Origin of the sequence: Microbacterium sp. NPDC089190, assembly GCF_040701795.1 — a bacterium.
Lineage (GTDB): Bacteria > Actinomycetota > Actinomycetes > Actinomycetales > Microbacteriaceae > Microbacterium > Microbacterium galbum.
The window spans coordinates 1-57,149 of the sequence record NZ_JBFBHF010000002.1; the positions used below are offsets into that span (position 1 = coordinate 1).

The 57,149-nt window shown below is 70.9% G+C and carries 50 protein-coding genes and 1 tRNA gene (1 of these 51 running past the window's edge); 21 read left to right on the forward strand and 30 right to left on the reverse strand.

Translation table 11 applies throughout. The features are described from left to right. Positions 1–288 precede the first annotated feature (288 nt). A complete protein-coding gene (gene mfd, locus AB0230_RS05850; protein ID WP_366374542.1) occupies positions 289–3,876 on the reverse strand; it encodes a transcription-repair coupling factor in 3,588 nt (1,195 codons plus the stop codon). Between the two features lie 185 nt (positions 3,877–4,061). Between mfd and AB0230_RS05855 the strand changes: the two genes are divergently transcribed. After that, positions 4,062–4,550, forward strand: a complete 489-nt coding sequence (locus AB0230_RS05855; protein WP_315994611.1) for a hypothetical protein — start codon at positions 4,062–4,064, stop codon at positions 4,548–4,550. Between the two features lie 107 nt (positions 4,551–4,657). Further along, complete coding sequence (locus tag AB0230_RS05860; protein WP_315994612.1) at positions 4,658–5,128, forward strand: hypothetical protein; 471 nt, start codon at positions 4,658–4,660, stop codon at positions 5,126–5,128. Positions 5,129–5,204: 76 nt separating this feature from the next. Here AB0230_RS05860 and pth read toward each other — a convergent pair whose 3' ends face one another. Further along, positions 5,205–5,789, reverse strand: a complete 585-nt coding sequence (gene pth / locus AB0230_RS05865; protein WP_315994613.1) for an aminoacyl-tRNA hydrolase — start codon at positions 5,787–5,789, stop codon at positions 5,205–5,207. A 105-nt stretch (positions 5,790–5,894) separates the two neighbouring features. Beyond that, positions 5,895–6,536, reverse strand: coding sequence for a 50S ribosomal protein L25/general stress protein Ctc (locus AB0230_RS05870; RefSeq protein WP_315994614.1), 642 nt, complete (start codon positions 6,534–6,536; stop codon positions 5,895–5,897). A 296-nt stretch (positions 6,537–6,832) separates the two neighbouring features. Between AB0230_RS05870 and AB0230_RS05875 the strand changes: the two genes are divergently transcribed. Further along, positions 6,833–6,958: a hypothetical protein gene (locus AB0230_RS05875; protein ID WP_315994615.1), complete on the forward strand. Its 126-nt coding sequence runs from the start codon at positions 6,833–6,835 to the stop codon at positions 6,956–6,958. Between the two features lie 244 nt (positions 6,959–7,202). Here AB0230_RS05875 and AB0230_RS05880 read toward each other — a convergent pair whose 3' ends face one another. From AB0230_RS05880 to AB0230_RS05890, 3 genes are read right to left on the reverse strand one after another with little or no spacing between them, the layout of a single operon-like run. After that, entirely contained in the window at positions 7,203–8,204 is a 1,002-nt protein-coding gene (locus AB0230_RS05880; RefSeq protein WP_366374547.1) for a zinc-binding dehydrogenase, read from the reverse strand. Positions 8,205–8,222: 18 nt separating this feature from the next. Next, positions 8,223–9,002, reverse strand: a complete 780-nt coding sequence (locus AB0230_RS05885) for an SDR family oxidoreductase (protein WP_366374549.1) — start codon at positions 9,000–9,002, stop codon at positions 8,223–8,225. Beyond that, on the reverse strand, positions 8,999–10,387 hold the full coding sequence (locus AB0230_RS05890) for a GntP family permease (RefSeq protein ID WP_315994618.1): 1,389 nt from the start codon (positions 10,385–10,387) through the stop codon (positions 8,999–9,001). The genes AB0230_RS05885 and AB0230_RS05890 overlap by 4 nt, the downstream gene beginning before the upstream one ends. Before the next feature lie 139 nt (positions 10,388–10,526). Here AB0230_RS05890 and AB0230_RS05895 point away from each other — a divergent pair, with 139 nt between their 5' ends. From AB0230_RS05895 to AB0230_RS05920, 6 genes are all read left to right on the forward strand, one after another. Continuing rightward, positions 10,527–11,222, forward strand: a complete 696-nt coding sequence (locus tag AB0230_RS05895; RefSeq protein WP_315994619.1) for an FCD domain-containing protein — start codon at positions 10,527–10,529, stop codon at positions 11,220–11,222. Between the two features lie 27 nt (positions 11,223–11,249). After that, the gene (locus AB0230_RS05900; protein ID WP_363578630.1) at positions 11,250–11,756 is read left to right on the forward strand and encodes a gluconokinase; all 507 of its coding nucleotides are present in this window, start codon (positions 11,250–11,252) and stop codon (positions 11,754–11,756) included. 88 nt (positions 11,757–11,844) lie between these two features. Continuing rightward, positions 11,845–13,440, forward strand: a complete 1,596-nt coding sequence (gene gndA / locus AB0230_RS05905; protein ID WP_363578629.1) for an NADP-dependent phosphogluconate dehydrogenase — start codon at positions 11,845–11,847, stop codon at positions 13,438–13,440. A 29-nt stretch (positions 13,441–13,469) separates the two neighbouring features. Continuing rightward, complete coding sequence (locus AB0230_RS05910; RefSeq protein ID WP_315995256.1) at positions 13,470–13,916, forward strand: VanZ family protein; 447 nt, start codon at positions 13,470–13,472, stop codon at positions 13,914–13,916. 5 nt (positions 13,917–13,921) lie between these two features. Continuing rightward, positions 13,922–14,656, forward strand: a complete 735-nt coding sequence (locus AB0230_RS05915) for a response regulator transcription factor (RefSeq protein ID WP_264631701.1) — start codon at positions 13,922–13,924, stop codon at positions 14,654–14,656. Positions 14,657–14,760: 104 nt separating this feature from the next. After that, complete coding sequence (locus tag AB0230_RS05920; RefSeq protein WP_366374551.1) at positions 14,761–16,206, forward strand: ATP-binding protein; 1,446 nt, start codon at positions 14,761–14,763, stop codon at positions 16,204–16,206. A 108-nt stretch (positions 16,207–16,314) separates the two neighbouring features. Here the strand turns inward: AB0230_RS05920 and AB0230_RS05925 are convergent, their stop codons facing one another. The 8 genes from AB0230_RS05925 to AB0230_RS05960 all read right to left on the reverse strand — a co-directional run bounded on the left by AB0230_RS05925 (position 16,315) and on the right by AB0230_RS05960 (position 23,664). Next, positions 16,315–17,283, reverse strand: a complete 969-nt coding sequence (locus AB0230_RS05925; RefSeq protein WP_363578627.1) for a S41 family peptidase — start codon at positions 17,281–17,283, stop codon at positions 16,315–16,317. Next, positions 17,280–17,756: an NUDIX domain-containing protein gene (locus tag AB0230_RS05930; RefSeq protein ID WP_315994624.1), complete on the reverse strand. Its 477-nt coding sequence runs from the start codon at positions 17,754–17,756 to the stop codon at positions 17,280–17,282. Before AB0230_RS05930 ends, AB0230_RS05925 begins: the two co-directional genes overlap by 4 nt. Before the next feature lie 20 nt (positions 17,757–17,776). Then, positions 17,777–19,330, reverse strand: coding sequence for a flavodoxin reductase (locus AB0230_RS05935; RefSeq protein WP_366374552.1), 1,554 nt, complete (start codon positions 19,328–19,330; stop codon positions 17,777–17,779). Between the two features lie 31 nt (positions 19,331–19,361). Further along, positions 19,362–20,240 carry an FAD:protein FMN transferase gene (locus AB0230_RS05940; protein WP_366374553.1) on the reverse strand — a complete coding sequence of 293 codons (879 nt, stop codon included), beginning with the start codon at positions 20,238–20,240 and terminating at the stop codon, positions 19,362–19,364. Between the two features lie 5 nt (positions 20,241–20,245). Then, positions 20,246–20,740, reverse strand: a complete 495-nt coding sequence (locus AB0230_RS05945; RefSeq protein WP_366374554.1) for a hypothetical protein — start codon at positions 20,738–20,740, stop codon at positions 20,246–20,248. A gap of 378 nt (positions 20,741–21,118) precedes the next feature. Further along, on the reverse strand, positions 21,119–22,153 hold the full coding sequence (locus AB0230_RS05950) for a ribose-phosphate diphosphokinase (RefSeq protein WP_315994628.1): 1,035 nt from the start codon (positions 22,151–22,153) through the stop codon (positions 21,119–21,121). Next, complete coding sequence (gene glmU / locus AB0230_RS05955) at positions 22,143–23,591, reverse strand: bifunctional UDP-N-acetylglucosamine diphosphorylase/glucosamine-1-phosphate N-acetyltransferase GlmU (protein ID WP_366374556.1); 1,449 nt, start codon at positions 23,589–23,591, stop codon at positions 22,143–22,145. Before glmU ends, AB0230_RS05950 begins: the two co-directional genes overlap by 11 nt. Before the next feature lies 1 nt (position 23,592). Continuing rightward, positions 23,593–23,664 (reverse strand) — tRNA-Gln (locus AB0230_RS05960). A gap of 94 nt (positions 23,665–23,758) precedes the next feature. Here AB0230_RS05960 and AB0230_RS05965 point away from each other — a divergent pair. After that, positions 23,759–24,256, forward strand: coding sequence for a MarR family transcriptional regulator (locus tag AB0230_RS05965; RefSeq protein ID WP_076676560.1), 498 nt, complete (start codon positions 23,759–23,761; stop codon positions 24,254–24,256). Beyond that, on the forward strand, positions 24,253–24,765 hold the full coding sequence (locus tag AB0230_RS05970; protein WP_366374559.1) for a hypothetical protein: 513 nt from the start codon (positions 24,253–24,255) through the stop codon (positions 24,763–24,765). The genes AB0230_RS05965 and AB0230_RS05970 overlap by 4 nt, the downstream gene beginning before the upstream one ends. A 90-nt stretch (positions 24,766–24,855) precedes the next feature. Here AB0230_RS05970 and AB0230_RS05975 read toward each other — a convergent pair whose 3' ends face one another. The 7 genes from AB0230_RS05975 to AB0230_RS06005 form a co-directional block, all read right to left on the reverse strand. Then, entirely contained in the window at positions 24,856–26,649 is a 1,794-nt protein-coding gene (locus AB0230_RS05975; protein ID WP_366374561.1) for an ABC-F family ATP-binding cassette domain-containing protein, read from the reverse strand. 239 nt (positions 26,650–26,888) lie between these two features. Beyond that, positions 26,889–27,806 (reverse strand): ABC transporter substrate-binding protein, encoded by a 918-nt coding sequence (locus tag AB0230_RS05980; protein ID WP_363389505.1) that lies wholly within the window; start codon positions 27,804–27,806, stop codon positions 26,889–26,891. A 38-nt stretch (positions 27,807–27,844) separates the two neighbouring features. Continuing rightward, positions 27,845–28,606, reverse strand: a complete 762-nt coding sequence (locus tag AB0230_RS05985) for an ABC transporter permease (protein ID WP_363389508.1) — start codon at positions 28,604–28,606, stop codon at positions 27,845–27,847. Then, positions 28,603–29,283: an ABC transporter permease subunit gene (locus tag AB0230_RS05990; protein WP_315994634.1), complete on the reverse strand. Its 681-nt coding sequence runs from the start codon at positions 29,281–29,283 to the stop codon at positions 28,603–28,605. The genes AB0230_RS05985 and AB0230_RS05990 overlap by 4 nt, the downstream gene beginning before the upstream one ends. Next, positions 29,280–30,104: an ATP-binding cassette domain-containing protein gene (locus AB0230_RS05995; RefSeq protein WP_315994635.1), complete on the reverse strand. Its 825-nt coding sequence runs from the start codon at positions 30,102–30,104 to the stop codon at positions 29,280–29,282. Before AB0230_RS05995 ends, AB0230_RS05990 begins: the two co-directional genes overlap by 4 nt. 13 nt (positions 30,105–30,117) lie before the next feature. Further along, positions 30,118–30,420, reverse strand: coding sequence for a DUF427 domain-containing protein (locus AB0230_RS06000; protein WP_366374564.1), 303 nt, complete (start codon positions 30,418–30,420; stop codon positions 30,118–30,120). 260 nt (positions 30,421–30,680) lie between these two features. Then, positions 30,681–31,613, reverse strand: coding sequence for a 4-(cytidine 5'-diphospho)-2-C-methyl-D-erythritol kinase (locus AB0230_RS06005; protein WP_363389513.1), 933 nt, complete (start codon positions 31,611–31,613; stop codon positions 30,681–30,683). Between the two features lie 240 nt (positions 31,614–31,853). Between AB0230_RS06005 and AB0230_RS06010 the strand changes: the two genes are divergently transcribed. Next, positions 31,854–33,434 (forward strand): stealth conserved region 3 domain-containing protein, encoded by a 1,581-nt coding sequence (locus tag AB0230_RS06010; RefSeq protein ID WP_315994638.1) that lies wholly within the window; start codon positions 31,854–31,856, stop codon positions 33,432–33,434. On the opposite strand, the gene AB0230_RS06015 is transcribed toward AB0230_RS06010, so the two are convergent. Then, positions 33,385–34,320 carry a phosphodiesterase gene (locus AB0230_RS06015; RefSeq protein WP_366374567.1) on the reverse strand — a complete coding sequence of 312 codons (936 nt, stop codon included), beginning with the start codon at positions 34,318–34,320 and terminating at the stop codon, positions 33,385–33,387. The genes AB0230_RS06010 and AB0230_RS06015 overlap by 50 nt on opposite strands. Before the next feature lie 229 nt (positions 34,321–34,549). Then, positions 34,550–35,392, reverse strand: a complete 843-nt coding sequence (gene rsmA, locus AB0230_RS06020) for a 16S rRNA (adenine(1518)-N(6)/adenine(1519)-N(6))-dimethyltransferase RsmA (protein WP_366374569.1) — start codon at positions 35,390–35,392, stop codon at positions 34,550–34,552. A 66-nt stretch (positions 35,393–35,458) separates the two neighbouring features. Between rsmA and AB0230_RS06025 the strand changes: the two genes are divergently transcribed. Further along, the gene (locus tag AB0230_RS06025) at positions 35,459–36,919 is read left to right on the forward strand and encodes a sugar porter family MFS transporter (protein WP_315994641.1); all 1,461 of its coding nucleotides are present in this window, start codon (positions 35,459–35,461) and stop codon (positions 36,917–36,919) included. Positions 36,920–37,073: 154 nt separating this feature from the next. Here AB0230_RS06025 and AB0230_RS06030 read toward each other — a convergent pair whose 3' ends face one another. The 3 genes from AB0230_RS06030 to AB0230_RS06040 are packed head-to-tail and all read right to left on the reverse strand — an operon-like array spanning position 37,074 to position 40,758. Continuing rightward, positions 37,074–38,111, reverse strand: coding sequence for a TatD family hydrolase (locus AB0230_RS06030; protein WP_366374571.1), 1,038 nt, complete (start codon positions 38,109–38,111; stop codon positions 37,074–37,076). A 5-nt stretch (positions 38,112–38,116) separates the two neighbouring features. Beyond that, positions 38,117–39,691 carry a methionine--tRNA ligase gene (gene metG / locus AB0230_RS06035; protein ID WP_366374573.1) on the reverse strand — a complete coding sequence of 525 codons (1,575 nt, stop codon included), beginning with the start codon at positions 39,689–39,691 and terminating at the stop codon, positions 38,117–38,119. A gap of 50 nt (positions 39,692–39,741) precedes the next feature. Beyond that, entirely contained in the window at positions 39,742–40,758 is a 1,017-nt protein-coding gene (locus AB0230_RS06040; RefSeq protein ID WP_315994644.1) for a LacI family DNA-binding transcriptional regulator, read from the reverse strand. A 169-nt stretch (positions 40,759–40,927) separates the two neighbouring features. Here AB0230_RS06040 and AB0230_RS06045 point away from each other — a divergent pair, with 169 nt between their 5' ends. The 5 genes from AB0230_RS06045 to AB0230_RS06065 all read left to right on the forward strand — a co-directional run bounded on the left by AB0230_RS06045 (position 40,928) and on the right by AB0230_RS06065 (position 49,205). Next, positions 40,928–42,952 carry a beta-galactosidase gene (locus AB0230_RS06045; protein WP_366374576.1) on the forward strand — a complete coding sequence of 675 codons (2,025 nt, stop codon included), beginning with the start codon at positions 40,928–40,930 and terminating at the stop codon, positions 42,950–42,952. A gap of 153 nt (positions 42,953–43,105) precedes the next feature. Next, positions 43,106–44,341 (forward strand): maltose ABC transporter substrate-binding protein, encoded by a 1,236-nt coding sequence (locus AB0230_RS06050; protein WP_315994646.1) that lies wholly within the window; start codon positions 43,106–43,108, stop codon positions 44,339–44,341. Positions 44,342–44,414: 73 nt separating this feature from the next. Next, a complete protein-coding gene (locus AB0230_RS06055) occupies positions 44,415–46,043 on the forward strand; it encodes an ABC transporter permease subunit (RefSeq protein ID WP_366374578.1) in 1,629 nt (542 codons plus the stop codon). Further along, positions 46,040–46,939: a sugar ABC transporter permease gene (locus AB0230_RS06060; protein ID WP_366374580.1), complete on the forward strand. Its 900-nt coding sequence runs from the start codon at positions 46,040–46,042 to the stop codon at positions 46,937–46,939. The genes AB0230_RS06055 and AB0230_RS06060 overlap by 4 nt, the downstream gene beginning before the upstream one ends. A gap of 37 nt (positions 46,940–46,976) precedes the next feature. Beyond that, entirely contained in the window at positions 46,977–49,205 is a 2,229-nt protein-coding gene (locus AB0230_RS06065) for a glycosyl hydrolase 53 family protein (RefSeq protein WP_366374582.1), read from the forward strand. Between the two features lie 70 nt (positions 49,206–49,275). Here AB0230_RS06065 and rsmI read toward each other — a convergent pair whose 3' ends face one another. Then, entirely contained in the window at positions 49,276–50,091 is an 816-nt protein-coding gene (gene rsmI / locus AB0230_RS06070) for a 16S rRNA (cytidine(1402)-2'-O)-methyltransferase (RefSeq protein WP_366374584.1), read from the reverse strand. A gap of 23 nt (positions 50,092–50,114) precedes the next feature. Here rsmI and AB0230_RS06075 point away from each other — a divergent pair, with 23 nt between their 5' ends. Together AB0230_RS06075 and AB0230_RS06080 are read left to right on the forward strand one after the other, a co-directional pair. Then, positions 50,115–51,683 carry a phospholipid carrier-dependent glycosyltransferase gene (locus AB0230_RS06075; protein ID WP_366374586.1) on the forward strand — a complete coding sequence of 523 codons (1,569 nt, stop codon included), beginning with the start codon at positions 50,115–50,117 and terminating at the stop codon, positions 51,681–51,683. Positions 51,684–51,713: 30 nt separating this feature from the next. After that, entirely contained in the window at positions 51,714–52,475 is a 762-nt protein-coding gene (locus tag AB0230_RS06080; protein ID WP_315994652.1) for an AAA family ATPase, read from the forward strand. A 36-nt stretch (positions 52,476–52,511) separates the two neighbouring features. Here AB0230_RS06080 and AB0230_RS06085 read toward each other — a convergent pair whose 3' ends face one another. Genes AB0230_RS06085 through AB0230_RS06095 form a run of 3 tightly spaced genes read right to left on the reverse strand, consistent with a single transcriptional unit; the run spans position 52,512 to position 56,690 of the window. After that, positions 52,512–54,329, reverse strand: a complete 1,818-nt coding sequence (locus tag AB0230_RS06085) for a DUF255 domain-containing protein (RefSeq protein WP_366374589.1) — start codon at positions 54,327–54,329, stop codon at positions 52,512–52,514. Positions 54,330–54,342: 13 nt separating this feature from the next. Then, positions 54,343–55,179 (reverse strand): aldo/keto reductase, encoded by an 837-nt coding sequence (locus AB0230_RS06090; RefSeq protein WP_315994654.1) that lies wholly within the window; start codon positions 55,177–55,179, stop codon positions 54,343–54,345. 59 nt (positions 55,180–55,238) lie between these two features. Then, the gene (locus AB0230_RS06095) at positions 55,239–56,690 is read right to left on the reverse strand and encodes an aminotransferase class I/II-fold pyridoxal phosphate-dependent enzyme (protein WP_366374591.1); all 1,452 of its coding nucleotides are present in this window, start codon (positions 56,688–56,690) and stop codon (positions 55,239–55,241) included. Positions 56,691–56,808: 118 nt separating this feature from the next. Here AB0230_RS06095 and AB0230_RS06100 point away from each other — a divergent pair, with 118 nt between their 5' ends. Next, positions 56,809–57,149, forward strand: partial view of a nitrilase-related carbon-nitrogen hydrolase gene (locus AB0230_RS06100; protein ID WP_315994656.1) — the beginning only. Its footprint extends 508 nt past the window's final position; 341 of the gene's 849 nt are visible here — the first part of the coding sequence; it begins with the start codon at positions 56,809–56,811; the stop codon falls past the right edge of the window.

A 57,149-nucleotide genomic window follows, 5' to 3' on the forward strand; every position in this document is an offset into this window, starting at 1 on the left:
GCCGAACGGCAGAACCCCAACTGTAAACCAGAGAACCGAAACTCTCAAGAACAGATGTTGGGGGTGGTTCGCTACTTGAGGGGCTGCGGGGCCTTCCGGCCGCTCCGCTCTCCCCTGTGGGGCGAACAAGTAATAAGTTACGCCCGAACGACCACCCCGTCGAATCGAGCACACACCCCGGGCGTGTCGCGATCGTGATGCCGCGGAAACAGGCCCGAAACGCGGGATGGCCCGGCCGACGCGTCGTCGACCGGGCCATCCGGGAATCCCTCGGCGGACCGTGACCGTTCAGGCGTTCGCGGCCTCGGCGCTCTTCTGCGCCGGAGCGGGCCGGAGCGCATCGAGCAGCTGCCGCACCCAGGCGATGAGGTTCGCGTCGTCGGCATCCTGAGGAAGGGGGACGACCATGGCATCCCCTCCCGCCACCAGCTTCGCCTTCGGGTAGAGGCGCTGGAGACGCACGCGCATGGAGTCGGGGAGGTCGGCGGGGGCGATACGCAGGTTGGACCCCATCGCCACGACGTCGGCGAGTCCGGCCTGGGCGGCACGGCGACGAAGACGCGCCACGGCGACGAGACCCTCGACCTCCGCCGGGGGCTCACCGTAGCGGTCGCGGAGCTCTTCGACGACGAGGTCGATGGCATCGTCCTTCGCCGTGGCGGATGCCGCGGCCGACAGCTTCTGGTAAGCCTCGAGGCGCAGCCGCTCGCTGTCGATGTAGAACTCGGGCAGACGCGCATCGACCGGCAGCTCGAGGCGCAGCTCGGTCGGGCCGTCGACGTCTTCACCGCGGAATGTCGACACCGCCTCGCCGATCATGCGCAGGTACAGGTCGAACCCGACGCCGGCGATGTGGCCCGCCTGCTCCGCTCCCAGCAGGTTGCCGGCTCCGCGCAGCTCGAGGTCTTTCAACGCCACCTGCATTCCGGAACCGAGGTCGTTGTTGACCGCGATGGTCTCGAGGCGGTCGGCCGCGGTCTCGGACAGTGGCTTCATGTCGTCGTAGAGGAAGTACGCGTAGGCCCGGTCGCGGCCGCGCCCCACACGCCCGCGCAGCTGGTGCAGCTGCGACAGGCCGTACTTGTCGGCACGGTCGATGATGATCGTGTTCGCGTTCGAGATGTCGAGACCGGTCTCGATGATCGTGGTCGACACGAGCACGTCGGCCCGGCGCTCCCAGAAGTCGTCGACGACCTGCTCGAGGGCGTGCTCACCCATCTGCCCGTGGGCGACGACGATGCGCGCCTCGGGTACGAGCTCGGCGAGGTGCGCGGCGACCCGCTGGATCGACGACACGCGGTTGTGCACGTAGAACACCTGGCCTTCGCGCAGCAGTTCACGGCGGATGGCCGCGGCGATCTGCTTGTCGTTGCGCGGGCCTACATACGACAGGATCGGATGCCGGTCCTCCGGCGGGGTGGCCAGGGTCGACATCTCGCGAATCCCGGTGACCGCCATCTCGAGCGTGCGCGGAATGGGTGTCGCGCTCATCGCCAGGATGTCGACGTTGGTCTTCAGCTTCTTCAGTTGGTCCTTGTGCTCGACGCCGAAGCGCTGCTCCTCATCGATGATCATGAGCCCGAGGTCCTTGAAGACGACCTTCTCGGTGAGGATGCGGTGCGTTCCGATGACCATGTCGACCGTGCCGTCGGTGAGGCCCGCGAGCGTCGCTTTCGCCTCTTTGTCGGTCTGGAAACGAGAGAGCGGGCGAACGGTGACGGGGAACCCGGCGAAGCGCTCGGCGAACGTCTCGAGGTGCTGCTTGACGAGCAGGGTCGTCGGCACGAGCATCGCGACCTGTTTGCCGTCCTGGATGGCCTTGAACGCGGCGCGCACCGCGACCTCGGTCTTGCCGAAGCCCACGTCGCCGGAGAGCAGGCGATCCATCGGGATCGGCTTCTCCATGTCGGCCTTGATCTCGTCGATCGTCTGCAGCTGATCCTGCGTCTCGGCGAAGGGGAACGCCTCCTCCAGCTCGCGCTGCCACGGCGTGTCGGGCCCGAAGGCGTAGCCCTTGGACGCCATACGCGCCGAGTACAGCTTCACCAGCTCGACCGCGATGTCGCGCACGGCCTTGCGGGCACGGCCCTTGGCGGCCGCCCAGTCGCTGCCGCCCATCTTCGACAGCGTCGGCGCCTCGCCGCCGACGTACTTCGACAGCAGGTCGAGCTGGTCGGTGGGGACGAACAGCTTGTCGCCGGGATAGCCGCGCTTGGCCGGCGCATACTCCAGGACGAGGTACTCCTTCGTCGTCTTCACCGCGTTGCGGCCTCCGCTGGAGACCTCGCGCTGCGTCAGCTCGAGGAACTTGCCGATGCCGTGCGTGGCGTGCACGACGACGTCGCCGGGCTTGAGCTGCAGAGGATCGACGACGTTGCGCCGACGGGATGCGAGCTTCTTCGCGCCGCGGTTGTCGGAACCCACCGACCGGCCGTAGAACTCGGTCTCGGTGATCACGGCGAACCGCGCCTCGACGAGCTGGAAGCCCCGTTCCATCGGCGCGCACACGACGTGGGCCACCCCGGGCTCGGGCGGGAGGCGCAGATCGTCGACCCGTCGGGCCGCGATGCCGCGCTCCGCGAGGACGTCTCGGGCGCGATCCACCATCCCCGGTCCGGATGCCGTGACCACGACGGACCAGCCGTCGGCGAGCAGCTGACCGACGTGCGCGGTGGCGCCCTCGACGTTGCCCTGGAACGACGGCACCGCGTCGGCCTTGACGCGCTGAGCGGAGTCGTCGCCGATCACGAGGCCCTCGTCCTCGGCATCCGCCGCTCCGGAATCGAAAGCGCTGAGCTGCCACCACACGCCTCCGCGGCCGCTCGCGCGCTCGTGCAGGTCGTCGAGCGTCACGAAGTCGCCGGAGTCGAGATCGACGGGGGTGTCGGCCCCCGCGGTCGCCGCCGACCAGGCGGCCTCGAGGAACTCGCGGTTGGTGTCGCCGAGGGTCGTCGCGCGGGCGAGAGAACGCTCGGGATCGACGAGGGCGACGGCGCTGCCGCCCGGCAGGTAGTCGACGAGGGTGACGAGATCGTCGACGAGCACGGGGATGAGGGACTCCATGCCCTCGGCGGGAATTCCCTCGGCCATCTTCTCCAGGAGCTGACGCAGGCCCGGGTACCCGTCGCGCAGCGCGGCCGCTCGGGCGCGCACCTCCGAGGTGAGGAGGAGTTCGCGGCTGGGGACGAGCGTGACCTCGGTGACCTCGCCGGGCAGCGATCGCTGGTCGGCGACCGAGAAGGCGCGGATCTGATCGACCTCATCGCCGAAGAACTCCACGCGATAGGGGTGGTCGGCCACCGGAGGGAAGACGTCGAGGATGCCGCCGCGCACGGCGAACTCGCCGCGCCGGGACACCATGTCGACCCGGTGGTACGCCAATTCGACGAGGCGGGTGGTCACGCTCTCGAGCTCGTGCCCGCGTCCGCCGACCACGAGTTCGACGGGCTCGACGTCGCCGAGCCCGGGCGCGAGGGGCTGGAGGGCGCTGCGGACGGACGCGGTGACGACCAAGGGCGACTCGCCGTTCCACGCGGCGATGCGCCGGAGGACGTCGAGGCGGCGCCCGACCGTCTCGGGGCTGGGGCTCAACCGCTCGTGCGGAAGCGTCTCCCAGGCGGGGAAGTGCAGCACCTGGGCGCCGGGGAGCACGGCATCCAGTGCCGGACCGAGCGACTCGGCCCGACGACCCGTCGGCGCGATCACCAGAACGGCGCCCGGGTCGCCTGAGGCGCGACGACGCTCGATCAGGCCCGCGATGACGGGCGCGTCGAGGCCGTCGACGAGGGAGAGAGACAGGTCGGCGGAGGCCGCGGACGCGGCCTCGCGGTACGACTCAGCCTGCTCGAGGGCGCGGACGATCCCGGGAACTGTCACTCGGGAAAGTCTACGCGGGGCCACCGACACCGGGCGGGGCTGGACGAACACGGGCACGGTCATTCGTGCGATGTCGACCGGTGATGTCGACGGGTGCAGCCACCTCCGGGTGAAGCGAAGCCACCCGGGACGGGGCTCGACGGGCTGAGCCACCCCGGAGGGAGGGTCCTGCGTAGAGTGGCGGCATGTCCTCCCCCAGCGCTCCGGACGGACCGGTCTTCACAGCGCCCCACGTCGCGCCGCCGGTCGGGACCCTGCTCGCTCCCGTGCCGACGAAGCGCCGCGGGCGGCCGCTGGGAACGTGGGCTCTGCTGCTGGCGCTGATCGCGGGGGTGCTGGCATCCGCCGTCGCCGGATTCGTCGCGTTCCGCATCGCGCGGGGTGCCGGGCCCGGTCTCCTCGCCGCCGGCCCCTCGACCATCGATCTCCGGGTGCTCTCACCCGTCCGCGATCTGGTGCTGGTCGGCGAGATCACCTTCTGGACGGCGACGGTCATCGGCGTCGCCGCGGTCGCGATGGGCATCGTGGCGACGGTGCGCGGCTCCGCACGCGGGGCGGGCATTGCGGCGATCGTGATCGGCGTGCTCGGACCTGTGCTCTTCGGGATCTTCGTCGCCCTCGCGCTCGTCGGCGGGATCGCGACCTTGCCGGGTGGAACCGGCGTCGCGGTCTGACCCCGCTACCGGTCGGCGCGCCCGCCGTCCACCCGGTGAGCGGCGACGGCGGATTTCCTAGGCTGGGGTCCGGGCAACGGCCCGTCGACCCATCCGAGGAGGATCCCGTGAGCAGCACCACTCCCCCGCCCTACGATCGCGCGAACGCCTACCCCGACGCCGGCCGGGCGCCCTCGGCACCGGTGTACGACGGCGGTCGGCGATCGACGACCCTCGGGCTGATCGCGTTCCTCGCCGCGGCCGCGGGCGTCGTCGTGGGCATCATCCTCGCCGTCATCGCCGGCGTGCAGGCCGGCGGGTTGCAGCAGTACGCCGGGCTGGACGGTCAGAACGACCCGACGACCTTCCCGCCGGACGCCTCGCAGAAGGCCATCGCCGCCAGTGTGCTCGGCATCGCCGCGTTCGCCGTCTACGGGATCTTCGCGCTCTGGGGATTCATCCAGGGCATCGTCGCCGCGGTCAAGAACCGCGGGCGCGGATGGGGCTTCGCCGCCGTCGCCATCTCGGTCCTCGGCGGCATCGCCGTCATCGTCGCGTTCGTGAGCGGCATCGGGATCGGCGTCGGCTCCGGCATGTGACCCCCTCACCGCCACGACGGCCCCGGTCCTCACGGACCGGGGCCGTCGTGCGTACGGGGCGTCGGCTCAGCGCCGCTCAGGCGCGCGGGGCGTGGAATCGCTGCTGCGCGGCGACGAGTCCCTCCTCGACCAGGAGCTCCACGGCATCCGCGGCATCCGAGACGAGGATCGGCAGCGTCGTGCGCTCGGTGGCGCCGAAGGGGTCGAGCACCCAGTCGGCAGGATCCTGGCGACCCGCCGGTCGGCCGATGCCCACCCGCACACGCGGGAAGTCCGCCGTGCCGAGCGCCTTCGCGACGTCGCGGACGCCGTTGTGCCCGCCGTGACCGCCGCCGGTCTTGAGCTTGAGCGTGTCGAAGGGGATGTCGAGCTCATCGTGGACGACGACGACGCGATCGGGGTCGATGCCGTAGAAACGCGCGAGACCCGCCGCGGGGCCGCCCGAGACGTTCATGAAGCTGTTCGGCTTGGCGAGGATGAGCTTCGCCGCGCCCGGGCGCACCCAGGTCTCGGCCACGCGCGCGTTCGCCTTGTGCGCACGGAACGCCTCACGCCGGCGGGCGGCGAGCTCGTCGACGACCATCTGGCCGATGTTGTGGCGCGTGGCCTCGTATCGCGGTCCGGGGTTGCCGAGACCGATGATGAGCCAGGTGTCAGCCATGGCATCCATCCTTCCGGATCCGCGCGCGGACCCCGTGGAAACGACCGAGGGGACGCGAATCCGCGTCCCCTCGTCGTGTGCGGGTCTCGGAGGACCCGCGCAGGATCAGTTCTCGTCGCCCTCTTCGGCGGCCGTCTCGGCCTCCTCCGACTGCTCCTCGGCGACCTCGGCGTCGGCCTCGGCGATCTCCTCGTCGGCGGCGATGGTGTCGAGCGGAACCGAGACGCCCACGACGAGGGTCTCGGGCTCGGTGACCAGCGAGGCGCCGGCGGGGAGCGTCAGGTCGGCGGCGGTGATCTGGGTGCCGTCCTCGGCGCCCTCGACGTCGACCTCGATGTTCTGCGGGATGTGGGTGGCCTCGACCTCGAGCGACACCGAGGTGGCGTCGAGCATCGCGATGGTGCCGGGGAAGGGCTCACCGGTGACGACGACGGGCACGTCGACCTGGACCTTCTCGCCCTTCTTCACGACGATGAGGTCGATGTGCTCGATGATCTGACGCACGGGGTCCTTCTGCACATCCTTCACCAGGACGAGCTGGCTCTTGCCCGCGATGTCGAGGTCGAGCAGCGCGTTGGCGCGACGGATGAGCAGCGCGGTCTGGTGACCGGGCAGCGCGACGTGCTGGGGCTCGGTGCCGTGACCGTAGATGACGGCCGGGATCTTGCCCGCGGCGCGGAGGCGACGGGCGAAGCCCTTGCCGAAGTTCTCGCGGAGCTCCGCGACGACCTTGTTGTCTTCCGACATGTTGTTCTCCTCGCGGGCTCATGTCCCGCAGCTTGTGAGCGGACGGTGTCCGCACCTGTGTGGTCTGGATTCGACTCGAACGCGAGCGCGTGAGGAAAGCCGGGAGCCTGCATCACCGCGTCGATCACGGATGCCGGGTGCTCCCTGCGGGCGCACAGCGATGGCATCCCTCGCCGAAGTACCCCGGAAGTCTACCAGCGACGGCCCGCGCTCTCGACCCCCGCGATGCGGGGGCGGACAGGAGCACGCGACGGCGACGGTAGGATCGAGGGGCCACACCGACCCGGAGGATCATCATGGACAGCGGCTTCTTCTCTCACGTCGTGATCTGGGTCGTCGGCGGCCTGGCCGCGATCGGCGGCGTCGCCGCGATCGGCGCGCTCTTCTCGCTCGGCCGCAACGCCTCGTACAAGAAGCACTGACGCCCACACGGGCTGCTCCTCGAGCCCCGGTCTCGCGTCGAGGTGTCCGCGCGGGGGTCGTCCCCGGCGCGCGCCCCGGCTTCTTCCGACGGATTCGACGCGCCGAGCCCGTAGACCATCGTCGCCGCGACCTGACGGCGTCCGCGCGCGCATTCACGACGCATCCCGGCCGGCCCGGGCCCATCGGACGCTCGAACGCCCCGGTCACCGTCCTCTCGGGCGGCGACCGGGGCGTTCTCGTCGGTCAGAGCGCGAAGACGACCTTGCCCGAGCGCTGCGAGTCGCGCGCCGTGGCGAAGGCCTCCTCGGCATCCGTCACCGCGAACTCGTGCGTGAGCGCGCTCTCGATACCGGGGGTGGACGCGAGCAGCTGCACCGCGCGGTCGATCTCGTCGAGGAATCGGAACGCGCCGAGGTAGCGGACCTCCTTCGAGATGAAGGGGGCGAGGTTCACCGGGCGCGGGTCATCCGGCAGCATGCCGACCTGCACGACGGTGCCTCCGGGGCGTACGGCCTTCAGCGCCGTCGAGATGGAGACGGGCACGCCCGAGCATTCGAGCACCACGGCGTACGCGTTCGGCTCGACCTGCTCGCTCGACACGTCGATGGTCGCCGCAGCGCCCAGGTCCGCGGCGCGCTCGAGGGGCCCGGTCAACACGTCCGTCGCCGTGACGCGCGCCCCGGCGGCCGCCGCGGCGGCCACGGCCATCAGGCCGATGGGTCCCGAGCCGGTGACGAGGACCTCGAGTCCCGCGACGTCTCCCGCCTTGCCGAGCGCGTGCAGCGCCACGGCCAGAGGCTCGGCCAGCACCGCCCGGCGCACCGGCAGCTCCTCCGGCAGCACGCGCACCATGTCGGCCTCGACGATCAGGTACTCGGATGCCGCGCCCTGGGTGTGCGGCCATGCCGAGGCGCTGCCCAGGTACGACCCGCCCGGCCACAGGTGCGGGGCGTTCTCGATGCCCTCTCGCGGCGTGCCGAAGCGGGCGGGGTGCACGGTGACCGGCGTCCCCTCCGCCAGAACACCGGAGGGATCGAGGTCGACCCGCCCGGAGAGCTCGTGCCCCGGAACCAACGGCTCGCGCACGACGAAGGCGCCGTTGGCCCCCTCGTAGTAGTAGTGCAGGTCGGATCCGCAGATGCCGACGTATTCCACGCGAAGGCGCACCTGCCCCTCCCCGGGCTCGGGAACGGCGACGTCCTGCACCTGCGCGGTGAGCGCCTTCTCGATCAGCAGCGACTTCATCGGTCTCCCTCTCCGCGGTCAGACGACCGCCGTCATCCCGCCGTCGACGAAGATGTTCTGCCCCGAGACGAAGCTCGACGCGTCGGACGCGAGGAACAGCAGAGCCCCGCGAAGCTCGTCGAAGTCGCCCCATCGGGCGGCGGGCGTGCGCTGGGTCAACCAGCGCGTGAACTCGGGATCGTCGACCAGGGCGCGGTTCATCTCCGTCGCGAAGTACCCCGGACTCAGGGCGTTCACCTGGATGCCGAACCGCGCGAGGTCGGCGGCCATGCCGGCCGTGAGCTGCGCGACGCCGCCCTTCGTGGCCGAGTACGGCGCGATCGTCTGCCGCGCCAGGCGCGATTGCACCGACGCGACGTTGACGACCTTGCCCGATCCGCGCGCGACCATCGCGGGGGTGACGAACCGCGAGACGTAGAAGACGCCCGAGAGGTTCGCCGCGACGATGTCGTCCCAGTCGGCGACCGCGAACTCGTGGATCGGCGCCCGGCGCTGCACGCCGGCGTTGTTGACGAGGATGTCGGGAACCCCGACCTCCTCGAGCAGGCCGGTCACGCCCGTCTCGACCGCGGTGGCATCGGTGACGTCGAACACCACCGCGTGGGCGGGGCGCCCCGACAGCTCCTCGGCCTCGGCGCGGGTCCGCTCCACGGCATCCTCGTCACGACCGTGCACGATGACGCGGGCGCCGCCGCGGGCGAGGGTGAGGGCCAGCGCGCGGCCGAGGCCCCGCGATGAGCCGGTGACGAGCGCGAGTCGGTCGGAGACGTCGAACAGGTCGGCGTTCGAGCCGGTCACAGCAGCGCGCCGATGCCGAAGACGAGGAGCGCCGCGAGGAAGCCGAGCACCGACTCGATGGCCTGCTGCACCGTCCACGTCTTCAGGGTGGTCTTGACGTCCATACCCATCAGGCGTCCGACCAGCCAGAAGCCGGAGTCGTTGACGTGACCGGCGAACACGGAGCCGGCGGCCGTGGCGAGGGTGATGGCGACCACCTGCAGCGGCGAGAAGTCGCCCGCCATGACGGCCGGGGCCGCCAGGCCCGCGGCGGTGACGAGGGCGACGGTCGCCGAGCCCTGCGCGAGACGGAGGATGACGGCGATGACGTAAGCGGCGACGATGACCGGCAGACCGAGGTCGCCCAGGCTGTCGGCCAGCGCGTCGCCGATGCCCGAGGCGCGCAGGACGGCACCGAACATGCCACCGGCGCCGGTGATGAGGATGACCGAGCACACCGGTCCGAGCGCCGAGTCGACGACCTTCTCGAGGGCGGTGCCGTTCTCGCCGCGGCGGAAGCCGAAGACGACGGTCGCGACGAGCACGGTGATGAGCAGCGCGACGGGCGAGTTGCCGAGCAGGATGAGCACCTGGACGACCGTGTTGTCCGTCGGCACGACACCGGCGGCGCCCAGGGTGGTCAGACCCGTGTTGAGGAAGATGAGCAGCATCGGCAGCAACAGGACGGCGATGACCGTGAGCGGCTTGGGCGGGTTGGCCGGCTGATCGGCGTCGACGTCGCCGAAGAGGGCGGGCACGGGCAGCACGATGCGGCGCGCGATGAACTTGCCCCACAGGTAGCCCGAGAGGTACCAGATCGGGAACGCGATGATCAGGCCGACGATGAGCACGAGGCCGAGGTTCGCGCCGTAGAGGCCGCTCGCCGTGACCGGGCCCGGGTGCGGCGGCAGGAAGACGTGCATGACCGAGAAGGCGGCGGCCGCCGGCAGGCCGAACAGCAGCACGTTGTTGCCCGAGACGCGACGCGCGATGGCGAAGATGATGGGCAGCATCATGACGAGCCCGGCGTCGAAGAACATCGGGAAGCCGAGGATGAGCGAGACGATGCCGAGGGCGAAGGGCGCCCGCTTCTCGCCGAAGATGCGCACGAAGGTCTCGGCGAGCGACTGGGCGCCGCCGGAGTGCTCGATGAGCCTGCCGAGCATCGCGCCGAGGGCGACCAGGAGCGCGACCGTTCCGAGCGTTCCTCCGAACCCTCCGGTCAAGGTGGTCACGATGGTCGACACCGGGATGCCGGCGACGAACGCCGTCACCAGCGACACGATGATGAGCGCGAGGAACGCGTGCACCTTCAGCCAGATGATGAGCACCAGGATGAGCGCGATCGCGCCCGCGGCGATGGCGAGCAAGGGCGCCGTGCCGAGTGTTTGGGTCCAGTCGTCCACGAGATCTCCGTTGATTCAGGGGGGCGCGGCATCGGGCAAGCTGTGTGTGACCCGCACCCACGGGTGAGTGAAGGCATTTTCACATAAAGATCGTATCTTTGACAAGATAAGGTCGTATCAAACGACCTGAGGAGGGGTCATGGCCCGCGCATCGCACGGATCGTTGCTGGACGCCTTCGGCATGCGCATCGTCGACGGGGACCTGCCCACGGGCCACGTTCTGACCCTTGCCGCGCTCGAGGCCGAGTACGGCGTCTCGCGCACCGTCGTGCGCGAAGCCGTCCGCGTGCTCGAGGCCATGGGCATGCTCGCTCAGCGTCGTCGCGTCGGCATCACCGTGCGGCCCGCCTCCGACTGGAGCGCTCTGGACACCCGGCTCATCGGCTGGCAGCTCGCCGGCAAGCGCCGCGACCAGCTCATCGCGAACACCACGGAGCTGCGCGCCGCGGTCGAACCCGTCGCCGCGCGACTGAGCGCGCGTCGGGCGACCGACCTGCAACGCGGGGAGATCCTGCGCCTGGCCGAGGAGCTCGAGCGCCTCGGCGCCGCCGGTCTCGGCAACTCGCCCGAGTACCTCGCAGCCGACATCGCCTTCCACGACCTGATCCTCGTCTCCAGCGGCAACCTCATGCTCGCCGCCGCGCGCGCCCCCATCGCCGCCGCGATCGAGGGACGCTCGATGCACGGCCTGACCCCCGGCATCCCGAACCCCGACGCGCTGGACAATCACGTCGCCACCGCCGCCGCCATCGCCCGGGCCGACGCCGACGCGGCGGAGGAGCACACGCGGCTGTACGTCGCCGCCGTGCTCACCGAAGTGCGCCGCTCCATCTGACCCCTTCCCCCGACGAAGAGAGAAGCCATGACCGTCCCCGTCCTCGTATTCATGGGCCCCGCCGGCACCGGCAAGTCCACCGTCGCCGGCATGCTCGCCGGCCGGCTGGGGTGGGACTTCCAGGAGGGCGACGACCTGCACCCCGCGGAGAACGTCTCGAAGATGGCATCCGGTCACGCCCTCACCGACGACGACCGCTGGCCGTGGCTCGACCGGGTCGCCGGATGGATCGACGGTCAGATCTCCGCCGGACGGCCCGGCGTCATCACGTGCTCGGCACTCAAGCGCAGCTACCGCGACGTGCTGCGCCGCGACGACGTGACCTTCGTGCTGCTGATGGGCGACCCGAAGCTCGTGCTCGATCGTCTGCTGCGCCGCCAGGGGCATTACATGCCGCCGTCGCTGTTGACCTCGCAGTTCGAGACGTTGGAGATGCCGGATGCCGACGAGCGGGCGATCCGCGTCGACCTCGACCTGACCCCCGGCGAACAGGTGCAGGAGGTCGTCGACCGCCTCAGCCTCTCCCCCGCCTGAAACACGCGGGAGTCGAGCCGATAAAGTGGCATCGGCAACCCCATGTGCGCCCGAAACCCCTTCTCGCAGCCGATTTACGGAGCAACGAATGACGTCGACCCCCTCCCCGACCGGACCCTCGACCGACCAGGATCAGGCCCCTCACGAGGCCGCACAGGTGCACGAGGGTGCGCCCGGTATCGAAGAGGTGGACCGCCCCACCGCCGAGGCCGACTCGCGCCCCGAGGGCGACGGCGACGGCCGCGCCAACATCGGCGTCGTGGGTCTGGCCGTGATGGGCTCGAACCTCGCCCGCAACCTCGCCAGCCGCGAGGGCAACACGGTCGCGATCTTCAACCGGAGCAAGGACAAGACCGAGCACGTTCTCGAGCAGCACCCCGAGGCGAATTTCGTCGCCTCGTTCTCGTACGAGGACTTCGCCGCGTCGCTGTCGAAGCCCCGCACCGCGATCATCATGGTCAAGGCCGGCCGCCCCACCGACTTCGTCATCGACGAGCTGGTGAAGGTGTTCGAGCCCGGCGACATCATCGTCGACGGCGGCAATGCCCTGTTCACCGACACCATCCGCCGCGAGAAGGCCGTGCGCGAGACCGGCATCAACTTCGTCGGCATGGGCGTCTCGGGCGGCGAAGAGGGCGCGCTGCGCGGCCCCTCGATCATGCCGGGGGGCTCCGACGAGGCCTGGGCCACGCTCGGCCCCATCCTGAAGTCCATCGCCGCGGTCGCCGAGGGCGAGCCGTGCGTCACGCACGTCGGCCACGACGGCGCGGGCCACTTCGTCAAGATGGTGCACAACGGCATCGAGTACGCCGACATGCAGCTCATCGCCGAGGCCTACGACCTCATCCGCCGCGCCACGGGCAAGTCGCCGGCCGAGATCGCCGACGTCTTCGCCGAGTGGAACCGCGGCGAGCTGGAGTCCTACCTCATCGAGATCACCGCCGAGGTGCTGCGCCAGACCGACGCCGACACCGGCAAGCCGCTCGTCGACGTCATCCTCGACCAGGCCGGGGCCAAGGGCACCGGCGCGTGGACCGTTCAGACGGCTCTCGACCTGGGCGTGCCGGTCTCGGGCATCGCCGAGGCGACCTTCGCCCGCTCGCTGTCGAGCCACCCCGAGCAGCGCGAGGTCTCGCGCGAGCTCCCCGGCCCCTCGGGCACCGACGTGCTGTCGGGCGAGGATGCCGACGCGTTCATCGAGCAGGTTCGCCTCGCGTTGTACGCCTCGAAGATCGTGGCCTACTCGCAGGGCTTCGACGAGATCCGCGCCGGCGCCGCGCAGTACGACTGGAACATCGACCTGGGCGCGGTGTCGAAGATCTGGCGCGGCGGCTGCATCATCCGCGCGCAGTTCCTCAACCGCATCGCCGAGGCGTACGACGCCGAGGCCACCCTCCCCGTACTGCTGACCGCCCCGTACTTCGTCGAGGCGCTCGGTCGCGCCCAGGACGCCTGGCGCCACATCGTCTCGCTGTCGGCGGCGAGCGGCATCCCGGCCCCCGCCTTCAGCTCGTCGCTGGCGTACTACGACGGCCTGCGCGCCGAGCGTCTGCCCGCAGCGCTCATCCAGGGTCAGCGCGACTTCTTCGGGGCGCACACCTACCGCCGCATCGACAAGGAGGGCACCTTCCACACCCTCTGGTCGGGCGACCGCACCGAGATCGAGGCGGAAGACACCCACTGACCATCGGTCGGGCGAGGCGGCGACGGGCACTGCTCGTCGCCGCCTCGTGCGTCTACGCCGCAGCGGTGTGGTGGATGACGCTGCGCCCCTCGATCTACGACGACCGGGTGGGCGGCATCCTGCACCGGGTGTTCCGCGCGCTGGCGTCGTGGCCCGGCACGGCGTGGATCACCTTCGACCTGGTGGAGTTCAGCGCGAACGTGCTGCTGTTCGTCCCCCTGGGCGTGCTCGTCGTCGCGTGGCGTCGACGGTGGTGGCAGGGGATCCTCCTCGGCCTGGTGCTGAGCGCCGCGATCGAGATCACTCAGCTGGCGTTCCTGCCGACCCGGGTCGCCGACCCGCGAGACGTCATCGCGAACACGCTCGGGGCGGCCGTCGGCGTGGGGGTCGCGATCGTCCTCAGCCGCCGGATCGTTCGCTCTCAGGAATCCCATAAGCCGCGCCATAGAAAGCTCATAGATAGGGGCGCACAATGAGTTCCATGACCGCGACCGCCGCCGCCCCCGCCTTCACCCGCCCCGACGGGAGCGCGCTGCGCGTGCTCGTCGTCGACGATGAGCAGATGCTCACCGACCTCCTCTCGATGGCTCTGCGCATGGAGGGCTGGGAGGTCAAGACCGCCGGCTCCGGATTCGATGCGCTGTCCGCCGCCCGCGACTTCGAACCGGATGCCATGGTGCTCGACATCATGATGCCCGACCTCGACGGCATGGCCGTGCTGCAGCGCCTGCGCCACTCGGGCAACGACGTGCCCGTGCTGTTCCTCACCGCAAAGGACGCCGTCGCCGACCGCGTCGCCGGTCTCACCGCCGGCGGAGACGACTACGTCACCAAGCCCTTCAGCCTCGAGGAGGTGGTGGCGCGCCTGCGCGGCCTGATGCGGCGGGCCGGGACCGCGCTGACGCGCGACTCCGAGCCCATCCTGCGGGTCGGCGACCTGTCGCTCAACGAGGACAGCCACGAGGTCGTGCGCGGCGACAAGGAGATCGAGCTCACCGCCACCGAGTTCGAGCTGCTGCGCTTCCTGATGCGCAACCAGCGCCGCGTGGTCTCGAAGGCGCAGATCCTCGACCGCGTCTGGAACTACGACTTCGGTGGTCGCTCGAGCGTCGTCGAGCTGTACATCTCGTACCTGCGCAAGAAGATCGACGCCGGCAACGAGCCGCTCATCCACACCGTCCGCGGCGTCGGCTACATGATCAAAGCCCCCCAGTGACCCCGCCTCCGCGGCCGGCTCCCCCGGTCCCCCCACGCGCATCCGCGACCGAGACCCGGTTCCAGCGGCTGCGGCGGCGACCCTGGACGCTTCAGGCGCGCCTCATGACGGCGGTCATCGGCATGGTCGCTTTCATCCTCGTGATGATCGGCATCTCCACCAGCGCGATCCTCAGCGGCGTTCTCTACGTCAACCTGGGGGCGCAGGTCGACGAGGCCGCGGCCTCGATCCAGCCGCGCGCGGCGTTCCAGAGCTCGGCGGAGGAAGTGCTGGCATCCGGGTTCTTCGATCCGGGCACGCTGCTCGTCATGAACTCCCGCGGTACGGGCATCACCGGCGCCGTGGTGGGCGACGAGGGCGCCCGCGCCCTGTCGACGGACGACCTCAGTCGCATCGCCGACAGCCTGCAAGCGGCGGCGGACTCGAACGCTCAGACCGTCGAACTCCCCAATCTCGGCGAGTATCTGGTCCGCACGTTCCAGTCCCCGGGCAGCGACAGCCTCTTCCTCGTCGGTCTGCCCCTCTCGAGCGTCACGAGCACGATCGGAGCGATCCTCACCACCGTCGCCCTCGTCACCACCGGCGGTCTGCTGCTGCTGGGCGCGATCATCGCGATCGTGATCCGCCTCGGTCTGCGTCCGCTCCGTTCGGTCGCCGAGACCGCCACCCGGGTGGCCTCGCTGCGCATGGACCAGGGCGATGTGTCGATCACCGAGCGCGTCCCCGCCGACCAGGTCGACGACCATACCGAGATCGGACAGGTCGGCCTGGCGTTGAACACCCTGCTCGACCGCGTCGACGCCTCGCTGTCGGCCCGCCAGCGCAACGAGGAACTCATGCGCCGGTTCGTCGCCGACGCCAGTCACGAGTTGCGCACCCCCTTGGCATCCATCCGAGGATTCTCGGAACTGTCGCTGCGCGCCATGCGGCAGGCCCAGGATGACGAGAGCCGCCAGCGCACCGCTCTCGCGGTCGAGACCACCGAACAGTCGCTCGAGCGCATCCAGGCGCAGTCGCTGCGCATGACCACCCTCGTCGAGGATCTGCTGCTGCTCGCGCGGCTCGACGAGGGGCAGGAGCTCGTCTACGGATCGGTCGATCTCACGCAGCTCGCGGTCGAGGCGGTCGGAGACGCCCGCCCGGCCGGCCCCGACCACTCGTGGAGCATCGAGGTCCCCGACGAGCCGGTCGAGCTGGCCGGCGACGCGTCACGGCTGCACCAGGTGATCGCGAATCTCCTCGCCAACGCGCGCACCCATACGCCCGCCGGCAGCACCGTGACCGTGTCGGTCGCGCACGAGGGCACCGAGGCCGTGCTGCGCGTCCACGACGACGGCCCCGGCATCGACCCCTCCGTCGCCTCGCAACTGTTCGAGCGCTTCGCCCGCGCCGATCGCTCGCGCGACCGCAAGACCGGCGGCACGGGACTCGGCCTCTCGATCGCGCGCGCGATCGTGGACGCCCACAACGGCACCATCACCGTGCGCAGCGCTCCCGGCGACACGACATTCGAGGTGCGTCTGCCCGCGAAACCGGCCGACCCGGCGTGAGCCGGACGGTCTGAGCCCACCCGGTGCGAGCCGGACGGTCTGGGCGACCGGGTGGGAGCGTTCGGCGCGGGTCGACACGGTCCGCGCTGCGTCGGCCGGCCCGGGCCGTCAGGTGCAGCGGGCGCGCAGCTCGGCGCGGGCCCGTTCGATGTCGCTCGGGACGCTGCCGGGCGGCGCGACGACATCGGGCTCGAGGGGGCCGTCGTAGACGGTGCCCGTGCGGTCGACGTCGTACGAGGTGGTCAACACCAGCCTTGCGCCGTCGCTGAGCTCGCGCACCTCGTTGCCGGTGGTCAACCCCGCCGTGCGCGCGCCGACGCGCACGGTGTCGGCCTGACCCGCGAAGGCGATCGCCACGATCTCGGCGGCGCTTGCGGTGGTCGTCGACGTTAGCAGAGCGACGGGGGCGTCGATCGTGAAGCCGCCCGGCGTCTCGGTGCCGGCGTCTCCGGGGGTCGACACGACGCCGCCGCCCTCGACGCGCGCCCACGCCAGCTCGCCCTCCCGCGAGCGCAGACCCACGACGTCGCCGTCGTCGAGCAGCGGGGCTGCCACGGCGAGCATCGGCCACGCGTTGCCGCCGCCGTTCGTGCGCAGGTCCACGATCCACCCGCACGTGGTGGCGTCCGCCGCCCGCTTCATCGCCGTGAGCCCGGCGGATCGGTACCGCTCCTCGGCCTCCGCGGACTGCCCGTTGAACGACGGCAGCGACACGGTCGAGATTCCCTCGAACGTCGACACCGACGGCACCGGGAACGTCGCGCCCGGCTGATCCACCGACCGCGCTGCAATAGCCTCCGCGGGGGTGAGGAAGAACGAATGGATGCCGCCCGCCGCCACCACCAGTTCGCCGAGACCGGCGTGCGCGTCGCTGATCGTCTCCCGCGCTTTCAGCTCGCCCTCCGCCGCGGTCACGGCATCCTGGAACTCGGCGGTGTCGGCATGGATGCCGTCGCGCATCTCGGCGACGGCGCGGTCGACGTAGGCGGCCACGTCGTCGTCGGCCGCCGTGCACCCCGGCAGGGACAGCGCGCCCAGGAGCGCGACGCCGATGACGACGCGGAGGCGGGACGTCACCGCCCGCCGCCCTCGAACCGCGTCGCACCCGGCGTGAGAGCAGCGCGCACCCGCGCCGCCATCTCGGCGTCGAGCACCTCGTCGACGCGCGAGACGTCGTACCACCCGAGGTCGGTCATCTCGCCGTCGACCGGCGTCGGCTCCCCCGACAGCCACCGGCACGCGAAGACCAGATCGAGGTAGTCGGCACGATCGCCGTTGGCGTAGGTCACGCGCGGGATCTGATGCACCCAGGCGAGGCGGTCGACGCCGATTCCGACACCCGCCTCTTCCAGCGCCTCGCGCGCCGCGGCGTCGGCGGGCTCCTCCCCCGGGTCGACGATGCCCGTGAGGGGAGTCAGCCGGCCGTTGTCGCTGCGGCGCCCCAGCAACACCTCGTCGCCGCGGCGGATGACGGCGGTCACCCCCACGAGGGGGAGCGGAACCGTACCGACGTGTCGACGCAGCTCGAGAACGAAGTCCGGTGTGGGCACCGGCTCACTGTAACCGGTGCTCAGTACCCCGCGAAGGCGTCGGTCGTGAGCGACTTCGCCTTCGCGAGCGCCGGCGCGAGGGCCGCGATCAGCCGCGGCGGACCGGAGACGTACGCCGCGCGCTGCGCGATGTCGGGCACCGCGCGCAGCAGCGCACCGGCATCCACGCGATCCGGCCCCGCCCACGTCCAGCCCGCCGGAAGGTCGCCCGGTTCGTCGCGCGAGAACACCACGACGGGGATGCCGCTGGCCGCGATGTCGTCACGGAAGGCCAGCTCCGCCGCCTCCGACACCACGTACACCAGCACCGCGTCGCGCTCCTGGCCGGTGGCGACGAGGTGGCGCAGCTGCGCGACGAAGGGGGTGACCCCGATGCCGGCCGCGACCATGAGCACCGGGGCGGTCGGACGCGCGGGAAGGACGAAATCGCCCCACACGCCCGTGACCGCGAGAGTGGAGCCGTGCGCGACGGCGGCGAGGGCGCGCTTGTACGACGACTGCGACCCGTCCTTGAAAGCGATGCGCACCTCGGGCAGGTCTTCGGGTGCCGAAGCGATCGAGAACTCACGGCGCGTACCGCGGCGGTCGGGCCGACGGTGCGGCACGTCGAGTTCCAGGTACTGGCCCGGGGCGAACGAGAAGGGACGCGCCGCGCGGAAGGTGAGCTCGCGCACGGTGGGGGTCAGATCGCGCCGCTCCTCGACGCGCAACCGCACGGCCGCACGCAGGCAGAACAGGAACGCCACGAGGTTGCCCACGAGCAGCGCCCGCTCCTGGCCGAGGGTGATCCCCCCGACCGCGAGCGGCCACCCGGCCAGCACGCCCACGACGATGGCGACGAGGAGCTGCTGAGCGCGGCGCGGCGGCAGCGTGAGCGGCTCCGAGAGCATGAACGCCCCGAGGAAGAGGAACGGCGACGAGAAGGCCACCTGCACCAGCACGCTCGGCACGTCGACCGGGAACCCCGCGGAGGTGAACTGAACGGTCGTGCGGACGAACGCGACCGTCATGGCCACGACCCAGAACGTCGCGACGACGGGCAGCTTGTCGGTGCGCAGCAGCAAAAGCACTCCCAGCACCAGAACCGGCGCCGCGAGCCACGGCGAACCCACCCACCACGCCGACGACCCCAGATCGGGCGCCCAGATGCTCACGATCGTCAGAACCGTCGCACCGGCCGCCGCGGGGTTGAAGATGTGGCGCCCCCGCCACGCCAGCACGTACTTCGACGCGGATGCCACGACCCCGGCCAGTACGAGACCCGCGATGCCCAGCGGTTCGACGCTCGGGCGCAGCACGAACAGCAGGATCGCGGCAGTGATGAGCGAGGACTCCAGGCGGCGCGGCATCCGGAGCACGCTCTGCGCGACGAGATCGGTCACCGCGCACGCCGCGACCAGGACGACGGCGCTGACGACGAGCTCGAGCGGCTCCGGCACGACCAGACCGGCGAACGACAGCACGAGCGAGAAGATCGCGAGCAGTCCGAGCGACGACAGGACCAGGCGGTACATCGAGACACGGCCGATGAGACCGCGCACGCGAGTGGAGCCGGCGGTGAGTGTGGTGCTCATGACAGGGGTCCCTTCCGAGGGGTGAAGAGGGTCAGGCAAAGATCTCACCGGAGAAACCGGGCGACCACTCGACCCGGCCGTCGGTGCGCATGCGCACCCACTGCGCATCCCAGGATGCCGCGAGCTCGGGCCCGCCGTCGAAGAACAGCGCCGTCGCCAGGGCGTCGGCGCGCATCGCGGTGTCGGCGAGCGCCCACGTCGCCGCATACGCGCGGACGGGAGCGCCGGTGCGCGCGTCGAGAACGTGATGGAGGCCGTCGCCCCACGCGCGGCGATTGATGGCCGAGGCGCAGAGGGCGGCATCCTCCACCGTGACGACGCCGATCACCCGCGTGGGGTCGTAGGGGTGCTCGAGGCCGACGCGCACGGGGTCCCCGCGAGCGGCGAGGTCTCCGGAGGCGTCGACGATCAGGTCGCCGTCGACGTGCGGGGAGAGGGCCTCGACGACGAGGTCGACGAGACGCCCCTTCCCGAGCGCCCCCACGTCGATCGTGGCGGGACGCGCGAGCCGCAGCCTCCCGTCGGACCACGACAGGTCCCGGCGCCAGTCGGGTGCCGCGACAGGCGCGCCCTGCGGCGCGAGGGAGAGGCGCGCGTCGTAGCCGAGCCGGGCGAGGGCGTCGCCGATCAACGGATTGACGGCACCCCCGGTCGCCCGATCGAGTTCGTCGTAGAGCGAGAGCATGGCATCCGCGTCACCGGGAAGGTCGACGGATGCCGCACGCCCGTCCGCGAGGGCCGACACCACCGAGTCGTCGCGGAAGCGCGACCACTCGCGGTCGAACCGCTCGACGACGGCGGTCACTGCATCGCGGGCGACCGGCGGCACGGTTGCGGCCGAGTCGATCGCCCACGACGTGCCGATCGCGTCGAAGGCCCACGTCGAGCCCGTCGCGGTCGGAGTGCTCATCTCGGTCAGGCCTTCGCCTCGGTCTTGATGGTCTCGACGGCCGTGTTGAAGCCGCCGCTGGTGAGGGAGGATCCGGCGACCTTGCTCACCGAGATCTCGTCGAGCTTCTTGCCGACGACCTCGTCCTGGATGCCGCCGATGAACTCGCTCTGGTACCGCTTGGACTCCGCGGCCTGCGGGTCGCCGGTCACCTCCACGGCCGTGACGGTGTCGCCCGCGATCGTGAGGGTGACGTCGATCGTCTCGACGCTCTCGGGGGTCGCGTACTGCCCCGTGGCCTCGTAGGCGCCGTCGGCGTAGGTGCCCGAGGTCGCGGAGCCGGTGGCGGAGCTCGCGCTCGCGCTGGGGGCGGACGAGGCGGCGGGGGCCGCGGTCGTCTCGGCGGGAGCGGCGGCGTCGGTCGTGCCGCCCGCGCACCCGGCCAGGGTGACGATGCCGGCGACGCCCAGGAGGGCGGTCCCGACGCGGACGGGACGGGGTACGGCTGTGGTGCGGATCATGGAGGGTCCTCCTTCGGTCGTGCCTCGCGGCGCGTGCATGCTCACGGTAGGGACACGACCTTCACGGCTCCCCGGTTCATACCTTTGTGCCGGCTATGAGCGGAGGCGACGCGGGAGGTCTCCGCGCCTGTCGAAGGGACCGGCGCCCAGCAGCGCCTCCTCGAGCCGACAACAGACGGAGGCCCCTGAGCCTGTCGAAGGGATCGGTGGCTTCGACAGGCTCAGCCACCTGACGAGCGTCGGGAAAACGGACGCAGCCACCTCACCCAGCGAGGACCGGTGGCTTCGACAGGCCCAGCCACCTGGCGACCGTGGGAAAACGGGCGCAGCCGCCTCCCGGCGGGGAGGCGGCTGCGTCGCGACAGGCGGGGAGGGCGCTTACGCGTCGCCGCCGAACATGCTCGTGACCGAGCCGTCTTCGAACACCTCGTGGATGGCGCGGGCCAGCAGCGGTGCGATCGGCAGCACCGTCAGGCGATCGAAACGGCGCTCGGCGGACAGCGGAACGGTGTCGGTGACGACGACCTCGTCGATCGCGGCATCCTGAAGCCGTTCCGTGGCGGGATCGCTGAAGATCGCGTGGGTCGCGGCGACGATGACCTTGCGGGCTCCGGACGCCTTGAGCGCCTGCGCGGCCTTCTGGATCGTGCCGCCGGTGTCGATCATGTCGTCGACGAGCAGGCAGGTGCGGCCCTTCACGTCACCGACGATCTCGTGCACCGAGACCTGGTTGGCGACCTTCGGGTCGCGACGCTTGTGGATGATCGCGAGCGGAGCGCCGAGGCTGTCGGACCACGTGTCGGCCACGCGTACACGGCCCATGTCGGGAGAGACGACGGTGAGGGTCTCGCGGTCCTCCCCCGTGAGCCCCTGCTCGAAGTGCTCGAGCAGCACGGGCTTGGCGAAGAGGTGATCGACGGGGCCGTCGAAGAAGCCCTGGATCTGCGCGGCGTGCAGGTCCACGCTCATGATCCGGTCGGCGCCCGCGGTCTTCAGCAGGTCGGCGACGAGACGAGCGCTGATCGGCTCGCGTCCCCGGCCCTTCTTGTCTTGCCGCGAGTACGGGAAGTACGGCGCGACGACGGTGATGCGCTTGGCGGAGGCGCGCTTGAGGGCGTCGAGCATGATGAGCAGCTCCATGAGCCATTCGTTGACCGGCGGTCCGAACGACTGCACGACGAAAACGTCGCATCCTCGGATCGACACCTCGAAGCGGGTGTAGATCTCACCCGAGGCGAAGGTGCGGTGCTCGGTGGGGGCCAGCTCGGTGCCGAGGTGCTCGGCGACCTGCTTCGCCAGTTCGGGATGCGACCGGCCGGAGGCGACGACGAGCCGCTTCTTGGTCTTGGCGACGAGCCCGGGGGCGATGCCGTTGTCGCGGTCGAGGTCTACACGATTCTTCTTACGAGCCATCGGCCGCTTCCTGTTCAGCCCGAGCCCGCGCAGCCACGTCGGCCGCCGCGGTGCCCGGTCGGTTCTTCTCGACCCACCCCTCGATGTTGCGCTGGGGGGACACGCTGAGCGCCAGAGCACCGGCCGGAACGTCCTTGCGGATCACCGCCCCGGCACCCGTCTTGGCACCGGCTCCAATCGTAACCGGCGCCACGAAGACGTTGTGCGATCCGCTGTGCACATCGTCGCCGATGACGGTGCGGTGCTTGGCGATGTCGTCGTAGTTGGCGGTGATCGCGCCGGCGCCGAGGTTGACCCCGCGGCCGATCTCGGTGTCGCCGATGTACGACAGGTGCGGGACCTTGCTGCCCTCTCCGATCGAGGAGTTCTTCACCTCGACGAAGGTGCCGACCTTGCCGTTGACGCCGACGCGGGCGTTCGCGCGGAGATAGGCGAAGGGACCGACGGTTGCGCCCGCCTCGACGACCGCGAGAGTCCCGTCGGTGCGCGTGACCGTGGCACCCTCACCGATCTCGCAGTCCACGAGGCTGGTGTCGGGGCCGATCGTGGCGCCCGAGGCGATGACGGTCGCTCCGCGCACGTGCGTGTTGGGCAGGATCGTCACGTCGGGAGCCAGCGTCGCCGTCACGTCGATCCACGTCGTCGCCGGGTCGACCACCGTGACGCCCTCGAGCTGCCATCTGCGTACCGTCCGGGCGTTGAGGGTGCGTCCGGCTTCCGACAGCTGCACGCGGTCGTTCACGCCGAGGGCGGCCGCCGCATCGGAGGTGACGGATGCCGCGACGCCCAGCTGCGCGTCGCGGAGCAGTCCGATCACGTCGGTGAGGTACTTCTCGCCCTGCGCGTTGGCGGTGCCCACGAGCGCCAGCTGGGCGCGCAGCGGTGCCGCCTGGAAGACGTAGACCCCCACGTTGATCTCGGTGACCGCGGCCTCGTCGGTCGTGGCATCCTTCTGCTCGACGATGCGGCGCACACCGTCGGTCTCGTCGCGCAGGATGCGGCCGTAGCCGAAGGGCTCGTCGACGCGCGCGCTCAGGAGCGTCACGGCCGTTCCGCCGGTGCGGTGGGTCGCGAGCAGCTCGGTGAGGGTGCCGGTCTCGAGCAGCGGCACGTCGGCGCTGAGCACGAGCACGTCGCCCTCGAACCCGTCGAGCGCGTCGAGTGCGGCCTCGACGGCGCGCCCGGTGCCCGGGACCTCGTCCTGATCGACCACGACGACGCCGGGGGCGAGCTCCGACACCGCCTCGGCGACGAGCTCGCGCTCGTGCCGCACGACGACGACGATGCGGGCCGGGTCGAGGGATGCCGCGGTGTCGAGCACGTGTCCGACGAGCGGACGACCGCCCACCGGATGCAGCACCTTGGGAAGACGCGACCGCATGCGGGTGCCCTGACCCGCAGCGAGGACGACGACGGCCAACTCGGTCGGTGATGTCATGCTCCGCCGCCAGGATTCGAACCTGGACCTAACAGCTCCAAAGGCTGTCGTGCTGCCGTTACACCACGGCGGACCGTGCCCGCGGGCACCGGTCAAGTCTGCCAGACGTCGGCCCTCCGCACCCTCCCGACGCCACGACCACGGCGTCCTCTCGCCATAATGAGGGAGTGAGCCGGGACAGCGACGAAGTCGACCGCATCGTCGATGCGTGGATGCGGCAGCGCCCCGATCTCGACTTCTCCCCCCTCGAGGTGCTCTCGCGCGTGGCGCGGCTCTCGCGCCACCTCGACATCGCGCGCAAGGAGGCGTTCCGCCGCAGCGACATCGAGTCGTGGGAGTGGGACGTGCTCTCGGCCCTGCGGCGTGCGGGAGAGCCGTACCAGCTGAGCCCGAAGCAGCTGCTGCAGCAGACGCTGGTGTCGAGCGGCACGATGACCAACCGCATCGACCGCCTCGTTGCCCGCCGTTTCGTGCGGCGCGAGGCCGACCCCGGCGACGGTCGCAGCATCCTGGTGACCCTCACCGATGACGGACGCGTGCGAGTGGACGCCGCGATCACGCGCCTCGTCGACGCCGAGGCTCTGCTGCTGGAGGGTCTGGCGAAGAACGACCGCGAGCGCCTCGCGACACTGCTGCGCAAGCTGAGCCTGGGATTCGACGCATGAGCACCCCCGTCTCCTCCCCCTCTCGATGGGCGCGCGTGCGCGCGTGGTTCGACGTGCGCTTCCGCTCCCCCGCGGCCATCTACGGCCTGATCGTCTTCGCGGCCTTCGTCACGATCGCCGACGACCACGCCGAAACGGTGTGGGAGGTGCTGCTGAGCGCGTCGACCTCGCTCGTGGTCTTCTTCATCGCCCACGTCTTCGCCCACACGCTCACCGAGCACGCCGACCACGGCCTACGCCACGCCACGCGCGAGGGGATGCGCCACGGCGCCGGCATGCTGTACGCCTCTGCGCCCTCGGTGCTGGTGCTGGTGTACGCCGGTCTCACCGGGATGCCGATCGACGACGCGGCCGACCTTTCTATGTGGTCGACGTTCGTCGTGCTCTTCCTGCTCGGCTACAGCGCCTACCGTCGTCGCGGCGCCCGCCTCTTCGGGCGGCTCGTCGGCGGGTTCGCGACCGCGTGTCTCGGGGTCTTCATCGCGATCCTCGAGTACGCGATCCACTGAGGCCCGCGGGTCGCATCCGATCGCCGGGGCGACGACCCGGATGCCGCAGCAGCTCGCGATCCGAAACGGGGCGCGTCGCGGCGCTCGGGCTCAGCCGATCGCCTCGGTGAGCTCGAACCAGCGTCCCTCGAGCTCGTCGCGCTCATCCTCCAAGGCGCTGATGCGCTCCATCTCCTTGCCCAGACCGACGTAGTCCGACTGATCGTGGTCGGCCAGGGCGGCTTTCGCCCTGTCGATCTGCTGCTGCAGCTTCTCGATCTTGCGCTCGGCGGCCGAGGCCTCTTTCTGCGCGGCGCGCAGGTCGGCGCCCTGCAGCCCCGCCGGAGCCACTGACCCACCGGATGCCGCGGGGCGGGAGGGCTCGGCATCCTGGAGCGCCCGCAGGCGCAGGTATTCGTCCACTCCCCCGGGGAGGTGGCGGAGCTTGGCATCCAGGATCGCGTACTGCTGGTCGGTGACGCGCTCGAGGAAGTACCGGTCGTGGGAGACGACGATGAGGGTGCCCGACCACGAGTCGAGCAGGTCCTCCATGGCCGCGAGCATGTCGGTGTCGAGGTCGTTGGTGGGCTCGTCGAGGATCAGCACGTTGGGCTGGTCGAGGATGACCAGCAGCAGCTGCAGGCGCCGCTTCTGCCCACCCGAGAGGTCTTTCACCGGGGTGGACAGCTGGGCGCTCGAGAACCCGAGGCGCTCCAGCAGCTGCCCGGGGGTCAGCTCCTGCGCCTTCGACCCGGTGCCGAAGGCGTAGGTGGTGCGGAGGTTCGAGATGACCACGCGCACCGGGTCGTCCAGGTGCTGGTCGAGTTCGTCCAGGCGCTGGGTCAACGTGGCGACTTTGACGGTCTTCCCGCGCTTCACGCGTCCGCTGGTGGGGTCGAGGGATCCGGTCACCAGGTTCAGCAGCGTCGACTTGCCCGCGCCGTTGACGCCCAGAATGCCGGTGCGCTCCCCCGGCGCGATCCGCCACTCGACGTCCTTCAGCACCGTCTTGTCGCCGAACGCGACGCCCGCGTCGAGCAGGTCGACGACGTCCTTGCCGAGCCGCGCGACCGCGAGCGACTGGAGCGCCACCTTGTCGCGGATCTCGGGGACGTCGGCGATGAGCTCGTTCGCGGTGTCGATGCGGAACTTCGGCTTCGACGTGCGCGCCGGCGCCCCGCGGCGCAGCCACGCGAGCTCCTTGCGCGCGAGGTTCTGACGGCGCTGCTCGATGGATGCCGCCTGGCGGTCGCGCTCGACGCGCTGCAGGATGTACGCCGCGTACCCGCCCTCGAAGGGCTCGACGAGGCGGTCGTGCACCTCCCACGTGGTGTTGCAGATCTCATCGAGGAACCACCGGTCGTGCGTGACGACGAGCAGGCCGCCGGCGCTCGGCGCCCAGCGCTTCTTGAGGTGTCCGGCGAGCCAGGTGATGGCCTCGACGTCGAGGTGGTTGGTGGGCTCGTCGAGGAACAGCACGTCCCAGTCGCCCGAGAGCAGCTTCGCCAGAGCGACGCGACGCCGCTGACCACCGGAGAGCTCGCCGAGTCTGGCATCCCAGGGAAGGTCTCCGAGCAGCCCGGCGATGACGTCTCGCGTGCGGGCGTCGCCGGCCCACTCGTGCTCGGGGCGGTCGCCGACCACCGCGTGGCCGATCGTGTCGTCGTCGTCGAGGGTGTCCTGCTGGTCCAGCACCCCGACCGTCACTCCCCCGCGCACCGTCACGCGCCCGCCGTCGGGTTCGCGGATGCCGGCGAGCATGCCCAGCAGGCTGGACTTGCCGTCGCCGTTGCGGCCGACGATGCCGATGCGGTCGCCCTCGTTCACTCCCAGCGAGACGGAGTCGAACACGACCTTGGTCGGGTATTCCAGGTGCAGGGCTTCGCCCCCGAGCAGATGTGCCATATCCGTCCCAGGCTACGCGGTGCGGTGACCCGCCCGAGCGCCGCGGTCGCGGCATCCTCCCTCCCGCTCACGCGGCAGCGCCGACGCAAGGGCGATTTCGACGCCGTGAGACGGCGACTCGGGCGCAGGATGGCGCCGAGTCGTCAGCGGACTGCTGTCTTGCGGATGCCGCCGACCCGGCCGCGGAAACACGGCGGGGCCGCCCGGCGAACCGGACGGCCCCGCACTGCGGAACGGGCTCAGAAGCCGTTGGCGGCGAGCCACTCCTTGGCGATGTCGGGCGTCGACTCCTGGTCGACGGTCGACTTCACGTTGAGCTCGACGAGGCCCTCGGGGGTGAGCGCCGCGCTGACCTTGTTCAGCACGTCGGACACCTCGGAGGCGACGTTCGAGTTGACGACCGGCACGACGTTCGACGCGAGGAACAGGCCCTTCGGGTCGGTCAGCGTGACGAGGTCGTCGGTCTGGATGCGGGGGTCGGCCGTGTAGACGTTCGCGACCTGGATGGTGCCGGCGACGAGGTCGTCGACCGTGGTCTCACCGGTCGGCGAGAACTGCACGTTCACGCCGTAGGTCGACTGCAGGCCGGTCGGGCCGTAGGGACGCTCGGCGAGCTCGGCGTTTCCACCGAGCGTGACGCCCGAGGTGACCTTGGCCAGATCGGCGATGCTCGTGAGGCCGTTCGCCTGCGCGAAGGCCGCGGTCACGGTGTACGAGTCCTGGTCGGTCGCGTCGGACTGGTCGAGCACCTCGAGGCCCTCGGGAAGCGCCGCCGGCAGCGCCGCGTACACGTCGTCCGCGGTGCGGGCCGTGGTCTCGGCGTCGAAGAACTGCAGGAGGTTGCCGGTGTACTCGGGGAACACCGAGACGGTGCCGTCCTCGAGCAGCGGGATGTATGCGTCGCGCTGGCCGATCTGGAACTGGCGCGTGACCGTCTTGCCGGCGCCCTCGAGGGCCTGGGCGTAGATCTCGGCGATGATCTCGTTCGAGTAGTAGGCCTGCGAGCCGACGACGATGGTGTCGGACGACGCCGACGCGTCGCCGCCGCCGTTGCTCAGCGGGTCGCTCGAGCCGCCACTGCAGCCGGCGAGGGCGATCGAGGCGACAGCGAGGCCGGCGAAGACGCCGAGGCCCTTCCGGGTTCGTGCTGTGAACATGGGTGCTCTCTTTTCTGGTGATGCGGGATTCGGGTGGGTCAGGGGGTCGCGGGCGGCGCGGCGGGGGCGCCGACGGCGATGGCCTCGGCACGGCGCTGACGCGCGGAGCGTCGCTGCGGTTGCGCGGAGCCGGCGGCGCGGATGCCGCGCGGCACGACGAGATGCTGGAGCAGGGCGAACAGGCCGTCGATGACGAGGGCGAGAACGGCCACGAGGATCGCGCCGCCGATGAGGATGTCGAAGCGACGCAGCGGGATGGCGGCGATGATGTACTGCCCGAGACCGCCGAGACCGATGTAGGCGGCGATCGTCACGGTCGCGAGCACCTGCAGTGTCGCGGCGCGGATGCCGCCGACCAGCAGCGGGAGTCCGAGCGGCACCTCGATGCGCCAGAGGATCTGCGATTCGGTCATGCCCATCGATCGGCCGGCGTCGATGACGCGCCGGTCGATCGCCTCGAAGCCGGTGTACGCCCCGGCCAGGAGGGAGGGGATCGCGAGGACGACGAACGAGATGACCGCCGCCTCGGGCTTGTGCAGCACGCCGAGCAGGAGGGTCAGGAGGATGAGCAGTCCGAACGACGGGATCGCACGCGCGGCCCCGGAGATCGCAACGGCGATCTCTCGTCCCTTACCCGTGTGGCCGATGTACCACCCGAGCGGGATCGCGATGACGCCCGCGATGACCACCGCGATGAGGGTGTAGAGCAGCTGTACGCCGATCGCGAGCGGGATGGCATCGAACCCGCGGCCGGGATCGCCGGAGAAGATCCACCCGATGGCATCTCCGAGAAGGTTCACGCGGCCACCGCCGTCCGTGCGCGTCGCGCCGAGGGCACCGCGGCACGACGGGTCCAGGGCATCAGCAGGCGCCCCGCGATCACCAGCACGAGGTCGATGACCAGCGCGAGCACGACGACGGCGACGACCCCGGCGAAGACCTCCGGGATGATCCGGCGCTGCAGTCCGTTGGTGAAGAGGTAGCCGATGTTCTGGATGCCGACCAGGATGCCGACCGTGGCCAGCGCGATCGTGCTCGCCGAGGCGACGCGAAGACCCGCCAGCACCACGGGCCCGGCGAGGGGGAACTCCACCGCGATGAAGCGGCGGAACGAGCCGTAGCCGATGGCTGTGGACGCCTGGCGGACGCCCGCATCCACCGAATCGAGACCGTCGGCGACGGCGCGGACGAGGATGGCGACGGCGTAGATCGCGAGCGCGACGATGAGGTTGGTCTCACTGACGATGCTGTACCAGCCGGTGACCACGGGCACGAGGATGAGCAGCGCGAGCGAGGGGATCGTGTACAGCAGCCCCGTGATCGTGATGACGCCGCTGCGCACCAGACGGTACCGCCAGGCGACCCAGCCGAGGGGGACGCTGATGACGAAGCCGACGACCAGGGCGATCAGACTCTGACGCAGGTGCACCAGCGTCAGCTGCCCGATGAGGTCGAGGTTGTTGCCGACCCAGTTCACGGGCGCGCATCCTCCACGAGGGCGCCCTGCGTGCGGCCCTCGGCATCCACCACGACCGTGCCGGTCGGCGTCTGCTTGAGGTGGAGTGCGCGCTTGCCCTTGACGGCGCCGATGAAGCTCGCCACGAAGTCGCTCGCGGGGTTCTCCACGATCTCGCTCGGCGTGCCGACCTGGGCGATCTTGGCGCCCTTCTCGAGGATGACGACCTGGTCGCCGAGGAGGAAGGCCTCGTCGATGTCGTGAGTGACGAAGACGATCGTCTTGCCGATCTCGCTCTGCAGCCGCAGGAGCTCCTGCTGCAGCTCGTCGCGCACGATCGGGTCGACGGCGCCGAACGGCTCGTCCATCAGCAGGATGTTGGGGTCGGCGGCGAGGCCCCGGGCGACGCCCACGCGCTGCTGCTGGCCGCCCGAGAGCTGGCTCGGGTAACGGTCGGCCATCGCCGTGTCGAGGCCGACGGTCTTCATCAGCTCGAGCGCGCGCGTGCGTGCGGTCTTGCGGTTCTGGCCCTGCAGCACGGGAACCGTGGCGATGTTGTCGGCGACGGTGAAGTGCGGAAGCAGACCGGAGTTCTGCATCACGTAGCCGATGCTGCGTCGCAGCTGCACGGCGGCCTTTCCGCCGATGTCGTCGCCGTCGATGGAGATCGTGCCCGACGAGGGCTCGACCATGCGGTTGATCATGCGCAGGAGGGTGGTCTTCCCGCAGCCCGAGGAGCCGACGAAGACGGTGGTCTTGCGCGAGGGGATGACGAGGTGGAAGTCGTCGACGGCGCGGGTGCCGTCAGGGAAGACCTTGGAGACGGCCGAGAACTCGATCATGCGAATCGCCGCCTCAGTCGGAGACCACGACCTTGCGGTCGAAGGCCACGTAGCCGGCGAAGTCCTTCCCGACGCGCTCGACGGCACCGTCGCGCAGGTCAGGGTACGACCATGCGCCGTCCTTCAGCTTGGCACCGTCGAGGGAGACGTTCCAGTACTGCGCGGCGCCCTTCCAAGGGCAGGTGTAGGCCGTGGGGCTCTTCTGCAGAGCCCCCTCGCGGATCGCCTGCGGCGGGAAGTACCAGTTGCCCTCGATCGAGACCAGGTCGTCGCGGTCGGCTTCGGCGATCACGACGCCGTCGAGAACTGCCTTCATGGGTACCCCCTCCGTGGCGCCCCGCGGGCACAGCGCCGACGGGTGACGATCCACCTCGGTCGAGGCTAGCGAGGTACGGAACGCGTCAGCGGAAGATTGCTCCGTGTGTCGACCTGGGCTATGGTGCCCGGCTCCTGCGAGGCGACCCGGATCGGCCGGAGGGACCGGGGACATGGGGACCGGTGGCTTCGACAGGCTCAGCCGCCTCTGCCGCGACGCGGGTCCCCCGATACGGTCGAGGGACCGGGGGCGCGGCGGGGTCAGACGACGCGGGCTCCGGGCACCGGTCCGTGCACGTGGAGAGCCACGTGACCGGCAGCGCTCAGCGTCACCTGGAGATCGATCGCCGACGACTCGTCGGCGGCGAGGAAGGCGAGGGTCGGCCCCGACCCCGATACGAGACCCGCCAGAGCGCCCGAGCTCTCTCCGCGTTCGAGGACCCGGGCCAGGTCGGGCCGCAGGTGAAGCGCCGGAGCCTGCAGGTCGTTGCGCAGGGTCGCGGCGAGCATTCCGGCATCCCCCTGGCGCAGGGCGTGCAACACGTCGGGGTCGACGGCCGGGACCCGCCGGGCGGGTCCGATGTCGACCGCGTGGCGTTCGCGGTGGGCGTCGAGTTCGCCGTAGACCACCGGCGTCGACATGCCGACCTCGTTCGTGACCAGCACCCAGTCGAAGCGTCCGCGCGCCAGGGCCGGGCTCAACTCATCACCACGGCCCGTGCCCACGGCGGTGCCGCCGAGGAGGGCGAACGGCACGTCGGCCCCCAGCTGCGCCGCCAAGTGGGCGAGCTCGCTCGTCGGCATCCCGAGCCCCCAGAGGGCATCGCAGGCGACCAGGGCCGCCGCCGCATCCGCGGACCCGCCGCCCATACCGCCGGCCACGGGAACGGCCTTGCGGATCGCGAGGTGCGCGCCGCGGTCGACACCGGCCGTTCGCGCGAGCAGCCGGGCGGCGCGGATCGCGAGGTTGCGGTCGTCGGTGGGAACGCCCTCGATGTCGACCGGACCCTTCGCACTCACCGACATCGCGAAGTCGTCGGCCGGGGTGGCGATCATCTCCTCGTAGAGAGACACGGCCTGGAACGCCGTCGCGAGTTCGTGGTACCCGTCGTCCTGCACGTCGCCGACCTCGAGGAAGACGTTGATCTTCCCGGGCGCGCGCACGCGGACGGACGCGGGGGTGGTGAGGCTCACGACAGCCCCCGCTCACCCGTGCGCCGCGAGGCCCCGGCGTGTGCGAAACTGGAACGTCGGCCCGCTTCCCGCCGTCGCTCGCAGGGCGGTTCGGGACAGACCGGGCCGGAGCGAGCGATGAGAGTCACTCTTCGACAGTAGCGCTCCGCTCCCCGCCGTTCGGCGTCGCCGCCGAAACGTCTTCGTAACCCCGGAACCTTACGGTGTCCGGAACCCGTCACCCACCCCCGAGGAGGCAGTATGCGCCCGATGGTCCCCCTGTCGATCGACACCGACCCCTGGCGCGCGCTGCTCTCCCGCTCCGATATCCGGATGCACGACGGCATCCTGCACGTCGTCGACGACACATCGACCCCCTCGATCGCCGAGCGCGACGACCTGCTCACCGCGGCATCCGCGATCGAAGCGGCCGGCGTGCGCGTGCTGCTCGTGCGCGACGCGAACCGTCGCCCGAAGCTCGTGGTCGACACCGCCGACGCCGAGGCGGCGCTGACAGCACTGCGCGACCCCGAGCTCGGGCCGATCTACCTCAAGGCCCGCGGCGAAGACCCGGTGCCCGCGCACAGCGTGCACCCCTCCGCCGGTTCGGTGCAGGCGTACGCCGTCTTCCGTCCGCGCACCTCGACCGAGGGCTCCTACCGCTACGGCGCCTCGCTCGCGCCGCGGCTCGAACTCTGGCGCTTCGGCGAGAAGACGATCGAGGCTCCCCGCCCCAGCGCCCTCACCCGCCGGCGATTCGCCGCGGCCGACCTCGACCTGGTCGAGATCGAGCGCTACGGGCGCCGGTGGATGACCGTGTCGGGCATGTTCGACCCGCACCCGAACGAGTTCACCGCCGAGGTCGACATGGTCTTCTCGTGGGTCGACGGCTCGTCGAGCGAGTTCCAGCGCCAGCGCGCGGCGCGGATGAAGGGCTACGTCGTGGGCGACGGCGACGACAACGCCGCCCGTTACCGCCAGGTCGACGAGCTTCGCTATGCGCTGCGCAGCGTGCACATGTACGCGCCGTGGGTGCGACGCATCTTCATCGCGACGGACTCCCCCACCCCCGAGTGGCTCGCCGATCACCCGAAGGTGACGATCGTGCGCAGCGAGGACTTCTTCGCCGACCCCTCCGTGCTGCCCACGCACAACTCGCACGCGGTCGAGGCGCAGTTGCATCGCATCCCGGGGCTGGCCGAGCACTTCCTCTACAGCAACGACGACATGTTCTTCGGTCGCCCGGTGACGCCGGAACTGTTCTTCAGCGGCGGCGGCGTGAGCCGTTTCGTCGAGAGCGGTGTCCGCATCGGCAGCGGACCGGCGCACATCGAGCGCTCCGGTCACGACAACGGCCTGCGCGTGAACCGCGCGCTGCTGAAGGAGCGCTTCGGGCGCGTCATCACGCTCGATCTGGAGCACTGCGCCACCCCGCTGCGCCGCTCCGTCGCGTTCGAGCTCGAGCGCGAGTTCGCCGACGACTACGCCCGCACCGCGGCCAGCCGCTTCCGCTCCGCCACCGACATCTCGGTGACGAACAGCCTCTACCACTACTACGCCCTGGCGACCGGCCGCGCGATCGTCACGACCGAGCCGCGCACCCGCTACGTGCAGACGACGCAGCTGGACTCGCTGCGCACGATGGAGCGCCTCGTGTCGCGTCGCGACACCGACATGTTCTGCCTCAATGACGGCAGCGTGCCCGAGATCCCCGAGGAGGTGCGCGTGCCCGCGCTGCGCGCCTGCCTCGAGCGGTACTTCCCCGTGGCGGCGCCGTGGGAGAAGGAAGCGGTCAGCGAAGGATCGGCAACGGCGTCGTCGGCGGCGACACCGGTCCGCTGAACGCCCGGGACGCCGGCACCACGACGCCGGCGTCGCGCAGCCGTCGCTGCGATTCCTCGGCATCCACGTACTGCAGGGCCGCGCTGGCGGCGAGCGGCACGACCGAGTGGACCACCGTCTCGTCGTAGACGTGCACGAGGTTGAATCCCTGGGCGGAGTCCTGCGGACGGGTTCCGCCGACGGGCACCATGAGGTCCTGCGTGTAGCAGGTGGCCGAGGCCACCGACACGGGGATGCCGGCGAACGTCGCGAACGTCGAGTAGTGCAGGTGCCCCGCGAGGATCGCGCGCACGTCGGATCCGCGGAGCACCTCGGCGAGGCTGCGCTGATCGCGCAGCTCGACGGATGCCGCGAGGTCGAGGACGCTCGGCACGGGCGGGTGGTGCATGGCGAGGATCGTGCCCAGGGGCGCGGGGGTGGCGAGCACCTCGGTGAGCCAGCGCAGCTGGGCGGGGGTGACGTCGCCGTGGTGGGCTCCCGGGACCGACGTGTCGAGGGTCACGATGCGCAGGCCGTCGAACTCGTCGACGCGGTCGACCGGGGCCGTCGGCTCCGCCGTGTCGCCGGGCAGCAGTTGAGAGCGGAAAGCGGCCCGGTCGTCGTGGTTGCCCATGACCCAGACCACGCGCGTCGCGAGGCGCTGCGCGAGCGGCTCGACGAGGGCGCGGACCCGGTCGTAGGCGTCGGTCTCGCCGAAGTCGGCCAGGTCGCCGGTGAACACGAGCGCGTCGGGACGGATGCCGGAGGCCTCGATCGACGCGACCGCCCGGGCGAGGTATGCCTCGGAGTCGACGTCGTCGTACAGCGGCGCACCGCCGGCACGGAGGTGGGTGTCGCTCAGGTGCAGCAGCACCCGTTCGGCGCGGGGGTACTCGGCGTAGCGCATCTCGTTCCTCTCGGGCCGTCGGGTACGACCTCGTCACCGGCGTGATGCTCCCGGTTGGCTCGAAATGTTACCGGCATGTTTCAGGAACGCGTGGTGAACACGTCAAGAATTGCCTGACGGGCGTCTCCCCTCCCGGCGAGCCGCGCGAGTCGCCGAGAATCGTCGCGGGAGCGGAGCCCGAAGCGACGATTCTCGGCGAGTCGTGCGAGGGGCGCGGGCGGCCGGGGCGTCAGGACGAGGCGGCGATGCGGGCGTAGTCGTCGACCGTGAGCTGCTCGCCGCGCAGGGTCGGGTCGACCCCCGCCGCCTCGAGGCGCGCGGACGCGTCGGCCGCCGTGCCACCGAGCACCCCGGCCAGCGCCTGACGCAGCATCTTGCGACGCTGCTGGAAAGCGGCGTCCACGATCCGGAAGGTGCGCAGCCGGTGCTCCTCGGTGCCGCGGGGCTCGGCATCCCGCTCGAAGGCGACCAGCACGCTGTCGACGTTCGGCACGGGCCAGAACACCTGGCGCGACACGGTTCCGGCCAGGCGCCACGAACCGTACCAGGCCGCCTTCACGCTCGGTGCGCCGTACACCTTCGACCCCGGAGGGGCGGCGAGACGCTCGCCCACCTCGGCCTGCACCATGACGACGCCGCGCTGCAGGTAGGGGAAGGTCTCGAGGAAGTGCAGCAGCACCGGCACCGACACGTTGTACGGGAGGTTCGCGACGAGCACGCTCGGCTCGCCCGGCAACTCGTCGACGCGCAGCGCGTCGGCGTCGATGACCTGGAGGCGCCCCTCGGGTACGTCGTGCGCCGCCGCGGTCACGGGGAGGCGCTCGGCGAGCCGGTGATCGATCTCGACGGCGACGACCGAGGCTCCGGTCTCGAGGATCGCCAGCGTCAGGGATCCGAGGCCCGGACCGATCTCGACGACCCGGTCGGATGCCGTGACCCGGGCCGCCTGCACGATCTTGCGCACCGTATTGGCGTCGACGACGAAGTTCTGCCCGAGCTTCTTGGTGGGGGTCACGTCGAGGTCGGCGGCGAGCCGACGGATCTCGGCGGCACCGAGCAGCGAAACAGGCATTGTTCCACTGTAGTCAGGGCTCCGCCAGAACCCTTGCCGAGCGCGAGCCGGGAGTAGCGTAATCAGGTGAGTCAAACGCAGTCGATCCCCGCAAACGCCTTCACCCTGCGAAGCCCCTACGGGCGACGAGCCATCGGCCTGTCGGTCGCGGCGGCGGTCGGCGGCTTCCTCTTCGGATTCGACTCCTCCGTCATCAACGGTGCCGTCGACGCGGTCGAGGGCAACTTCGAACTGACCCAGGTGCTGACCGGATTCGTCGTCGCGGTCGCGCTGCTGGGCTGCGCGGTCGGCGCGGTGGTCGCCGGAGCCCTGTCGGACCGCTGGGGCCGACTGAAGGTCATGCTCCTCGGCGCCGTGCTGTTCTTCGTCTCGTCGATCGGTGCCGCTCTCACCTTCAGCGTCCCCGACCTGATCCTCTGGCGCGTCATGAGCGGCCTCGGCATCGGCATCGCGTCGGTGGTGGCCCCGGCCTACATCGCCGAGGTGGCTCCGCGTCAGATCCGCGGCTCGCTGGCGTCACTGCAGCAGCTCGCGATCACGCTCGGCATCTTCGGTGCCCTGCTCTCCGACGCGCTCCTGGCGAACTCCGCCGGCGGCGCGGCCAACCAGCTGTGGCTGGGTCTGGAGGCCTGGCGCTGGATGTTCCTCGTCGGCGTCATCCCTGCGGCGGTGTACGGCATCCTGTCGTTCACCGTTCCCGAATCCCCGCGCTACCTGCTCGCGAAGGGCAAGCGCGACGAAGCGAAGGCGATCTTCGCCCGCCTCGTGCCGCCCGCCGATCTCGACAAGACGATGAACGAGCTGTCGAACACGATCGAGGCCGACCGCAAGAACAAGAACGTCTCGCTGCGAGGTCCCGTGCTGGGCCTGCAGGGCATCGTCTGGACCGGCATCCTGCTGTCGGTGTTCCAGCAGTTCGTGGGCATCAACGTGATCTTCTACTACTCCACGACCCTCTGGAAGGCTGTCGGCTTCGACGAGAGCAACTCGCTGTTGATCTCCGTCATCACCTCGGTCACGAACGTGGTCGTGACCTTCGTCGCGATCTTCCTGGTCGACCGGGTGGGCCGAAAGCCGATCCTCATCACCGGCTCGCTGCTGATGACGCTGTCGCTGGGCGCGATGGCCCTCGCGTTCGCGTTCGCCACCGGCTCGGGCCAGGACGTGTCGCTCCCTGCCCCCTGGGGCAGCGTCGCGCTCGTCGCCGCGAACGTCTTCGTCGTCGGATTCGGCGCCTCGTGGGGACCGCTGGTGTGGGTGCTGCTCGGCGAGATCTTCCCGAGCCGCATCCGCGGCAAGGCGCTCGGCGTCGCTGCCGGCGCCCAGTGGATCGCCAACTTCGCCATCACGGTGTCGTTCCCGGCCATGTCGAGCTGGTCGCTGCCGCTCACCTACGGCATGTACGCCCTGTTCGCGGCCCTCTCCTTCGTCTACGTGCTGCTGCGCATCCCGGAGACGAAGGGCATGGAGCTCGAGCAGACCGAGACGCTGTTCGTCCGCAAGCCGAAGGACGCCGCCAAGGCCTGAGCCCGGATGCCGAGAGGCCGGCGCCCTGCGGGGTGCCGGCCTCCGTCGTTCGGGCGTCGTGTGCGCCCGCGTGATCTCTGCGATCTGCACAAGCTCAGCGGCATCCATCGCCATTCGGCTGAGGATGCGCGAATCGCCGAGATCCGCGCTCGCGTCAGTCTTCGAACGCGCCGTAGACCTCGAGGGTGTTCGCGGCGACCCGGGCGGCGAGCTCGTCGGCATCCATCGACAGTTCTGCGGCGAGGAAGCGCAGCGTCACGGGGATCAGGTACGGCGCGTTGGGGCGGCCGCGGTACGGAGCCGGCGTGAGGAACGGGGCGTCGGTCTCGACGAGGATGCGATCCACCGGGGTGACCGCGAGGGCGTCGCGCAGGTTCTGCGCGTTCTTGAAGGTGACGTTGCCCGCGAACGAGAGGTAGTAGCCGCGGTCGGCGGCGATCCGGGCCATGTCGGCGTCGCCGGAGAAGCAGTGGAACACCGTCTTCTCGGGAGCGCCGACGCGCTCGAGCGTCTCGAGCACGGCCTCGTGGGCGTCGCGGTCATGGATCTGCATCGCGATGCCGTGCTTCTTCGCCAGGGCGATGTGCGCCTCGAAGGAGCGGATCTGGGCGGGGATGCCGTCGGCCTCGGTGCGGAAGAAGTCGAGTCCCGTCTCGCCGATCGCGCGCACCCGCGGTTCGGCGGCGAGCTCGTCGATGACGGCGATCGCGGCATCCAGCTCCCCGGCCTGCTCGTAGACGGGGGCCTCGTTGGGGTGGATCGCGACCGCCGCGAGAACGCGCGGGTGGGACCGCGCCGCCCACGCCGACCAGCGCGAGGAGTCGACGTCGCCGCCCGCCTGCACGACCCCGTGCACGCCGACCGCGAGCGCGCGTTCGAGCTGCTCGTCGAGCGACAGGCCGGTCTCGCCATCCTCGATCTCGAGGTGCGTGTGGTTGTCGTAGACCGGGATGCCGAGGGGCTCGGGCACCGGCGGATAGCTGACGTCGCGCCGACCGTCGGTGGAGCGCTCGCGGACGTACTGACTGGGGTCGGTGCCGTCGATCGTTCCGCGCGGGCGCTCGACCGGGGCGGAACCGGCGGCGGGCCGGGGGGCGGAGGCGTCGACGGGCTCAGGAGCCGCCGCTGCACCCCGGGCCGACGCCGACTCCGCGGCCGACGCCCCCGGGGCCGCCGCCGACTCGGAAGGCATCGCCGTCACGCCTGCTCGACGCGCGGGAAGAGCGGCGTGAGCGGGGTCACCGTGGCCCCCGTCGGCAGCAGGCCCCACGCGCCCGCCTCGCGGATCGGCTGATCGACGAGTGCGCCGAGGCCCTGCTCGGCACCGAGGGCCACCCACAGCTTCGCGGTCGCGGCGGGCATGACGGGCGACAGCAGCACGGCCAGGGAGCGCAGTCCCTCGGCCGCGGTGTAGAGGACCGTTCCGAGACGCTCGCGCTGAGCCTCGTCCTTCGCGAGCGCCCACGGCTCGTTCTCGGTGATGTAGCCGTTGAGCGCGTCGACGATGGTCCAGATCGCCGAGATCGCCTCGTCGATGCGGAAGCGTTCGATGGCGGCGTCGGCGGCGGTCGCGGCATCCGCCACCACCTTCTGGATCGCGAGGTCGAGCGCGGTCGAGGGCCCGGCCTGCGGGACGACACCGTCGAAGTACTTCGAGATCATCGCGACCGTGCGCGACGCGAGGTTGCCGAAACCGTTGGCGAGCTCCGCCTGGTAGCGGGCCGACAGGTCTTCCCACGAGAACGAGCCGTCCTGGCCGAACGCGATGGCCGAGAGGAAGTAGAAGCGGTACGCGTCGGAACCGAAGACGTCGGTGATCTCGGTCGGCGCGATGCCGGTGAGCTTCGACTTCGACATCTTCTCGCCGCCCACGAGCAGCCAGCCGTGCGCGAAGACCCCGCGAGGCACGTCGAGACCGGCGGCCATCAGCATGGCCGGCCAGATGACCGCGTGGAAGCGGAGGATGTCTTTCCCGACCACGTGGAACGCCGGCCAGCGACGCGCGAACTGCTCGGGATCGGTGCCGTAGCCGACGGCGGTGGCGTAGTTCAGCAGCGCGTCGACCCACACGTAGATCACGTGCGACGGGTCCCAGGGGACGGTGATGCCCCAGTCGAATGCCGAGCGCGAGATCGAGAGGTCTTTCAGACCGCTGCGCACGAACGAGACGACCTCGTTGCGGGCCGATTCGGGCCGCACGAAGTCGGGCTCGGTCTTGTAGAGCTCGAGCAGGCGGTCCTGGAACTCGCTGAGCTTGAAGAAGTAGTTCTTCTCCTGCAGCAGCTCGAGGGGCTTCGAGTGGATGGCGCATACCTTGAGGCCCTCGAAGGGTCCGGTGCCGTCGACGATCTCGGCCTCGGGCTTGAACTCCTCGCAGCCCACGCAGTACAGCGCCTCGTACTCGCCGGCGTAGATGTAGCCGCGGTCGAAGAGCGCCTTCACGAACTGCTGCACGCGCTCTTCGTGGCGCGGCTGCGTCGTGCGGATGAAGTCGTCATTGGCGACGTCGAGCGTCTCGAGCAGCGGGAACCACGACTCGGACACGAGCTTGTCGACCCACTCCTGCGGGGTGACGCCGTTGGCGGCGGCCGCGCGCAGCATCTTCTGCCCGTGCTCGTCGGTGCCGGTCAGCATCCAGGTGTCGTCGCCCGCCTGGCGGTGCCAGCGCGCGAGCGTGTCGACGGCCACCGTCGTGTACCCGTGCCCGATGTGGGGCAGGTCGCTGGGGTAGTAGATCGGCGTCGTGATGTAGAAGGATCGGCCGGAAGTCACTCGGAGATTCTACGGGGAGGCTCCGACACGGCCGCGCGTGTGACGGGCGGTCAGGCCGAGGCGCGCACGACCAACGTCGTCGGCAGCACCACCGGCTCGACCGCGCGACCGTCGATCGCGTCGAGCAGAAGGGTGACCATGCGCTCGCTCAGCTGCTCCCACGGCTGGCGCATGGTCGTCAGGGGCGGCTCGTGCGTCGCGGCGAGTCCCGAGTCGTCGAAGCCGGCGACGGCGATGTCGTCGGGCACCCGTCGTCCCGCGCGGCGCAGCGTCTGCACGGCGCCCGCCGCCATGAGGTCGGATGCCGCGAACACGGCGTCGATGTCGGGAGCGCGCTCCAGCAGCCGCTCCATGGCCGCGGCACCGGAGTCCTGCGAGTAGTCCCCCACCTCGACCAGCTCCGGGTCGAAGTCGTCGCCCATCTCGTCACGGAACCCCACGAGGCGGAAGCGTCCGCCCGGCGTGTCGTCGGGCCCTGCGATCATGGCGATCCGCCGATGCCCGTGCGCCCGAAGGTGCGCCGTCATCGTGCGCGCCGACCCGGCTTCGTCGACGGAGACGCTCAGCACCTCGCTGCGATGCCCCAGGGGCACCCCGCACGCCACGGTGGGGATCCCGGCATCCATCAGGGATTCCAGCAGGGGATCGGCCTCGTGCGAAGAGATGAGCAGAACGCCGTCCACGTGCCCGGCACTGACGTAGTGCGCGACGTTCGCGCGCTCGGCCGGGGTGCCGGCGATGAGGAGGACGAGCGTCATCTGACGCTTGGAGAGGGCCTCGGCGGCACCGCGCAGCAGCAGGGCGAAGGTCGGGTCGTCGAAGAGCAGGTGCTGCGGCTCGGTCATGAGGAAGGCGAGGGACCCCGCGCGTCCGGTGGCGAGACTTCGCGCGGCGTGGTTGGCGGTGTAGCCGGTGCGCTCGATGGCATCCTCGACCGCCGCGCGCGCATCCGGAGACACCCAGTGGCCGCCGTTGATGACGCGCGAGACGGTGCCGCGTGACACGCCCGCGGCTGCCGCGACGTCGCGGATCGTCGGCTTGCGCCGAACGGTCGGGGTCTGCTCCATGCGGGAATGCTATCGGCCGCGAGACGGTCCGGGATGCCGACACCGAGCCGAGACTGGGACCGGTCACAGTTCGGTAACGAACATCGACCCGTTGTTGCGCGATGCGGCCGGACCGCCGGAGGCTGTGACCGGTCCCAGTCCGGGACGCACGAAGATCCGATGGAGTGTCATGACCCGCGCTACCCCCTGGCCCGCTCTCGACGGCATCGCATACGGCGGTGACTACAACCCCGAGCAGTGGCCTCGCGAGGTCTGGGACGAGGACGTCCGCCTCATGCGCGAGGCGGGCGTCAACCTCGTGAGCGTCGGCATCTTCTCGTGGGCCCTCCTCGAGCGCAGCGAGGGCGTCTTCGACTTCGCCTGGCTCGACGAGCTCCTCGATCTGCTGCACGCCAACGGCATCCACGTCGACCTCGGCACCCCCACCGCCTCCCCGCCCGCGTGGTTCTTCCACGCCCACCCCGAGGCGCGGGTCGTGACCCGCGACGGCCGCACGATGGGCTTCGGCTCGCGGGGCATGGCATCCCCCTCCTCGCCCGCCTACCGCACCGCCGTCGCGCGCATCGCCGACGCGCTCGCCGCCCGCTACGCCGCGCACCCCGCGGTCGTGATGTGGCACGTGCACAACGAGTACGGCGTGCCCGTCGGCGAGGACTACTCCCCCGCCTCGGTCGCCGCCTTCCGCGACTGGCTGCGCGAGCGGTACGGCTCGCTCGACGGTCTCAACGCGGCCTGGGGCACCGCCTTCTGGGGTCAGCACTACGGCGACTGGGAGCACGTGGGCGTCCCCGCCGACGCCCCGAGCGTCGTCAACCCCGCGCAGCGCCTCGACTTCGCGCGCTTCACCGACCACCAGCTGCGCGCGTGCTTCCGGATCGAGCGGGATGCCATCCGCGCCCACGCCACGCAGCCGGTCACCACGAACTTCATGGCGAACCAGAGCTGGACCACCGACCTGTGGGCCTGGGGCCGCGAGGTCGACATCGTCTCGGACGACCACTACCTCTGGGCCGCCGACCCCGATGGACACGTGGGCCTCGCGATCGCCGCCGACCTGTCACGATCGGTCGGCGGGGGTGCGCCGTGGATCCTCATGGAGCACTCCACCTCGGCCGTGAACTGGCAGCCGCGCAACGTCGCCAAGCGCCCGGGCGAGATGGCCCGCAACTCGCTGACTCACCTCGCCCGCGGCGCCGACGCGATCCTCTTCTTCCAGTGGCGCGCCTCCCGCTCCGGGGCGGAGAAGTTCCACTCGGCGATGCTCCCCCACGCCGGCACCGACTCCCGGGTGTGGCGTGAGGTCGTCGATCTCGGCACGGCCCTCGGGCGCCTGGGCGAGGTGCGCGGAGCACGCGTGCAGGCCGAGGCCGCGGTGCTGTGGGACTTCGAGTCGTTCTGGGCGCAGGACCTCGAGTGGCGTCCCTCGGTCGACGTCACCCACCAGGCGCAGGTGCGCGCGTACTACGAGCAGCTGTGGCGCGACGGCATCACCGCCGACTTCGCTCTGCCCGGTCACGACCTCTCGGGCTACCGCCTGGTCGTCGTCCCGGCCCAGTACCTGCTGTCGAAAGCGGATGCCGACAACCTCGCCGCCTACGTCCGCGGCGGCGGCACGCTGGTCGTGTCGTTCTTCTCGGGCATCGTCGACGAGAACGACGCCGTGCACCCGGGCGGCTACCTCGCCCCTCTGGCCGACGCGCTCGGCGTGCGCGTGGAGGAGTTCCTCCCGCTCCGCGAGGGCGAGACGATCACCCTCGAGCGGGCCGACGGCGCGGCCCTCACCGCTCGCGCCTGGGCGGAGGACCTCATCGTCGACGGGGCCGACGTCGTGGCCCGCTACGTCGACGGTCCGGCCGCCGGGCGCGCAGCCCTCACCCGGCACGCGTACGGCGCCGGGACCGGGTGGTACGTGTCGACGAGCCTGGATGCCGACAGCCTCGCGCACGTGATGGCCGCCGCGTACGCCGACGCCGGGGTCTCGGCATCCGTCGTCCCGGCCGGGTGCGAGGTGGTCGTGCGGAGCTCCGACGAGCACGACTTCACGTTCGTCGTCAACCACCGCGACGACGCCGTCGACCTCGCCCTCGACGGCACCGAGCTGCTCACCGGCGCACCGACGGACGGCGCGCTGACGGTACCCGCGGGCGGCATCGCCGTCGTCCGCACCGCACGTGAGGAGGCCGGCCGGGCCTGACGGGCCGGCATCCCACTCCGAACGACACCCGGCCGCACCGACGCGGCCGGGTGAGCGGGCCGCGAGGACCGCGACCCCGCACGACCCGACCGCGACCACCGCGGTCACCCGAACCGACCGCAATGGCTGCGGTCGCACAGAAAGGGACCTCTCATGCGCATGACAGCACCCCGGCGCACGCTCCTCGGCTCGGCGGCGATCCTCGCCGTCTCGGCCCTCGCCCTCACCGGCTGCTCCGGCGGCGGATCCGGCGACGACTCCGCCCAGGGCGGTGACGGCCCCGAGATCGTCGTGTGGACCGACGCCGAGCGCGAGCAGGCCATCGGCGATGCCGCGAAGGCGTTCGAGGAGGAGACGGGCGCGACCGTGCGGCTCGTGCAGAAGAACTTCGAGGACCTCCGCAACGACTTCATCGCCCAGGTCCCCACCGGCGAAGGCCCCGACATCACCGTCGGCGCGCACGACTGGCTCGGCGCCCTCGTCGCAGCCGGCGTCGTCGACACGATCGACCTCGGCGACACCGCCTCGAACTTCGAGCCCGTCGCGCTGGAGGCCATGACCTACGACGGGCAGCTCTACGCCCTGCCGTACTCCCTCGAGACCGTCGCCCTGGTCCAGAACACCGCCCTCGTCGGCACCGACGCGCCGGCCACGTGGGACGACATGATCCAGCGGGGTCTGGCATCCGGGGCCGAGCGCCCGTTCGTCATCAACACCGCTGGTGAGACCGGCGACGGCTACACGATGTACGGGCTGCAGACCTCCTTCGGCGCCCCCGTGTTCGTGCAGGACGCCAGCGGCTCGTACACGTCCGAGGTGGGCATGGGCGGGGCCCCGGGCGAGAGCTTCGCGCAGTGGCTGTCGACCAACGGCCAGGCGGGGTACCTCTCGACCACGATCGACTACGACATCAACAACGAGCTCTTCGCGAGCGGCAAGGCGCCCTACACGGTGCAGGGCCCGTGGGCGATCAGCTCGTTCGAGGGCATCGACGTCGCCGTGAACCCCCTGCCCAGCGCGGGCGGCGAGACGGCCGCGCCGTTCGTGGGCGTGCAGGGCTTCTACCTCAGCGCGCAGAGCAAGAACGCGCTGCTCGCGACGGAGTTCCTCGTGAACTACCTCGGCACCGAGGACGCTCAGCGCGCCCTGTATGAGGCCGACCCGCGCATCCCCGCCTACACCTCGCTCGGCCAGGAGGTCGCCTCCGACCCGATCATCGCCGGCTTCCTCGCCTCGGCCCAGAACGGCGTGCCGATGCCCTCGATCCCCGAGATGGGGTCGGTGTGGGACCTCTGGAACGCCGCCGAGGCGCAGATCATCTCCGGCGCCGAGCCCGTCTCGACGTGGAACCAGATGATCACCGACCTTCAGAGCACGCTGGCCGGCTGACGACACGCTCCGTGGGCGGGCGCGGTTCCCCCGCGCCCGCCCGCGGTACCACCTCGACGAATCCGGAGCACCCATGTCGGTCACCCCTCCCGTCGCGCCCCCGGGCGCGGCCCCCACCGCCCCCGCGCCCCTCCCGGCACGCGAATCGCACGCCCGCAGCTTCCGCGGCATCGGCGTCGGCTTCCTCGTGAAGCTCGTGATCATGGCGGTCGTCAACGCCTTCGGCATCCTGACGATCCTCACCGCCGTCGGCGCCGAGTCCTGGCTGCTGGCCTCGATCACCGCCGTGCTGCTGATCATCGCCGACATCGTCTACTTCACCCGGCGCGCACTGCCGCTGAAGTACCTGCTGCCGGGGCTGATCTTCCTCTTCGCGTTCCAGGTCTTCATCTTCGGCTACACCGCCTACATCGCCTTCACGAACTACGGCACCGGTCACGCGGGCTCCCAGTCGCAGGCGGTGGATGCCACCCTGATCCAGGGCGAGCGCCGGGTCGACGACTCCGCCACCTACCCCATGGCCGTCGTGGAACGCCTCGGCACCTACGGCCTCGCGATCGCCGACGACGACGTCGTGCGCGTGGGGACACCCGACGAACCCCTGGCGACGGTCGAGGGCGAGATCGGGGCGAGCGGCGCTCCGACCGAGGTGTCGGGCTGGACCGTGGTGCCGCGTGCCGACGTGCTCACCGACCCCGCGGTGCAGCAGGCCGCCGCGAGTCTCCGGGTGCCCCTGTCCGACGACCCCAACGACGGTGCGCTGCGCACACGCGACGGCTCGACCGCGACGGTCTACACCTCGACGCTCGTGTGGGACGAGCAGGCGCAGACCATCACCGACACCACGACGGGCACGGTCTACACCGCGACCGACCGCGGCACCTTCACCTCCGCCGACGGGCAGAGCCTGCCCACCGGCTGGTACGTCAACGTGGGGTTCGAGAACTTCCTGCGCGTCTTCACCGACGGCGCGCTGCTGCAGCCGCTGCTGTCGGTCACCGGGTGGACGTTCGCGTTCGCGATCCTGTCGGTGGTGATCAGCTTCGGCCTCGGGCTGCTCTTCGCGATGATCTTCAACGACCCGCGCGTGCGGGCGCGGAAGTTCCTGCGGACCCTGTTCATCCTCCCGTACGCGTTCCCGGCGTTCATGTCGGCGCTGCTGTTCCGCGGCATGTTCAACTCCGAGTTCGGTGTCATCAACGACGTCTTCTTCTTCGGCCTGCCCATCAACTGGCTCGGCGACCCGGTGCTCGCGAAACTCGCCGTGCTGTGGGTGAACGTGTGGCTGAGCTACCCGTACTGGTTCCTCGTCTGCACGGGCGCCCTGCAGGCGCTGCCGTCCGACACCCTCGAGGCCGCGCAGCTCGACGGCGCCGGCCGCTGGCGCTCGTTCCGCGCGATCGTGCTGCCGCTGCTGCTCGTGTCGACCGCTCCACTGGCGATCTCGTCGTTCGCGTTCAGCTTCAACAACTTCACCGTCATCTACATGTTCAACAACGGCGGACCCGCGATACCCGGGGCGCCCTACGCGCTGGGCTCGACCGACATCCTCATCTCCGCCATCTACGACATCTCCGGCGTCTCGGGCGGAGCGGCGGATTACGGCCTCGCCAGCGCTCTGTCGATCGTCGTGTTCGTCGTCGTCGGCGCCATCTCGGCGCTGGCCTTCCGTCAGACCCGCAAGCTGGAGGAGTTCGCATGACCGTCACCGCACGCGGCACCGGACACGATGCCGCCCGCAGCACCCCCGCGAAGAAGCGCCGCTGGCTCGCCGAGGTCGGGTGGAAGTACCCCGTCGCCGCACTCGTCGCCTTCTACGCGCTGTTCCCGCTCGTCTACGTGCTCTCCGCTTCGCTCAACCCGCGCGGGAGCCTCGCCTCGTCGAACGCGCTGTTCTCGGCGGTCGATCTCTCGAACTACGCCGCCCTGTCGGGCACGAGTTACTGGACCTGGGTCGGTAACACCCTCCTCGTGGGCGGTGTCGCCTCGGTCGGCGCGGTGCTGATGGGCGCCGCCGGCGCCTACGCGTTCTCGCGCTTCCGCTTCTCGGGGCGGCGGGCGAGCCTCACCGGCCTGCTCATCGTGCAGATGTTCCCCCAGGCGCTCGCGTTCGTGGCGATCTTCCTCATGCTCCTGACCATCGGCGAGGTCGTGCCCGCGCTCGGCATCAACTCGAAGCTCGCCCTCATCTGCGTCTACCTCGGCGGCGCGCTCGGCGCGAACACGTTCCTCATGTACGGCTTCTTCAACACGATCCCGATCGAGATCGACGAATCGGCCAAGATCGACGGCGCGACCCACGCGCAGATCTTCTGGAAGCTCATCATGCCGCTGGTCACGCCGATCCTCGCGGTCGTCGCGCTGCTCGCCTTCATCGCCGCCTTCGGCGACTACATCCTGGCGCGCATCATCCTCGTATCCGAGGACAACTGGACCCTCGCCGTCGGCATGTACCAATGGGTCTCGAATCAGCTCACCTCCCGGTGGGGCCTGTTCGCCGCGGGATCGGTGCTCGCGTCGATCCCGGTCCTCGCCCTGTTCCTGTCGCTGCAGCGCTACATCGTCGGCGGCCTCACCCAGGGGTCGGTCAAGGGCTGAGCCCCGACCGACCCGTCCTCGATCGATGGAGATCCGGATGCCGAATCACCCCCGTCCCACGGCCCTCGCGGCCCTGACCCTCGGCGTCGCCCTCGCGGTGGCGCCCCTCACGGCGGCCCAGGCCGCGCCCGCCGCCGAGCCGGTCGAAGCCGGGATCACCGTCCCGCGAGTCGAGGGCCTGGCATCCGATTTCGCCCTCGGCGTCGACGTGTCGTCGGTGCTGTCGCTCGAGGAGTCGGGAGTCGTGTTCCGCGACGACGACGGCGCCCCCGCCGACCTGTTCGAGGTGCTCGCCGACCACGGCGTGACCGACGTGCGCCTGCGCGTGTGGAACGACCCGTTCGACGCCGAGGGCCGCGGGTACGGCGGAGGCAACGTCGGTGTGGAGCGGGGCGTCGAGATCGGCGCGCGCGCGACCGCCGCGGGTCTCGGCGTCGCCGTCGACTTCCACTACTCCGACTTCTGGGCCGACCCCGCCAAGCAGAAAGCGCCGAAGGCCTGGGCGGGAATGGATACCGCCGAGACCGCCGACGCGGTCGGCGACTTCACCCGCGAGGCGCTCACCGAGTTCGTCGCCGCCGGCGTCGACGTGCAGCTCGTGCAGGTGGGCAACGAGACCAACGGCGGCGTCGCCGGGGTGACCGGTTGGCCCGACATGGCGCGCGTGTTCTCGGCCGGATCCGCCGCGGTGCGCGCGGTGACGCCCGACGCCCTCGTGGCCGTGCACGTCACGAACCCGGAGCGTCCCGGCCACTACGCCGCCTACGCCGCACAGCTCGCGGCGAACGACGTCGACTACGACGTGTTCGCCTCGTTGTACTACCCGTTCTGGCACGGCACGACCGAGAACCTCACCGCGGTGCTGCGTCAGGTCGCCGACACATACGACAAGAAGGTCATGGTCGCCGAGACGTCGTGGGTGCGCACGCTCGACGACGCCGACGGTCACCCCGACGTGATCGACGCGGCCTCCGAGGCCGAGGCCTATCCCATCAGCGTCCAGGGTCAGGGGACCGCGCTGAGCGACGTCGTCCAGGCCGTCGCCGACGTCGGCGACGCCGGCATCGGCGCGTACTACTGGGAGCCCGCGTGGCTCCCCGTCGGCTCGCCCGACCAGCTGGCGCAGAACCGCGTGCTCTGGGAGCGCGACGGCTCGGGCTGGGCCACGAGCTTCGCGGGCGAGTACGACCCGGAGGATGCCGGTGAGTACTTCGGCGGATCGGCGTGGGACAACCAGTCGCTCTTCGACGTCGACGGCACCCCGCTCGAGTCGCTGCGCACCTTCGCCTACGTCCGCACCGGCGCTGTCGCACCCCGGGAGGTCACGGGCGTCGACACCGTGCGGCTCTCCGTGACCGTCGGCGACGCGGCGGCGCTCCCCGGACGGGTGACCGTGCGCTACAGCGACGGCACGAGCGAAGAGAGCCCGGTGACCTGGGAGGCCGCGCCCGACCTGTCGCGGCCCGGCGTCTTCGAGATCGCCGGCGCGACCGCCGAGGGTCACGCCGCTCTCGCCGTCGTCACCGTCTCGGCCGAGAACCTCTTGCGCAACCCCGGGTTCGAGGATCCCGACGTCTCGATGTGGATCGTCGACGGTCCGCTCTCACTGCGCGCGACCGACGATCCGCGCACGGGCGAGCGCTCGGCCCACTTCTTCGCCGCCGAGGCGATGTCGTTCACCCTCGAGCAGCGCGTCGACGACGTCCCGGCCGGTCGGTACGTCGCCGCCGGAGCGCTGCAGGGCGGCGCGTTCGGCGACGGGACGGCGAGCATCGAGCTGGCCTCGGATGCCGACACCTCGGCCGCTCCGTTCACGGCGGGCGGATGGCGGGTGTGGTCGGAACCGCGCACCGACGAGATCGAGATCGCCGAGGGCGAGAGCCTCACCGTACGGGTGAGCGCCGAGCTGCCCGCCGGCGCGTGGGGGACGATCGACGACCTCGGGCTCGAGCGCGTCGGCGATGCCGCGCCCGCCCCCGGCGGACCGACGCTCGGTGAGCCCGGCCCGACGCCCACGCCGGGTGCTCCGTCATCCGCGCCGACGGAGCCCGCTCCGGCCGAGCCCGCACCGGCCCCCGCGGCGCCCGTACCCAGCAATCCCGCACCCGCCCCGGCGACGCCCGCGCCCCCCTCCGCACCGGCGCCGGGTCTGGCCGAGACCGGCACGAGCGTTCCCCTCGGCATCCTCGCCGCCGGACTCCTCGCCCTCGCGACCGGAACGGTCCTGATCGCCCACCGCCGCCGCTCGCGCTCTCCACGCGCGTAAGGGGTCAGGAAATGTCGCCTGGCAGCTCGCCAGGCGACATTCTCTGACGCCTTGCGCGGCTAGCGCGCGGCTAGCGTGCGGCCAGAGCGGCCTGGTAGAGCTCGCGCGAGGAGTGACCGGTCTGCGACGACACCTCGGCCGCGGCCTCCTTGAGCCGCGTGCCGCTGCGGACGAGCTCGAGGGTCTGGGCCACGGCATCCGGGAACGCCACCTCGCGCGCCGAGGCGCCGCCCACGACGATCGCGATCTCACCGCGCACGCCCTCCGCCGCCCACGCGGCGAGCTCGCCGAGGGGGCCCCGCTTGACCTCTTCGTAGAGCTTCGTCAGCTCGCGGCAGACGGCGGCGGGGCGATCGGCGCCGAACGCCGCGGCGAGGTCGTCGAGGGTGGATGCCAACCGCGACGGCGACTCGAAGAAGACGAGGGTCCGCTCCTCCGACGCGAGCTGCGCGAAGGCCCGGCGACGTTCGCCGGGCTTGCGGCGCGGAAAGCCCTCGAACGCGAACCGGTCGGTCGGCAGGCCCGCCACGGCGAGCGCGGTGACGACCGCGCTGGGGCCGGGAAGGGCCGTGACGGTGACGCCCGCGGCCGCGGCGGCGGCCACCAGGCCGAACCCGGGATCGCTGACCGTCGGCATGCCGGCGTCGCTCAGCACCAGCAGATCGTCGACGCGGGCGAGCTCGACGAGCTCCGCCGCGCGCTCCTTCTCGTTGTGGTCGTGCAGGGCGATCAGACGCGGGCGGTTCTCGACGCCGAGGCCCGCGAGCAGGCGCTGCGTCGTGCGGGTGTCTTCGGCGGCGACGACCGTGGCGTTCTCGAGGGCTTCGACGAGACGCCGCGAGGCGTCACCCAGGTTGCCGATGGGGGTCGCCGCGAGGATGATCACCGTTCCACCTTAGGCTGGGGGCCGTGAGCACAGCCGTCTCCCCCCTGCTCCCCGACGAGCAGACGCGCCTCGATCGCTGGCGCGACGCTCTGCTCTCCACCCCCCGCGGGATGCGGCTCTGGCGATGGCTCGCGCCGACCCTCGTGACCCTCGTGGCCGCCGTGCTGCGCCTCGTCGACATCGGCAACCCGCACCAATTGGTGTTCGACGAGACGTACTACGTCAAAGACGCCTGGAGCCAGTGGGTGCTGGGCTTCCCCTCGACGTGGCCCGACGACGCCGACGCGAGCTTCGCGGCCGGCGACACCGACGTGTTCACCGGGATCGGCAGCTACGTCGTGCACCCCCCGCTGGGCCGGATCCTCATCGGCGCGGGGATGGCCCTGCTCGGACCGGACTCGGCCACCGGGTGGCGCATCTCGGCCGCCGTCATCGGCACGGCGACGGTGCTCGCCATCTACCTCTTCGCGCGGACGCTCACCCGGTCGATCCCCCTCGCCACCGTGGCATCCGGACTCTTCGCCATCGACGGTCTCGGCATCGTGCTCAGCCGCATCGCGCTGCTCGACATCTTCCTGACGTTCTTCATCGTGCTGACGTTCTGGTTCGTCGCCCTCGACCACCGTCGCTCCGGCGACCGGATGGCCGGCCTCGTCGCGGCGCGCGGACTCGAGCATCCGATGTGGGGGCCGATCCTGTGGAATCGCCCGTGGCTGCTCGCCGCCGGCGTCGCCGCGGGGGCCGCCACGGCCGTGAAGTGGTCGGGCCTGTACGTGATCGCCGCCGTCGGCGTCTACGCCGTCGTCACCGACGCGCTCGCGCGCCGCCGCGCCGGCATCGTGCAATGGCCGATGGATGCCGTGCGCCAGGGCCTGGCATCCTTCGTGCTGCTCGTGCCGGTGGCCGCCGTCGTCTACGTCGCCAGCTGGTCGGGGTGGCTCTTCACCACCGGCGGGTACAAGCGCGGGACGCCGGTGGATGCGACCGGCTTCTGGGCGTGGGTCCCCGAGCCGCTCCAGCGCCTGTGGGCGTATCACCAGGAGATGTACGCCTTCCACGTGGGCCTCGTCACCCCGCACAGCTACGCGAGCCCCGCGTGGCAGTGGCCGCTGCTGATCCGTCCCACCTCGATGTACTGGCACCAGGATGACGCGGGCGTCAACGGCTGCGCCCTGCCCTCGGGCTGCACCGAGGCGATCTCGAGCATCGCGAACCCGATCATCTGGTGGGCGGGCGTCGCGGCATCCCTCTTCCTGCTCGTGCGGTTCGTCATGATTCGCGACTGGCGCTACGCCCTCGTCCTGACGGGGCTGGCGGCGACCTACGTGCCGTGGCTGCTCTATCCCGAGCGCACGATCTTCCAGTTCTACACGGTCGCGATGCTGCCCTTCCTCGTGCTGGCCCTCGCGTTCACGCTGCGCGAGATCGCGCGGGGGGTGAGGGGCTCGAGCCGTCTGAGCGGCCAGATCATCGTGCTCGCCTTCCTGGGGCTCTGCGTCGTCGTCTCGGCATTCTGGTATCCGGTGTGGGCGGGGCTCCCCGTGCCGTACGAGTTCTGGCGACTGCACAACTGGCTGCCCACCTGGATCTGACGGGTCCAGACGAATGCCGAGGGGGCGAGCGTGACGCGAGGAGACGAGTGGCTGCACGACCCGCGGCCGGTGCAGCGGGTGAAGCTGTTCCGGGACGCGCCGGTGGACCGCGGGGCGTGGCCGGCGACCGTGCCGGCGGTGGCGCACTTCCTCGACGTCGCCGGGGCGGACGGGTGGGAGTTCGGCCCCGGTGTGACCTTCCTCGTCGGGGAGAACGGGTCGGGCAAGTCGACGCTCATCGAGGGCATCGCCGAGGCGGCGGGTCTGCCCGCTGAGGGCGGGTCGATCAACGGCGGAGGCGAGACACGGCGCACCGAGAGCCCGCTCGGCGAGTGGTTGCGGATCGAGCGGAGCCCACGTGCTCCGCGGTGGGGCTTCTTCCTGCGGGCCGAGACGATGCACGGCTACTACTCGTGGCGAGACGATCTCGGTGGCCCGGCGCCGAGCCTCCACGAGATGAGCCACGGCGAGTCGTTCAACAGCCTCCTCGACGAGGTGCTCGACCACGAGCGATACGTCGCGGGCCTCGCCTGCCTGGATGAGCCCGAGGCGGCTCTGTCGTTCTCCTCCACGCTGCGCTGGCTGGCGTCCCTCGACCGCATGCGTTCGCGCGGGACCCAGGTCATTTGCGCGACGCACTCCCCCGTGCTGGCGGCGCTGCCGGGCGCGACGATCCTCGAGCTGGGCGAGTGGGGCATCCGCGAGAGCTCCTGGGACGACCTGGAGCTGGTGCGGTTGCACCGAGGGTTTCTGGAGGCGCCGGGGAGGTTCTTACGGCACCTGTTGGAGTGAGCGGATGCCGGGAACGACCACTTCGACTCGCTCTCCTCAGACCAGCCGGCCCGGGTCCGTCGTCGGCAACGCGCAGGTGAACGCCCGGCAGTCGTAGGCCGTGGCTTCCCCGTTCTGCGCGACCTTGCTCGCGAAGAGCTCGAACCCGGCCGCGGCGAACGCCTGCGCCTGCGCAGGAGAGACCACCGCGACGACGTCGGCGGCGACCCGGCGCGCGGCATCGGCGATCTCGGCATCCGCCTCTCCCACCACGACCACCTGACGCGGTGCCGTGGCGAGCCCCGTCGCGACCTCGAGGATCGCCCCGTGCGCGAGCGGCGAGGCGAGGGCGACGTCGGCGGCGCCGCGCACGAGGGCGTCGGCGGCGGCGCGGTAGCGCTCCCCCGCACCGAGGCGCCAGAGGTCGAGGGACGCGGCCGCGAACACCGACGGACCCGACGGCGACGCACCGTCGGTGGGAACCCCGTGGGGCTGCATGCCCTGCGCGACGAGCACCGCGTCTCCGCCGCCGGGCGGATGGATGCCGTCGTCACCCAGGCACAGGTCGACCAGCGCCCGTGCCCGCTCGGCGTAGGCCACCTCGCCGGTCGCGCGGGCGAGGGCGAGGAGGCCGCGGGCGAGGCCCCCGTAGTCCTCGAGAGTCGCGGGGGCCGTGGAGCGCACCTCGTCGAGCGAGGCGCGGCGGAGCGTGCCGTCATCGGCGACGTTGCTCTCGAGGACCGCGTCGGCGGCCCAGCGAGCGGCTTCGAGCAAGCGCGGGTCGGTACGGGTGCCGGCGGTGGCCAGCGCGGCGATCGCGTGCCCGTTCCAGCCGGTGACGACCTTCGCGTCGAGGGCCGGAGGCTGCAGCCCCGAGCGGTCGGCGACGCGGTAGTACCCGCCCTCGTTGCGGACGCCGTCGATGATCGACTCGGAGTCCTGCGCCGCGGCGATGCCGCCCGACGGCAGTTGAAGGACGTCGACGAGGAAGCGCGCGGCATCCGTGGCCGCAGCCTCATCCCCCGCCGCGAGCGCGATCTCGACGAGCCCGGCGTTGTCGGTCAGCATGCGCTCGTAGTGCGGCACGCTCCAATCGCGCCGCGTGGCGTAGCGGAAGAAACCGCCCTCGACGGTGTCGTGCAGGTCGGAGTCCACCATGGCGGAGAGAGCGCGGGATGCCACGGCCGCGGCATCCGGAGCCTCCGACGCCAGAGCGGGGTGCTGCAGGAACCGCAGCACAGGGGTGTTCGGGAACTTCGGCGTCTCGAACGCGGGGCCGGCGGCGAAGCCGGCGTATTCGCGGTCCTCGCGCGCGGCGACCGTGCGCGCGGCGGCGGCGAGCTGGTCGAGGGTCGGTGCCGCGTCGACGGGGGCCGTCGCGGCGGCGGCGAGGGCGTCGCGGAGCGAGGAGCCGGTGGCATCCACCTCGGCGCGTCGCTCGGTCCACGCCTCGCGGACCGCGGCGAGCACCTGGCGGAACGAGGGCTGCGGCGGGCGGGGCGCGGGCGGGAAGTAGGTGCCCGCATAGAAGACGCGGCCCTCGGGGGACGCGAAGACGGTGAGGGGCCAGCCCAGGTGGGGGGTGAAGGCGGAGGCGGCGTCGAGATAAGCGGCGTCGACGTCGGGGTTCTCTTCACGATCGACCTTGATCGACACGAAGCCGTCGTTCAGGATACCGGCGGTCTCGGCATCCTGGAACGACTCCCGCGCCATGACGTGGCACCAGTGGCAGGTGCTGTACCCGATCGAGATCATCACGGGGACGTCTCTCTCGGCCGCGAGCGCGAACGCCTCGGCCCCCCACGGGAACCACGCGACGGGATTGTCGGCGTGGGCCCGCAGGTAGGGGCTCGAGGCGTTCGCGAGGCGGTTCACATCGCGCCCGGCGTCAGTTGAGGTCGTCGGGGTGCGTGCCGACGCGGCCGGAGCCGTCGCCGGGGTCGACGGCGTCGATCGCGGCCATCTCGTCGGCGGTGAGCTCGAAGTCGAACAGGTCGAAGTTCTCCTCGAGGCGCTCGCGGCGCACCGACTTGGGGAACACGATGAACCCGTGCTGGATGTGCCAGCGCAGCACGGCCTGAGCGGGGCTCTTGCCGTGGGCTTCGGCGGCATCCTTCACCGCGGGGATCTCGAACAGGTCGTACTTGCCCTGGCCGAGCGGGCCCCACGACTCGATGTGCATGTCGTGCTCCTGGCCCCAGGCCGCGATCTCGCGCTGGCTGAGGGCGGGGTGCAGCTCGATCTGGTCGACCACGGGGGTCACACCGGTCTCGGCGACGATGCGGTCGAGGTGCGGCACGAGGAAGTTCGAGACGCCGATCGAGCGCGTCTTGCCCGCCTCGCGGATCTCGATCATCTTCTGCCACGCGTGGACGTAGTTGTCGTTCTTCGGCGTCGGCCAGTGGATGAGGTAGAGGTCGACGGCGTCGAGCTGCAGCTTCTGCAGGCTCTCGTCGATCGCGGCGAGCGGCTCGTCGCCGTCGTGGCGGTCGTTCCAGAGCTTGGTGGTGACGAAGAGCTCGTCACGAGGGATGCCGCTGGCGGCGATGGCGCGGCCGACACCCTCTTCGTTCTTGTAGATGGCGGCGGTGTCGATGTGGCGGTAGCCGACCTCGAGGGCCTCGGACACGGCGCGCTCGGCGTCGTCGGCGGGCACGAGGAACACGCCGTAGCCGAGCTGGGGGATGGAGTTTCCGTCGTTGAGCTGAACAGAAGGAACGGTCATGGATCGAGCCTAGAAGAGGCGGACGGATGGGGCGCCGGGGTTGACGCGCCCCGCGAGGGTCACGACGCGGGAGGCGCGAACGCCGCCCGAGCGAGCGCCTCGGCCACGAGCCGCACGTTCTCGATGACGGAGCCGCCCGTCACGCGGACCCACCCGCCGACACCCGCCCCCTCGGCACTGGCGCCGCCCGATCCGGCGGCGCCCGATCCGGCGATCTCGGGGGCGTCGATGACGAAGGGCGTCCCCGCGGCCACCGCGATCCCCTCGGCCGCGAGGTGCACGAGCGCCGCGCGTTCGTCGCGCACCGGCATCCACAGGTTGATCCCGTCGGGCTCCCCCACCTCGACGCCGAGACGGCGGAGCGCGGCGGCGAGGCGGTCGAGACGGTCACGGTAGATGAGCCGCGCGGTGCGCACCGGGGCGATCGAGCGGGCATCGGTGAGGAGCTCGAGCAGGATCGATTGGAGGAGCCGCGAAGTCCACCCGGGACCGAGCATGCGGCGGCGGATGATGCGCTCGACGATCTCGGACGGGCCCCCCAGGGCCGCGATCCGCAGGTCGGGTCCGTGCGACTTCGAGAATCCGCGAACGTGCACCACCTGGCCCGGGATCCACAGCGCGAGCGTCACCGGCGGCGCCGACGTGATCAGCGCCGAGTGGTCGTCCTCGATCACGGTGACGCGCGTGCCCCCGGGCACCGTCAGCAGAACGTCGGCGAGCCGTCGCGCGCGATCGATCGACATCGAAACCCCGGTCGGGTTCTGGGCGCGCGGCTGCAGCACGAGGGTGGACGGACGCTGAGCGAGGGCGAGCGCGAGCGAGGCGGGAAGGATGCCGTCGCGGTCGCTCTGCAGGGGCAGGGGGACGCCGCCCGCCGCCTCGACGAGGTCGAAGATGTACGGGAACCCCGGGGATTCGACGGCCACGCGATCGCCGAAGCGGACGACCTGTTCGACCGTGCGCGAGATCCCGTCGAACGCTCCGTCGACCACGGTGATCGCCTCGACGCCGCGTACCGGCCACTGCTCGCGCAGCAGGTCGTGCAGCTCCGGCAGCACGGGCAGGTCGTGGTAGCGACCGGTGTCGGCGCGCGGTCGGGCGAGAGCGAGAGCGCGCTCGAGCGAAGGGAGCATCGCCGGATCGGGTGTGCCCAGAGAGAGGTCGAGGGCGACGGATGCCGCACCCCGGCGACCGTCGCCGAGTCCGGGCGGTACGGCGACCCCCGCGCCGACCGCGGGAGCGGAGAGCCCCCGGACCCGCGGACTCAGCCATTCGCGCTTCTCGGTGCGCACGAACGTCCCCGCGCGCCCCCGGGACGTGACGACGCCGGCGTCGGCGAGCGCACGCCACGCGGTGGCGACCGTGCCGGTCGACACCTCGAGCGCGGCGGCGACCTGGCGCACGGTCGGGAGCCGGTCGCCCGGCGGGAGCGTGCCCTCGCTGACCAAGCGCGCGATCTCCGCGGCGAGGCCCGCGGCGGTGCGTTCGACGAGGGTGTCGGGCGCCAGCATCCGGTCCTCCAATTTACGGGGGTGTCACTCGTGGAAATCGTCGGGAAATGTTCAGGCGCGACAGTAACAGAACACGACACGACCGGGCGGGCGCGCGGTCGAGAGCGAGGAGAACCCGATGACGACGGTGCGAGCGGCCATCACGCAGACGACGTGGACCGGCGACAAGGAATCGATGCTCGACAAGCACGAGCAGTTCGCGCGGGATGCCGCTGCGGCCGGAGCGCAGGTCGTGTGCTTCCAGGAGCTGTTCTACGGTCCCTACTTCGGCATCACGCAGGACCAGAAGTACTACCGCTACGCCGAGCCGGTCGACGGTCCGATCGTGCAGCGCTTCGCCGCACTCGCGAAGGAACTCGGGCTGGTCTCGGTGCTCCCCATCTACGAAGAGGCACAGACCGGGGTCTACTACAACACCTCGGTCCTCGTCGACGCGGACGGCACGGTGCTCGGCAGCTA

Excerpts from the sequence above, each read along its gene's own strand:
- AB0230_RS05855 (WP_315994611.1), top strand. The coding sequence starts at position 4,062 with ATGTCCTCCCCCAGCGCTCCGGACGGACCGGTCTTCACAGCGCCCCAC.
- pth (WP_315994613.1), bottom strand. The coding sequence starts at position 5,789 with ATGGCTGACACCTGGCTCATCATCGGTCTCGGCAACCCCGGACCGCGA.
- AB0230_RS05870 (WP_315994614.1), bottom strand. The coding sequence starts at position 6,536 with ATGTCGGAAGACAACAAGGTCGTCGCGGAGCTCCGCGAGAACTTCGGC.
- AB0230_RS05875 (WP_315994615.1), top strand. The coding sequence starts at position 6,833 with ATGGACAGCGGCTTCTTCTCTCACGTCGTGATCTGGGTCGTCGGCGGC.
- AB0230_RS05880 (WP_366374547.1), bottom strand. The coding sequence starts at position 8,204 with ATGAAGTCGCTGCTGATCGAGAAGGCGCTCACCGCGCAGGTGCAGGAC.
- AB0230_RS05895 (WP_315994619.1), top strand. The coding sequence starts at position 10,527 with ATGGCCCGCGCATCGCACGGATCGTTGCTGGACGCCTTCGGCATGCGC.
- AB0230_RS05900 (WP_363578630.1), top strand. The coding sequence starts at position 11,250 with ATGACCGTCCCCGTCCTCGTATTCATGGGCCCCGCCGGCACCGGCAAG.
- gndA (WP_363578629.1), top strand. The coding sequence starts at position 11,845 with ATGACGTCGACCCCCTCCCCGACCGGACCCTCGACCGACCAGGATCAG.
- AB0230_RS05915 (WP_264631701.1), top strand. The coding sequence starts at position 13,922 with ATGACCGCGACCGCCGCCGCCCCCGCCTTCACCCGCCCCGACGGGAGC.
- AB0230_RS05920 (WP_366374551.1), top strand. The coding sequence starts at position 14,761 with ATGACGGCGGTCATCGGCATGGTCGCTTTCATCCTCGTGATGATCGGC.
- AB0230_RS05935 (WP_366374552.1), bottom strand. The coding sequence starts at position 19,330 with ATGAGCACCACACTCACCGCCGGCTCCACTCGCGTGCGCGGTCTCATC.
- AB0230_RS05940 (WP_366374553.1), bottom strand. The coding sequence starts at position 20,240 with ATGAGCACTCCGACCGCGACGGGCTCGACGTGGGCCTTCGACGCGATC.
- AB0230_RS05945 (WP_366374554.1), bottom strand. The coding sequence starts at position 20,740 with ATGATCCGCACCACAGCCGTACCCCGTCCCGTCCGCGTCGGGACCGCC.
- AB0230_RS05950 (WP_315994628.1), bottom strand. The coding sequence starts at position 22,153 with ATGGCTCGTAAGAAGAATCGTGTAGACCTCGACCGCGACAACGGCATC.
- glmU (WP_366374556.1), bottom strand. The coding sequence starts at position 23,591 with ATGACATCACCGACCGAGTTGGCCGTCGTCGTCCTCGCTGCGGGTCAG.
- AB0230_RS05970 (WP_366374559.1), top strand. The coding sequence starts at position 24,253 with ATGAGCACCCCCGTCTCCTCCCCCTCTCGATGGGCGCGCGTGCGCGCG.
- AB0230_RS05975 (WP_366374561.1), bottom strand. The coding sequence starts at position 26,649 with ATGGCACATCTGCTCGGGGGCGAAGCCCTGCACCTGGAATACCCGACC.
- AB0230_RS05980 (WP_363389505.1), bottom strand. The coding sequence starts at position 27,806 with ATGTTCACAGCACGAACCCGGAAGGGCCTCGGCGTCTTCGCCGGCCTC.
- AB0230_RS05995 (WP_315994635.1), bottom strand. The coding sequence starts at position 30,104 with ATGATCGAGTTCTCGGCCGTCTCCAAGGTCTTCCCTGACGGCACCCGC.
- AB0230_RS06000 (WP_366374564.1), bottom strand. The coding sequence starts at position 30,420 with ATGAAGGCAGTTCTCGACGGCGTCGTGATCGCCGAAGCCGACCGCGAC.
- AB0230_RS06010 (WP_315994638.1), top strand. The coding sequence starts at position 31,854 with ATGCGCCCGATGGTCCCCCTGTCGATCGACACCGACCCCTGGCGCGCG.
- AB0230_RS06015 (WP_366374567.1), bottom strand. The coding sequence starts at position 34,320 with ATGCGCTACGCCGAGTACCCCCGCGCCGAACGGGTGCTGCTGCACCTG.
- rsmA (WP_366374569.1), bottom strand. The coding sequence starts at position 35,392 with ATGCCTGTTTCGCTGCTCGGTGCCGCCGAGATCCGTCGGCTCGCCGCC.
- AB0230_RS06030 (WP_366374571.1), bottom strand. The coding sequence starts at position 38,111 with ATGCCTTCCGAGTCGGCGGCGGCCCCGGGGGCGTCGGCCGCGGAGTCG.
- AB0230_RS06040 (WP_315994644.1), bottom strand. The coding sequence starts at position 40,758 with ATGGAGCAGACCCCGACCGTTCGGCGCAAGCCGACGATCCGCGACGTC.
- AB0230_RS06045 (WP_366374576.1), top strand. The coding sequence starts at position 40,928 with ATGACCCGCGCTACCCCCTGGCCCGCTCTCGACGGCATCGCATACGGC.
- AB0230_RS06050 (WP_315994646.1), top strand. The coding sequence starts at position 43,106 with ATGCGCATGACAGCACCCCGGCGCACGCTCCTCGGCTCGGCGGCGATC.
- AB0230_RS06055 (WP_366374578.1), top strand. The coding sequence starts at position 44,415 with ATGTCGGTCACCCCTCCCGTCGCGCCCCCGGGCGCGGCCCCCACCGCC.
- AB0230_RS06060 (WP_366374580.1), top strand. The coding sequence starts at position 46,040 with ATGACCGTCACCGCACGCGGCACCGGACACGATGCCGCCCGCAGCACC.
- AB0230_RS06065 (WP_366374582.1), top strand. The coding sequence starts at position 46,977 with ATGCCGAATCACCCCCGTCCCACGGCCCTCGCGGCCCTGACCCTCGGC.
- AB0230_RS06090 (WP_315994654.1), bottom strand. The coding sequence starts at position 55,179 with ATGACCGTTCCTTCTGTTCAGCTCAACGACGGAAACTCCATCCCCCAG.
- AB0230_RS06095 (WP_366374591.1), bottom strand. The coding sequence starts at position 56,690 with ATGCTGGCGCCCGACACCCTCGTCGAACGCACCGCCGCGGGCCTCGCC.